Genomic DNA, 57,671 nt, shown 5'->3' with positions numbered 1-57,671 from the left:
TGAAGCAGATTTACGCGTAGCTAGCTTCAACGTACTTAATTACTTTAATGGTGATGGCCAAGGCGAAGGATTCCCTACCGCTCGAGGTGCAGATTCAGAAGCTGAACTTATTCGTCAAGAAGCTAAAATTGTAAGTGCAATTAGCGCTATCCAGGCCGACGTTGTTGGTTTAATGGAAATAGAAAATGATGGCTTTGGCGAATTTAGCGCTATTGCGAGCTTAGTAAATGCATTAAACGAAGCTGATTCAGCTAACCAGTACGCATTTGTTGACTTTAACGTAGATCAAATTGGTACAGATGCAATTACTACCGCATTAATTTATCGTGCTAACAAAGTAGAAGAAGTAGGTACTGCTGCCATTACAACTGAAGCACCATTTGATTTTAGTAATCGTGCTCCAATTGCACAAAGCTTTAAATCATTAGAAACTGATGAAATATTTACTGTTGCTGTGTCACACCTTAAATCTAAAAGCTGTGGTAGTGCTTCGGGTAATAATGCAGATTCGGGCGATGGTCAAGGCTGTTGGAATGAAATACGCACAGAGGGTGCTAATGCATTCGCTGATTGGCTTGATAGCAAACCAACCGGTATTGACGACGAAGATACTATTTTAGTCGGCGATATGAATGCTTACGCAATGGAAGACCCAATACGTGCATTTGCTGATAAAGGCTACAAAAATGTAGTTGCAGAAATTGATGGGGATACACTTGGTTACTCTTACAGCTTTTCTGGTCGCGCTGGTAGTTTAGATCACGCAGTAGCTACCCAATCACTACTTAGTAAAATTGTTGCAGCAACAGATTGGCACATCAACGCAGATGAACCTATTTCTCTTGATTACAATGTAGAGTTTAAAAGCGAAGGTCAACAATCTAGTTTGTACTCTGAAAGTGCATACCGCGCATCAGATCACGACCCTGTAATTATTGATATTAAATCTGAAATTACTTTAACACCTGAAGAGCAAACGCCTGTTATTACAGCTGATCAAGTTTTTGCAGTCGATGAAAACAGCGCAATTGGTACAGTTATCGGCACGCTCGATTTTAGTGATCCAAATGCCGATGAATCACCTGTTGTTAAATTTATTACATCTGATAATGATAGCGTTTCAATTAACAATCAGGGGCAGTTAATTGTTGCTGGAGAGATTGATTACGAATTCGAAAATCGTATTACTTTAACAGTGCAAGCTCAAGATAGCGTGGGTAACTTATCTAACGTTGAAAAAGTAGCTGTGAAAGTAAATAACTTACGCTCAGATGACGATAATGATGCAGGTTCATTATTATGGTTATCACTTCTTTTAGCACCACTATCAATAGTGCGTCGATTTAAAAAGAAATAACTAAGTTAAATCCAAACATTTAAAAAGCCGCTCTTGCGGCTTTTTTATTTTATACAAATGTAATTCAGACAAGCTTCATTAAACCCCCCGTAATATGTTCAGACGATCTGTGAATCTTCTAGTAATTAACCAGTAACAACTACATACATTTGAGTGAATTTTACACAATGAAACTCTTTTTATTATGTATATCGGTTTTACCTATTGAAAAGTATGAACTTTTATATGGGTTCACATTTTGCTTTAAATAATTAAGAAGATACTTACTAAACAAAATCAATATTTACCCTAAACGTAAAAATAAGTCGTGTTTTTATAAAGGAATGAGAATGAAACAATTAACCCAAAATCTGCCTAAATGGCAAAAAAAGTCAGCACCACTACTGGGTCTACTTATTATTTTTTCGACTTGGGGCAATAGCAACCAAGCGATTGCTGCAACCGTTGATGTAGCAATCCCACAAAGTAGCTTATTTGATGTAATTAGCGCTCGCGCTAAAAAGTTAGCAAGCGAAGAATACGTGGCGCCTAAAAACATTGAGCTTGAAGCACTAAATAATATTGATTATCAAGATTACCGTTCAATTCGATTTAAAAAAGACAAAGCGGTATGGAAAGATGAAGGCCTGTACGAGCTACAATTATTCCACCCTGGTTTTTTATATAAAACACCTGTGACAATAAATACCGTTGATAGCGACTCTAAACGCAGTCGCTTACCTTTCAGTACTGACTTTTACCAATATGATGGCACAGCTGCACCACTACAAGAAGAAATAGCTAAAAGTGTTGCGGGTACTCAACTAGGCCATGCTGGATTTCGCATACATTACCCATTGAATACTAACGAGTATAAAGATGAAGTAATGGTATTTCAGGGTGCATCGTATTTTAGAGTCGTTGGCCCTCAACAGGTTTATGGCTTATCAGCTAGAGGCCTTGCCATTGATACTGCAGAAAATTCGGGTGAAGAATTTCCAGTTTTTAAAGAATTCTGGTTAGTTAAACCAAAGGCCGACCAAACACAAATTACCATTTTTGCATTATTAGATAGCCCATCTATATCGGGTGCATACAAGTTCAGTGTTGACCCTACCACTAATATGCTAGTTGATGTTGATATGCAGATATTTGCGCGTAAAGATATTAAAAAACTGGGTGTAGCACCATTAACGAGTATGTTTTATCACGGCGAAAACAGCACCAAATTTTTTGATGACTACCGCCCTGAAGTTCATGACTCGGATGGTCTATTAACTCAATCTACTGATGACAAATGGGTATGGCGCCCTCTTAACAATCCTTCGCAGTTAAGTGTTACTTCATTTTCGTACAATAACCCAAAAGGTTTTGGGTTAGCTCAGCGAGATCGAGATTTTAATAACTATTTAGACACAGAAGCACATTACCACAACCGCCCCAGCCTATGGATCGAACCACAAGGTGAATGGGGAAATGGTCGTGTAGAACTTGTAGAAATACCTACTGATACAGAAACTAACGACAATATCGTGAGTTACTGGGTACCAGAAAAGCCAATGAAAGCCGGAGATTCATTAAAGCTGAGCTACAAAATGACAACCTTTAATGCAGCTTTAACTCAGCACGAAAAAGCGCGAGTATTACGTACAAGGATTGGTAGCGCCGCTTTACCTGGTGAAGACAACCCACCACCAAAAAGTCATCGCCAATTTACTGTTGATTTTACTGGGTCAGAAATAAATCAACTTTCAGAACAATTAAAATTAGATGCCGACATTCAACTTACAACAGGCGAAGTAACCGACATAAATATCCAAAAACTGCCTGATTCACGAGGATGGCGTGTAGCTTTCAAAATTGCACCACAGGACGATCAACCCGTTGATATGCGTTTATCGTTAAAACTACGAGACAAAGAAATTAGCGAGGTATGGAGCTATGTTTGGTACCCAAATGACATCAAGTAATAAAGGGAAGGGCACTCCTATGCCATTCAAAACACTAAGAGTATGGCTATTTGCTATTGCGGCACTTGGCACATCTGGCTACGGCATATCTATTATGTTTGAGATTTTAAGCTCAAACGGTATGACATTACTTGAATACGCTCTTTTAGTATTATTCTCAATCACTTTTGCCTGGATTGTAACGGCCTTTTGTAGTGGAACAATTGGCTTTGTATTACAGCTATTACGAATTGATCCACTTACATTGAAACGTATTAAACCAATTGAGTTTGACGAGGAGGCAATTAACGCCCAAAAAACCGCCGTTGTAATGCCTATTTATAACGAAGATACCCACCGTGTTATCGCGGGTTTTGAAGTCAGCCTGCAATCGTTAAAAGAAACAGGTCAACTTGCAAACTTTGATTTTTACTTATTAAGCGACACCCAAGACCCACAAATAGCTAAAAATGAGCTAAGTGCGTGGCATGCATTGTGTGAGCGTTTAGGTGATACGGCAAAGCACGTATTCTATCGCCGTCGCGAAGATAACAAACATCGTAAAGTAGGTAACCTAACCGACTTTTGTGAGCGCTGGGGCAGCCAGTACGACCATATGATTGTGCTTGATGCAGATAGCGTAATGACCGGAAAATGTATGTTAGAGCTTACTACAAGTATGCTCAACAACCCACAAGCAGGTCTGATCCAAACTATTCCGATCCCTGTTCGTCAAGATACCTTTTTTGGCCGTTTTTTACAGTTTGCGTCAGTACTTTATAGTCCAATGCTCGCGACTGGCTCAGCTTTTTGGCAAACTGATAAAGCAAACTATTGGGGTCATAATGCAATCATTAGAGTTGAGGCATTTATAACGTGCTGTGGTTTGCCAACACTAAAAGGTAATGCACCTTTTGGCGGCGAAATTTTAAGTCATGACTTTGTAGAAGCTTCACTACTTCATAGTGCTGGTTGGGATGTATTGTTGCTATCAGATATTGAAGGTAGCTATGAAGAAGTACCAAGTAACATTCTAGACTACGCTGTACGCGATAGACGTTGGGTGCAAGGTAATATTCAGCACTTAGGTTTACTATCGTCATCCAAATTAAAATTAATGAGTAAGTTGCATTTTCTACTCGGTGCCACAGCCTATATTTCATCGCTAATTTGGCTCTCAATGTTGGCGCTAAGTACTATTGATGCAGTAACTCGCGCATTAAATAGTGATGTGTACTTTAACCGTGTTTACCAATTATTCCCCACATGGCAAATAGCTAAAACCGATCTTATTGATTCACTCTTGTATCTAACTATTATTATTTTATTAATGCCTAAATTAATGGGCATAATAGTAACCCTAATACATAGAAACAAACGCTTTGGTGGTTCAATTAAGCTAATACTAGGTTCAATCATTGAAACTGTATTTGCTATTATTGTTGCCCCATTAATGATGGTATTTCATGCTTACTTTGTACTTTGTGTGTTTTTAGGCAAAAAAGTGAAGTGGGATGCACAACCTCGTGAAGGTCGCATGGTCCCTTGGAAGGAAGCGTTTGGTTATACGTTATTCTCAACTATTGTGGCTATTGCATGGGGTAGTACAGCTTATTACTTCACACCAGTGTTCTTTTGGTGGTTATCGCCTATATTATTAGGCTTAGTGTTAGGCGCTCCAATTATCCGTTATACCAGTAGCATTAAGCTCGGTGTACAGCTTAGAAAGTTAGGTATATTTATTTGCCCTAGCGAAGTTGATAACGATTCAACGCTAGAAGCGCTTAAAACGCACCTAAAAGAAATTTCGATACCTGAGGAAGGTGCTTATCCACAAACTATACCGACACTACCACAAGAGCAATTGGTAACAATGCCTATCCAGTCCTTTAAAAAGCCAAGCAGGCTAAAGATGAAAGCGCTAAAAGCTAAGGCTATAAAAAAGTTTAATTAGCGCGTTATAAAATACAAAAACTAAAAAGGAGCGATTAATCGCTCCTTTTTGCTATCTTAATTAAAAATCAAGCGTTGCATTTATCGCTAATATTTTCCACTTTGTCAGCTAACTTATTACAGTACATTTCAGAAATAGCTGACTGCGCTTCATCATCAAGTTGCCAGTTATAGAAATGGAAATTTTTGCCATTATCTAGCTTCACCTTAAAAATGGTGAAAAGAAAAAACGAACTAAATGATACGCAACTAATTTCCTCACTATTGATATAGCGCTCTGTGCACAAACGTGTATAACAAATACCTGCTTTATAACAATGTAAAAAACGAAGATGAAGAATATTAAAAGCAATGATAATTAGTAGAGCTGGCATTACAGTGAGAAAAACAATCTTTAGGTTCACAGTAAACATAATATGAATTAAAAATATTATGCTGAATGCTAAAATACATTTTGTGAATTGTAGCCACCAGTTTGGTGCTAATTTAATAGATTTCATGATCGTTACGTCTTATATAGAATTAATATGTAAACGTCTCTGCTGCGGAGACTTCCCTATCTGACTTTAGAGCTCTAGTCTGAAAGTGCTGGTATTCTACATTACGCACATAGAAGCATCAACAGAAGTTCTTAAAATTCAGTAGGTTACATAGCATTTACAATTAACTCCTTACAAACCAACTGATTAAGTAAATGAAGTAAATAAAATGCTCTCTAATACCTTTTTACTAACTGATAATATAGGACTACTTAATAATAAAATGTAGCTATAAACAACTACAAAAAAAACTAAATTATAGGCAATAAAAAACCCGCAACATGTGCGGGTTTTTTTTAAAGAGTTAAAGAGCTAATTATTTAGCAGCTTTTTTCTCTTTTTCTGCAGCGATTACTGTATCAGCAACGTTTTGCGGACATGCAGCGTAGTGTGAGAACTCCATAGAGAACTGACCACGACCTGATGTCATTGTACGTAGTGTACCGATGTAACCGAACATTTCTGATAACGGTACGTCAGCTTTAATACGGCTGCCTGTTAAACCAGCTTCTTGGTCTTTCATCATACCACGACGACGGTTAAGGTCACCGATTACGTCACCAACGTGATCTTCTGGAGTGAACACGTCAACATTCATGATTGGCTCAAGAAGTTGTGCGCCCGCTTTAGGGATCGATTGACGGAAAGCGCCTTTAGCAGCGATTTCGAACGCGATTGCAGATGAATCCACGGCATGGAAACCACCGTCGAAAAGTTCAATTTCAACGTCAAGTACAGGGAAGCCAGCTAGAACACCAGTACCCATCATTGACTTGAAGCCTTTCTCAACTGCAGGCCAGAATTCTTTAGGTACGTTACCACCAACAACAGATGATTTAAACGTAAAGCCTGAAGCAACTTCGCCTGGCTTGATACGGTAATCAATTTTACCGAACTGACCAGAACCACCAGATTGTTTCTTATGCGTGTAGCTATCTTCAATTTCTTTAGTGATAGTTTCACGGTAAGCAACTTGTGGTTGACCAACAATAAGGTCTACGCCATAAGTACGCTTAAGAATATCTACTTTGATATCTAAGTGAAGCTCACCCATACCTTTAAGGATAGTCTCGCCTGAATCTTCATCAGTCTCAACTTGGAAAGATGGATCTTCTGCAACCATTTTACCGATAGCAACACCCATTTTCTCATTACCGCCTTTATCTTTAGGCTGTACAGCAATCGAGATTACTGGAGTTGGGAATACCATTGGCTCAAGTGTTACTGGGTGCTTAGGATCACATAATGTGTGACCAGTTTGCACGTTTTTCATGCCTACGATAGCAATGATGTCACCAGCTTGTGCGCTAGTTAATTCGTTACGGTCATCTGCTTGCATCTCAACCATACGGCCAACACGCTCAGTTTTACCAGTAAACGAGTTAAGGATAGTATCACCCTTGTTTAGTTTACCTGAGTAAATACGTACGAATGTTAATGCACCAAAACGGTCATCCATTATCTTGAATGCCAATGCTTTGAAAGGTTCATCTGCAGATACGATTGCAAATTCACCATTTTCGTTACCTTCTTCATCCATAAGAGGTTGAGGGTCAACTTCTGTAGGAGCTGGTAAGTAATCAACAACAGCGTCAAGAATAAGCTGCATACCTTTGTTCTTAAACGCAGAACCACAGTATGTAGGGAAGAAAGCAAGGTCACGAGTACCTTTACGGATACAACGTTTGATGTCTTCTACAGAAGGTGCTTCACCTTCCATGTAAGCTTCAAGTAGTTCATCGTCTTGCTCAAGGGCAGTTTCAACAAGCATTTCATAATACTCGTCAGTTTTTTCTACCATGTCTGCAGGAACATCTGTGATTTCGTAGTTTTCAGGAAGACCAGTGTCATCCCAAACGTATGCTTTTTTAGTTAAAACATCAACAACACCAACAAACTCATCTTCAATACCAATTGGTAAAGTCATGATTAGTGGTACAGCACCAAGTACTTTACGTACTTGCTCAGTTACACGGTAAAAATCAGCACCCATACGGTCTAATTTGTTTACGAAGATAATACGTGCAACTTCTGAGTCATTAGCATAACGCCAGTTAGTTTCTGATTGTGGTTCAACACCACCAGAACCACAGAACACACCAACACCGCCATCTAATACTTTAAGTGAACGGTAAACTTCAACTGTGAAGTCAACGTGTCCAGGAGTATCGATAACGTTAAAACGGTGATCTTTCCAGAAACAGCTTACAGCCGCAGACTGAATAGTAATACCGCGCTCAGCTTCTTGTTCCATGAAGTCAGTAGTAGATTCACCATCATGAACCTCACCTGTTTTATGGATTTGACCAGTAAGCTTTAGGATACGCTCAGTAGTCGTGGTTTTACCCGCATCAACGTGCGCGAAAATACCAATGTTTCTGTACTTCGATAAATCTGCCATTAATTTTACTCTTAATAAAGTCGATAAATTATTCGGCAGGAGTATAACATCACTTAAAGCGAACATCACCATACAAGCCGCTTAAAATGCAATCAATTCAACATATTTTTTTATATGCCAGAATCTATTAAATATCAAACATAACAAAAAACATGCAAGACCTTGAAATAAATGGAATTTAATGCATTTACTTCAAATGCACGAAGTTACTTCGTTATTTTATAGCAGCGTTCAGGGCGGCCAATACTACCGTAGCTTTGATCCGCAGTTAACTTGCCTGACTCCAGTAAATACTCCAAGTAACGGCGCGCTGTAGAGCGGCTTACGCCAACTAAATCGCCCATTTGTTGAGCGGTAAATGCAGTGGTTCCGTGCTCTACAAAAGCATTATGTATTTTTTGTAGGGTAAGTTGATCGACCCCTTTTGGTAAACGAATAGACGTGTTGGTTTGTTGCTTTGAGCCAAATAATGTATCAACCATCGACTGTGTTACTTCACTCGCATCAGAAAAACATTGCTGACGTGATTCAAAACGTGCAAGAGCTTGATCAAGACGGCTTAGCATTAACGGCTTTACTAAAAAGTCGCACGCGCCTAACTGCATTGCTTTTTCAAGGGTTTCGACCTCTTTAGCTGCTGTTAACAACATAACTTCACTTTTAATCGCCCGTCGTCGTAAATCGCTTAACAAATCTAAGCCATTGCCATCTGGCAAATGTATATCGAGTAGAATTAAATCGGGTTCAATAGCATGCAACAAAGCTGTTGCCGTACTTAAATTACCGGCAATGCCTACTACCTGATACTGAGCTTGTCTTAAGCTCTGCTTTGGCGTTTGGCTACCGGCCACACCATTTGGTAATAACAAGTACTGCGCTAATAGCTGTGCTACCTCTACTTCGTCTTCAATTATTACTACTGAATACGTCATATTTAATGCTCTTATTATTTTGGAATATAAATACTTAGCCTTGCACCAAGCAAGTCTGACTCACCAATTTCTAACGTGCCACCACATGAGTCCAAATTTGTTTTTACTAAATATAACCCAATACCATGCCCCGCTCCCGATTTAGAGCTGTATTGAGGAGTAAAAATAACATCATGGTCAGAGCCTAACCCAAAGCCAGTATCTTCTACATCAAATAAAAGTGTTTGACTGGTTTCATCAACGGTTACACGTACTTTTGCAGAGCGAGAATCTGATGCTCTAATTGCAGCTTCAATGGCATTGTCTATTAAGTTTCCTAAAATAGACACTACTCGCTCTAGCATATCTTTGCGTGCAATAACGCCAAGTAGACTGTCAGGATTAAGCTCAAGCACAACATTTAATTCTCGCGCTTTATGATATTTACCCACTAACAAACCAGCAAGCACTGGGTCTTGTATGCACTCTAACAAGTTATGAATTTGTGCTTGGGAGCCTTGGCTTTCTTGCCCTATAATTTCTATAGCTTGCTCATTTTTCCCCATTTGCACTAACGCGCCAATTAAGTTGAGCTTATTGGAGTAGTCATGAGTTTGTACCCTTAAAAGCTCTGCAAAAGCCTGAACTTTAGTAAGTTGCTGGCTTAAATATTCAAGTTCATCAGAGGGGCGCATACTTAGTAAAATACCATCTGCCTGCCCTTGCACCTGTAAAGAAAACCTCGATAAAATGAGTCGTTTATCGGCGGCAAACAATTCAAAACCCACTATTTTACGCCGCTGATTTCGTAATAGAAACTCTGCGTGCTCTGGCAGTAAATCGTTTAAGCTGAGGTTCTGATTAATAATTGAAGTTGGTTTATCTAATATTTCGCAGGCGCGTTGGTTGAGTTTTCGTACTTTTCCGTCCGGGTCGAGTGCAATAATACCGCTGCGTACCGTATTTAAAATTGCATCTTGCTCTGAAAACAAACGTGCAATTTCATCTGGCTGCAGGCCAAAAATAGCATTTCTGACACGCTGTCCAATATAAATAGCCGCCAGTATACTTAAACCTACAAGTATTAAGCCCCATATTAAAATTTCACTACTGCGAGAGAGAATAAGCGGATCGATTGATTGTACTAAAAAACCAACCGACACAACGCCTACTATTTCATTATTACCTGCGTACACCGGCACTTTGCCACGAATTGATTCACCTAAACTACCATGAGCTACCGAAATATAGCGTTTACCTTTTAGCGCAGCTTGGCTATCACCACCAACCATTTTCTTGCCAATTTTATCTTCATCAGGATGTACAATACGAAATGCATTCTCATCGCCAATAACAATAAAGTCAGCACCTACAAGTTGTCGTAAATCTTCAATTTGCACGTTGATAGCGTTTAAGTCACTAGGGGTTTGCAATGCATTAATTACATCAGCACGTGTCGCTACACTACTAGCCACAGCTAATGCCTTATCGCCAATATGGCTATGTAAACTTTGCGCTGTAAGTTGATACACCAACGCGCCAAATAATAAAGCCTGCAATACACATAATCCTGTTACCCAAATAATTAATCGTGTTTCTAAACGTTTAGGTTTTGTGACCATGTTTTGCAATGGATTTAGCTTGTTGGTGTTTTTCATTTCATTCTCAATTATGCATTTGCTTTGTCTTCACGGCGTTGCATTAAATAATCTTTTAAAGGAAATAACAGCACTAAAATTGAAATTATAAATATGCTCAATGTTAGCGGGCGATCCCATAAAAAGCTTAATGAACCATCGGAAATCATCATTGAACGACGGAAGTTTCGCTCAATCATATCTCCTAATATAAAACCTAATAATAATGGTGCCATAGGAAACGACAGTAATCGCAATATTAGCGCAACCACTGCAAACCCCACCATCATAAATAAGTCGAAGGTATTGAAGGACACTAAGTAAACACCAATTAAGCTAAAGAACAAAATCATCACAGTAAGTACTGACTTAGGCATTGCTAACACTTTTGCAAAGTAAGGGATAAGCGGAAGATTTAAAATAAGCAGCACAATGTTACCAAAGTACATACTTACAATAACCGCCCAAAATACACTTGGGTTTTCTTGCATAAGCATTGGACCTGGCTGAATGCCGTAAGCAATTAAAGCGCCTAGCATAATTGCAGTTGTTCCTGAGCCCGGAATACCAAGCGTTAACAGCGGTACAAACGATCCTGTACACGCGGCATTATTTGCTGATTCTGGGGCAGCTAAGCCACGTAATGAGCCTTTACCAAACTTTTCTTTTAAACCTTTTGGCGCTAAATTTCGCTCTGTTGCATAAGCCATAAAGCTCGCAATAGTTGCACCTGCACCCGGTAGCACTCCCACTATAAAACCTAAAATAGACGAGCGACCAATTACTGGTGCTATTTCTTTAACCTCGGCTTTACTTAACTTGGTTGAACCTATTTGCGGAGTGTCGGAATCATTAATATTTTTAGCATCTTTTTTCTCTGGCTTTACAACATTTACAAGTGCCTCGGCTAATGCAAACGTTGCCATAGCAACTAATAAAAAGCTTATTCCGTCGAGTAAATCAGGTTGTCCAAAGGTAAATCGGTCAGTACCTGATGACGGATCGATTCCAACCGTTGCTAGCATTAAGCCAAACACGGTCATCATCATTGCTTTTAAAAATTGCCCTTTATTTGAAAATGCTGCAATAGCTGTTAAGCCTAAAAACATCAGTACTACATAATCAGGGGATTGAAAACTCAATGACACCTTTGCTAATAAAGGCGCAGCAACCATTAATAATATGGCGCCAATTGTTCCGCCTATAAAGGAGGAATAAGCAGCAATTGCCAATGCTTTACCTGCATGACCTTGTTTTGCCAGCGGATAGCCATCAAAGGAAGAAGCCACAGTGCCTGCAACCCCTGGTGCATTAATTAAAATAGACGACGTAGAGCCACCAAAAATTGCTCCATAATAAACACCCGCCATTAAAATCATGCCCGAGTCGGCGCCAATGCTATAAGTAATAGGGATCATTAAGGCAATTGCGGTAATTGGCCCCAATCCTGGTAACATGCCTATAAAGGTGCCAACAAGGCAACCCGCAATAACATACATTAAATTATTAAAGTCGAGCACGGTCGACAAACCAAGCATAATTCCATCAAACATAACTTAACTCCACAAATCGCCCGGAACCAAGTAAATACCTAATACTTGAGTCATCAAAAACCAAAACACCACTGCAACCGGAATCGATGTAAATAGCAAAATTCCCTTACGTCTTTCGCCCATCACAAAAAAACCCGCAAGCAAAAATGCACTAGTCGAAATTAAAAAACCAATTGGCTCAAGTGCAGCGCTATAAATCACCATTAATATTAATAAACCAAAAGTGCGCAGCATGTGTGATTTTTCAAGAACATCACCTGCATTCGTTTTTTCTCTTGGTTTAAGCAATGTTGAACCAATAGACAGTAAGCACACCACAATACCAAACCCAGCATATACTTTAGGAAGAGTCGCTGAGGTAACTGTTTCGTATTCTTCAAACGGTAATAGTGGAATTTGCCATGCAACCACGGCATATAAAGTAAATAGTGCCAAGAATAAACTTGGCCCTAGTAATTCGCGATTCATCATTTTAAACCTCGATTAACGTGCTGCACGGATAAAACCAAGCTCTTCCATAACCACTTTAAGTTGTGCTTCCTGCGCTTCTAGTGACTTAATAAATTCATCTTTTTCTTGAAACAGATTTAGCCAACCATTACGAGCTCTCACAGCCTCCCACTCAGGAGTACTTTGCAACTCACGAAGCTTTTTTGTGTACTGTGCTAACTTTTCAGCGGGTAAATTAGGCGCAGCAAAAAGACCACGCCAATTTACAAATTCCATATCGTAACCAAGTGACTTAAGCGTAGGGATTTCTGGGTAATCAGGTAAAGGTTTACCAGATGTAACCGCTAAAATGCGTGCTTGACCACCGTTAGCCACTTCAAGCGCTTCACTTAAACCTGTTGAAAGTAAATTCACTTCGCCTGAAAGCAACCCTGCTTTCGCTTTTCCACCTGCATCGTAAGGAATATAACGCAAGCGTCGACCATCTATACCCGCCGCTTTAACAGCTTGAGCCGCCACTAAGTGATCCATACTGCCGCGAGCAGAACCGCCCGCCACTTTTATCGAACTTGGATCTTCTTTTATTGATTTAATAACATCCTCCCAAGTTTTAAATGGAGAATCGTTACGTACAACAAATGCGCCGTAATCTGCAACCATGCTGGCTACAGGGGTTAAATCACGGTAGCTATAAGGAATTCGCCCGCTTAAAGCACGCAATACAATAGGCGTTGAGTTAACCATTAAAATATCGCCCTTTTTTGTACCCGACTCGATTAAGTATGCAATAGCGCGACCGCCACCACCGCCAGACATATTTTGAAAAGATGCGTTACCTTCAATACCCGACTTAACTAAACCTTCACCTATACCTCGGGCTGTTGTATCCCAACCACCACCAGGACCGCCTGGAATTAAAAAGTGAGTGTCGGCTATTGCCAATGGACTGCTAAGCACTAACGATGCTGCAATTATGGTCGTTTTTACTGATTTAAATGACTTAAATAATTTCATTGTGTATCCTTAAAATAAATACTGCATACGTGCACTAAAGCCCATGCCAGAGTCTTCATCGCCAACAAGTGCTGGAGTGCCGGCACCTTCTACATCGCTGTAAATTAGATTGCCCATAAATTTAATATCACTACTTACGTAATAAGATGTACCTAATGTATAAGTTGTTGCTTTTGTGCCTTGTAAGCTACTTGTAGCGTCTACTTCTGAAACACGTGCCACCAACTCCCATGCATCTTTAATATTTTTAGGTTGTACAAATAATGCAGAGCTCGCTTTGTATTGGCGCTGCTCGCCCCCTAAAAAGTAACTTGCCGATACATGAAAACTATCAAAGCGCTCGCCATCTAAAAAATCAGTACTATTAGCGGCATCAAGTGAGCGGCTTGCATATTCAGCCTCAAGTGTTAAAGAATCCGCCTGATAAGCAAACTCAAAACCGGTTTGCGATAAGCTATCAAGTGAGCTTGTTACACCACCGGCGGCATAATCAACAAGGCGGGTATTGGCTTCGCGCACTTCACCACGCGCAAAACGTGCTCCTAATTCATTGCCTCCCATGTCGCGATATGAATGCCACACGCCTAAATGAATTACATCGCCAGGTGCTGCTCTCGACCATGTAGCACGCCCAGTAATAGCAAGAGTAAGCTTGTCGTTTTCATCACTACCTGTTGCACCAAATGCATCATTTTTATAAACGCCTATCGCGTAACGAAAGCCAGAGTCTTTAAAATATTGATAAGCAGAAGCGCCCCAACGAAAAAATGGAGAGAAAGTATTGGCTAGCGAACTACGCTCAATCGTATTAATGTGCTTTGAACTGGTTAATGCATTTAGCGATATATCTTCGCGAATTTTACCTGCTTTAACTTTAAGTCCGTTATCAAAAGCATAACGAACACGCGCCATCACTATTTCAGCAGTGCCTTCAGCAAATTCGAGTAATAACTTGTGATCCCAATTTCCGTGCTCACTTTCAACGTAAGTACGAATACGACGAGGAAAAAAATCGCTGCCGCCAGAGCCCTCGTTATCGGCGTTGTAAGCACCGTCAAAATAGTTGTAGTCGAGCTGAAACCGTCCACCAAACTCTAAATTAAAACCGCTGGTAGTTTTTAATGCACTTACTTCTTTTTGTAGCGCATCTAATTGCTCTTGTAGTTTTTGCGTATCGTTATTGGCTAAAACGGATGTACTTGCTAATGCAGCAGCAACTGCCAAAGCGAGTTGTGTGTTACTTGCTTTCATTATTTTCTCCACGCTTGTGTGTATATTTATTGTCAGGTAGATAAGCGACGACAAACTGCTATCTAACGCGCAGCTTATTGTTAACGGGAAATTAACGAAATATTTAGAAGGTAAGGTGCATTGATGATCGTTATGTGCTTTTTGCTCATAAAGTTCATGAACAAAAAGAGCAAAAACAGTTACTGTTATATTTTGATTTATAAACACTTTTAAGGGTTTTAATGATTACCGTACGAATAAACAGATAGGATTTTTGCAGATCTAACGAAACCAGTAATAAAGTAGGTTTAACTAATTATGGTTTGGAAATACCACTAAAAAATTATTTCAAGAACATTTTAGGGGAAGCTAAGCGTTTCGCAATCACATAGCAGTTCATTTATATACTATTAATTAACTACTCACGTACGGGCCTGTTAACATCTCATTGTCAAAAAAGTCTAAATTTGGTACATTCTTTCCTCGATAGTATTTATAAAAACAACTATAAGACCCTACAATGAAATGGAACTTTCTTCGACTCAGCTCTTGGCTACTTGCACTTACCTTATTAATTTTCTCTCATAATATTTTTGCGCAGCAATATAAAATAGATAAGCCAGCTAATTGGGTTAATACACATATTATTGAGCAACCCAAGCATTCCGACATAACCAAAGTGCGTGACGGTACACTGTATTTGTTACTCGATAACCAAACTTATGTTCCAAATAAACAAAAGCAACAACGCTATACCCGCCTAGTTATGAAAGCTTTAAATCAAAGTGGTGTTGATTATATAAGCCAGCTTAATCTTGATTTTGATCCAAGTTACGAGTCGCTAACATTAAACAGCTTAACAATTATTAGAAATAGCGAGCGCATTGATAAGCTTGGTAGCGCGAGAATGACGGTTATACAAAGTGAATCTGAATTAGCAGATCGTATTTATAACGGTAGCCTGTCACTCAATATTATTATTGATGATATGCGCAGTGGCGACATACTTGACTACAGCTACACAGTGACAGGTAGCAACCCTATATATGCTAATAAATTTAGTACAAGACGCACGCTGAACTGGTCGGTACCCGTAGTGCAACAAAATATGCGTGTACTTTGGGGTAAACAAACACCTCTACATATAAATACAATAAACGGCGCAGCCGATATTCAAGAAACGCTTAATAAATATGGCAAAGATTATTCTATAACTCTTTTTGAAGAACCTTTACTGGAGCAGAATTCTCAAACCCCAACGTGGTATGACCCATATACACAAGTTTACTTTTCTGAGTTTGACGATTGGGGTCAGGTAGTTAACTGGGCATATCCACTTTATCAATCAGCCATAGAAACCCCAAATAGCATTTTGGATGTAGCTGAAAACATAAAAGCAACACACACAAAAACATCAGATAAAATTTCCGCAGCACTGCGCTTTAGCCAAGACGAAGTTCGATATTTAGGGCTTGAAATGGGCACTAACTCGCATCAACCAACGTCAGCTTCAGAAACGCTTTCGCTACGATACGGCGATTGTAAAGATAAAACGGTACTGCTTATTTCGTTATTAAAAGCGATGGGTATAGAGGCTTTCCCTGCGCTGGTTGATACTGAAGAAACCAAACGTTTAATAGAACTACCGGCTACTGCAAGTGTGTTTAATCACGTAATTGTTACGCTTAAGCAAGACGGAAAGCGCTACTGGCTCGATCCTACGGTGAACTACCAACGAGGTACACTTGAATATTTAGCACAACCTGATTATGGCTATGCCCTAATTATTGATAAAGGTGAAACTGCTTTAACCTCTATGGCACAAAAGCCTGTACATACAAATGTATCTGTAGAAGATAACTTTTTTATTGCAGAAAAAGTATCTGAGCCATCACGTTTTGAAACCCAATACACTTATGCCGGATTTGAAGCAATTAACCGAAGAAGTAATATCGCCAGCAGTGGTCTAAATAGCGTTGCTAAGTCTTACTTTGAGTATTACCAAGGATTTTTAAATGGTTTATCAATAAATGAAACAATGGCAATTAGTGAGCAAGAGCAAACGGGTAAACTAATAACCAAAGAATCGTATTTAATTGATGAATTTTGGGAAAAAACGGACGAAGGCTACGAAGCTAGTTTTTATGCAAGTGAAATACAAAACAGTGTTTACGAACCAAAACAAGTAAACAGAACTGACCCGCTTTACTTCAGCTATCCCAATATAATTAACACCACAATAAAACTACATTTTACAGAAAAAGATTGGGGATTTGATAGCGAAAAAGAAGAAATTGATAACGACTACTTTAATTTAAAAACAGCCACTGAATTTAATAATAACATTTTAACACTGACCTATAGCTATTACGCAAAACAAGATCATATAAAAGCCACTCAAATAGATGATTATTTAGCACAGCGTAAAAAGTTAATATCAGTAACTCATTACCCTATTCTAAAATATGCAAAGGCGAGCGAAACGCCTCAAACAACAGCTGATGTGTTAGATAGCTTCGGTTATAGCTGGCTTAAATATGTGTTGGCTGGTTATATTTTAGTACTCATATTCTTTTTCGCCGATTGGCGATTAGAGTCAGCAAAAAAAGCGAAATTTGAAGATAGTCCATTTTATGCCGTATCTGTAAGTAAGTTTATTATTTACAGTATTTTGAGTTTAGGCATATTTGTTAACTACTGGAGTTATCGTAACTTTAAAGCCATTAAAGAACGCGATAACTCAAGTATTATGCCTATTGCTCGAGGTATATTTGCATTTTTATGGTATTACCCTTTGTATCTCGCACTTGCAGAGCACAGCCAACAACAGCTAAACAAAAATAAAGTAATGCCTAACTGGACTGCCTTAACACTCTGGCTAATGGTACTTGCCAGCGCCTTTGCTTATCGAATGGACGAATACGCAACCATAGTGATTTGTATAATGCCATTTTTATGGTTGCCTCTAGTTAGTTACATTGAGCAAACCGATACAAGTAAAGAAGCCTTACATTACAACTCGTACTGGCGAATTAGACAGTATTTAATCTCGCTTGCGTTTGCACCTCTATTATTTTTGGGCGTACTTCAAGAAGTAAATATTTTACCCAATGCTGCAATTATCAAAGGGGATAGTTTATGGCCTTACCAAGTACACTTTTTAAAACGTAATCGCCTAACACCTGAAAACGAAGAAATACTTTATTTTTATAGCGATGCAGTATTTGATTACCGAGAAGACGGTAACGGAATAACCGAAAACTATATTTTTAGTTACTACAAAAACGATGACGGTAAGCTTGAATCGGATCTTAGTCACTTTAAAGATATAGAAAAAATAGAAGCCTCGTACGGTAAAACCAAGCTTGATAACACAAGTATAAAAGTAATAAAAACTGACGGTAGTGACTTCTTACTCATTGTAGGGCGTCTAAACAAGCAGGATAAAGTACTAGTGGAGCAGATTAATTTACGTATAACAGCAAATAAAGTGCGTTAGTGGCTTAAAATATCCAATTAGTACGAATATTTTTAGCCACTAATTAAAGGCTGTTAATCTTTGGGGGCTAAGACTTTACAAGAGACTATTTGATTATATATCAAAGCAGTCGCTGTCTTGGAAGGCGATAAAATCATTCCTAGCTTGAATTTATTTTAACTCTGAAAGATCAATGCTTTTATACTAAAAATCCATATCAAATTATTTAATAAGTATTAAAAACCTATTCTTAATTGTTTAACCAAGATAAGTATTTTTATGAAATGGCAGTGCTAACTAGCCGATTTATATATGAATAAAAAACAAGCGCCACAATAATAAGAATTATTTGCATTTAGGTATTGACAGACAGTTAGATCTAACTGATAATCAATATCAACAAGACGGATTGCATACCACTTGTTAAGGAATGAATTGATTTGTTTCTCGACCCTGAAACAACGTGTGGCGCACGTAAACAGCTATGGTTACTTGTTATGAACCGCAACGCCCCTTGATGTTGATGATGAGTAACCGCCCTACTATTTTACTTGCTACATTGCTCATATCGGTGACGGTAGATATGAAACTAAAAAAGCCCTTACGGGCTTTTTTTATGTCTGTAATTTAGTTGGTTAAATTAAACTAATTAACGACGATTTTTACGTGCTCGTGCCCGGCGTTGAAGCTTTTCTTCTTCTTTAGCTGCTTTTTTAGCTTCTGCAGCGGCGCGTAAACCAGCAACCATTACTTCTTCTTCCTCACGCATTTGCGGAGTTTCCATCGTAATACGGCCAATAATACCATCGCGCAATTCGTTGATTAGTATTTCAGACATTTTGTATGTGTCTATTTGATTACCACCACGGATACAGCCGCGTTTTTTACCCGCCATTTCAACAAATTCCCAATCACTTTCAGGCAGTTCGGCAATTTTATAACGCGCTTTTAAAAGCTCAGGGTAAGCACGCAATAAGTACTCAGCGGTGTAACTTGCTACTTCTTCATACTCAAGTGCAGTATCACGAATAGCACCGGTAGCGCCTAAGCGATAACCTGAGTTTTCGTTTTCTACTTTTGGCCACAACATACCTGGCGTATCGTAAAGCATAATACCGTCTTCAAGCTTAATGCGTTGTTGCGCTTTAGTAACAGCAGGCTCATTACCTGTTTTTGCAACTATACGTCCAGCCAATACATTAATTAACGTAGATTTACCCACGTTAGGAATCCCCATGATCATGGCTTTAATTTGCTTATCGGCACCCACTTTATGCGGCACTAGCTTTTTACAAAGCTCATTAATACGGTGTACTTCAGCTGCTTTATCATGTCCAAAAGAAATCGCTTTAACACCGTTTTCTTGCTCAAAATAATCTTTCCAAATTTGAGTCATTTTAGGATCAGCTAAATCAGCCTTATTTAAAATTTTGATGACTGGCTTGCCTTCACGCAAGGTTGCCACCATCGGGTTTTCACTACTGTAGGGAATGCGCGCATCAAGCACTTCAATGATCACATCCATTTGTGGCATTATTTCTTTAATTTCATTGCGGGCTTTATTCATATGCCCAGGGAACCACTGGATAGCCATTTTTAACTCCTAACGTATAATTAACCGCTATTTTAACTGGCAATTCATTTAATTGCGCTATACTGACGCAAATTTTTTCAGATTAGTTGTTATGGCTCTTAAATCCACCATTATGAAAGTGCAGTTATCGCTTAGCGATATGGACCGCCACGTTTATCAAGATTTTAATTTAACCTTGGCTCAACACCCATCAGAGACCGATCAACGGTTGATGATTCGCTTACTCGCTTTTGCTCTAAATAGCTGTGATGGTTTAGAATTTACTAAAGGATTAAGCGCTGATGATGAGCCTGAACTTTGGCATGTTAGCTATAGTGAAGAGATAGAGCTGTGGGTTGAGCTTGGCTTACCAGATGAAAAACGCCTTAAAAAAGCCTGCAATAAATCTAAAAAAGTGGTCCTATATACTTATGGTGAAAACAATCAAGCAATTTGGTGGCAAAAACATCAACCTAAATTGTATGAATTTAAAAATCTAAGTATTTTTAGCCTTGATTATGCAGCAACACAAGCACTTGCTGCTTTAGTTGATCGTGGAATTAAGCTCGCCATTACCATTCAAGATGGTGAAATATGGGTAAATACCGATACAACCAATATTGAAATAAAACCGCTACAGTTAATGTAATTACGGTAGTTATACCAATTGCATTAAATTAGTTATCTATTATAGCGACAAATAAATAAGTCGATAACAAGGCGAAAATTATGACATATAGTTGTTCTATATAAATAATTTTTAACGCAGGTAGCGGATTATTTAATACGCAAGAATGATCATGTTTTTAATAAAATTGGTATTAGGGAGCATATGAAAGTTAAACACGTTATTGTTTTACATGGCTTGTATATGTCTGGCTTTGTTATGCGCCCACTTTGTTCACGGCTTGAAGAATCGGGGATGACAGTATTAAACATTACCTATAATACGCTCGACCCTCACCGCGATACCATATTTGCACAAATTGATGAGTGTATTTCTAACGAGCCTGCAGCGCTTGTATGCCACTCTATGGGAGGGCTGATTGCACGTGCTTACCTAGAGGCAAACTCCCCTGCTAGCCAGAATGTTACGAAGGTAATTACGCTTGGTACTCCACACAAAGGCAGCCATATTGCGCAAAAGATGAAACAAAAAGGGTTTGAATCATTTTTAAAAAATAGTGTTGAATTTTTACTCACTAAAAATGGTAATTGGCCTTTTAAAGCTAAGCTTTACAGTATTGCAGGCGATTTACCTATTGGGCTTATGCCCTTAATAGTTAAAGGTAGCCAATCAGATGGCACTGTATTACTAGATGAAACCAAACTTAAAGGTATGGCCGAACATAAAGTGTTTCATTTAAGCCATACCAGTATGATTTACTCGCGCCAAGTACTCGATTACATTTTAAAGTGCTTAAACGAAAGCGATTAATCCTCAGCATTGGCTGCTATTTTATAACTAATTAAAAATACTACTGCCAATATAAGCGGAATCGGCGCCGCAATGTAGCCAAAAACATCCGAATTCGCAAAGCTTGCTCCTGCTAAGTGGGCTACTAACCCTAATACAAATGCGATGACTGCAAGACCTACCACTATTAACTCTGCTTTATTTTGTTTCGCTGTTTTTGCATGCATGTTATCTCTCCTAATTATTTCGACACACTTATTATGCGCCGTTAGGGTGGATGATTTTTGACCTGCATCAATAAAAAAACAGCTAAATTATCGCCTTGAATAAAGTTTGTTTTAGATCATAATTTAGAGTTTATTTACTTTTAAGGGGTGGTATTTTTATTAATCAGACCCATTTCTATTAATAGTTAAAGGTGCGTATTGGTATCAAAAGCAGTTAATAGGTTAAAGCTATTAACTAGATATATTTAAACGATTTTACTAAACAATAAAAATCCGCGATACTTATCACAAGTTCACAAACAAACGGTTATTCAGGAGCAAGTTATGTCACATGTAAACGCAATTGGTCTAAACAGTGCAAAAAGCGAAGACATTATAAAGTCACTCAATACATTATTGAGTAGCTACCAGATTCAATACATGAACGCGCGTGGCTTTCACTGGAACATTAAAGGCCGTAACTTTTTTGAACTACACGTTAAATTTGAAGAAATTTATAACTTACTACTTCTAAAAGTAGACGAAGTTGCAGAACGTATTTTAACGTTAGATGGTGCGCCTCTACATGCATTTTCTGATTACCTTGAAGTAAGTAAAATTAAAGAAGCTAAAGGTATTAGTGATGGCGTTACAGCCGTAGAAAACCTACTTGCTGGTTACAGCACATTAATTCACATGCAGCGTGATATCTTAAGCCAAGCTGGTGATGCAGATGATGAAGGTACTGCCTCACTAATGAGCGATTACATCTCAGAGCAAGAAAAACTGGTTTGGATGCTAAAGGCTTACTTAGACTAAACTAGCAAAAAAAAGCCCTCAATGAAGAGGGCCACAAATAGGGATAAATCGTTAAATAATCAAGCGATTCGGTTACTATATTAGCCTGCTCCCAATACTAAACAACGCCCCTGTTACCAGTGGCGTTGTTTTTGGTTTAAGTGGGTAGAATGCTCATATATTGGGATAAACAATATATGGGCATTACTGCTCTCATTATTTTTTCCAATAAAAAAGCCCCAACGATACTGGGGCTTTGTGAACGTAACTAATTAAGTAACTATATTAGTGTCGTTATTGCTGGTTAGAACTTACTTCTAAAACCGATGTAGAATGATTGACCAATTGGGTCGTACGTACCTGCATCAGTTTCAGTACCAGTACTTGAACCACTTACACCCGATAAAATGCGCGGTGGCTCTTTATCAAATAAGTTACTTGCACCAGCGTAAAGCTCTGTTGAATCGCTGATATGGTAACTTGCTTGAACATCATGATACGTTACTGAACCAATCCCTACTCCACCTGGAGCAATACCAAAACCACTTAAGAATTGATCATCAAAGTCTGCAGCGCCAATGTAAGTTAAGCTCCAGTTAAAATCAAAGTCGTTAAGTTTATAACCAAAGTTCCAGTTAGCTTTATGCTCTGATGCACCAATTTCTCCAGCAAACTCATCTTTATCAGCGCCTGGAAGTGGAATGCTATAACCATCGATTAGGTAAGTATAAGCAAGGCGAGTTCTAAACGCACCTGGACCAATATCAGTAGAGTACGTTAGTGTTAAATCAACACCTTCTGTACCTAAACCACCACTGTTAGATACACCACTGTCGATAAATTCTAGTGAACCAGCACTATTATTACCTGATGGCGCACTACGACGAGTTACAAAGTCACAAAAACTTGTATCGCCGCCGCCATAACATTGGTCAAGAATAAACTGACGAGGTGTTGATACTATTGCATCTGTAATTTCGATATCAAAGTAATCAAGCGTAATGTCTAGTCCTGAAATTAGGTTTTCTGGTGTAAATACCAAACCTACTGTTACAGAGTCACCAACTTCTTCTTTTAAATCTTGGTTGCCACGGTTAAAGCCACTAATACCTTGTAAGTCAGACTGGTTAAGCGTGAACTCACCATTTGAAGCGATATTAGTTGTAACACCACCATCTGTACGACAAGCATCACCAGCAGCACCACCGCCACTATTAGTAACACCTAAACATGGATCGTTTAAACCACTTGGGAACGTTTGTGAAGGCGGAGAAAATAGTTCATCGATATTTGGAGCACGCGTTGAACGAGCACGAGTAGCACGTAAACGTAAGCTATCCATTACTTCCCAATCAACACCCACATTCCAACTTTCGGTGTTACCGACTGTTGAATAATCAGATAAACGAACTGCTGCATTCATCGTTACAGTATCAAGTACTGGGATGTTTGCTTCTACATAGTACTCTGTTACGTCAAACGAGCCTTCTGTTGCTGGGATTGCATTACCTGCATTAAGACCGGCTTGCTGTAGTGCATCAAATTCACTGCGTGAAAATTCTTCGCGGTATTCAAAACCAGCAGCAATACCCACCGTACCTGCTGGTAAATCAAATAAATCACCTGAGATATTACCACCAATGATCTCTTGCTCAACTGACGTTGAAAGAGAGCTAGGTGCACTTACAAAATCAATAGCTCCTTGTGATAACGAATTAAAACCATAAATGTCTACAGGCGCACAGTTAAAGCCGCGAGCTGTCGCATCGATACAGATAGCCTCGTCAGTAATACCATCACCATCTAAATCTTGGCTATCAATAACAGCTTCTAAACCTTGACGGAAGCTTTGCACGTTGACTAAACCTCCAGAAACTTGCTGCTCTTTTGTTTTACCATATACGTAGTAAGTATCGTAAAACCAACCATCTGCTATTTCACCTTGAAAACCAAGCGCTAAACGGAATGTATCACGCTCTGCTCGTGCTCCACGGTTACCAATGTCACTCAAACGTTTTGCAAAAAAGATATCACGCATACCATCACCATCGGTGTCGGTTGCTGCGTTATATATATCGTCTGGTACAAATGCATTACGTAATATTTCACCGTTTACATTAAATTCAATCGGTACTTGGCCATTTGCATAAATATCATCAGAAGCAAAAGGGAACGGCTCTAATTCAGAAACAGTTGTTGTTGCAGCGTAAGTGCCTTCATAAAAAAAGCTATGCTTGTCACTTAACTCATAGCTACCATTTGATGCGAATAAGTAGCGCTCTGTAGGTATTGCTATTGTACGTACGCCGCTTCGGTTAAAACCATTTGCATCTACGCCATCGCCACCATTAGTACTAAATGAGTTTTGTAGGTTGTTTGCATCATTAAACGTAAATGTTTCATCCCCTGCGCTAAAACGACCTTGTGGTGGGAATGAAGATAAAAATGGGCTTACCGCATCAAATACAGAGCCTGGGTTTGCTACAGGATCATCTTCAAAGAAAATACCTGAAAATTGGTCTACTGCCGAGCGGTCACGATCACGTGAGAAAACAGCACCTTGATCAGAGTAACCCAGGTGAAACATGGCGTGCCCTTTACCATCTGAGCTTGATAAGCCTGAGGTAAAGTTAAATTGGCGTGACTCATCATCACCTTCACTCGATTCACCGTACTGACCTTCAAACTCAACGCCTTCAAAATCATCTTTTAGTACAAAGTTAACTACACCAGCAACAGCGTCAGAGCCATAAACTGATGAAGCACCACCGGTCATAATTTCAACACGTTCGATAAATTGACTAGGAATAGTATTTAAATCGACAGCAGAGCTGCCAGGTACACCAGAAACATAACGGCGACCATTAACTAAAACCAATGTACGGTTAGAGCCTAAATTACGTAAATCAACTGTAGCAACCCCCGCACTGGCTGTATTAAAGTTTGAATTAGTACGGCTAATAGCTGGCGAACCAAATGCTGGGTTCTCTAGCAGTAAATCTTGAATATTTAATGATCCCGATGCATCAATAGCGGCACTATCTACAACTTGGATAGGCGCTGATGACATCGCCTCAGCTGAACGAATACGAGAACCTGTAACTTGTACACGTTCTATTTTAGTAATTTCGTCATCTTCTGCAGCCACACCTTGAAATGAAATGCTTGCAAGTATTGCACTGCTTAGCGCAACTGTTAACGACGATTTTTTAAATAATCGCGCGCTACCTTTGTTAGTTAATGTCATATAATTCCCCTGAATTGTTATTTTTGTAACTAAATAGTTACTTCGCGGATTACAGTAAGGGGATTTATTTAAACACTCTACATGCATTATTTATGAGGCGTAATCTTTGGTATGAATAGCTAGTTTGATGGGATTAATTAGTACGTCACAATTATTTTATAAATATATTGTACTTTTCATAACAGTTTTTCCGCTAAGCACGGTCTTTGTTACTATATACAGCAAGAGATATAAAATAATGGTCGCTTCTTTTCATGCATTAACTTTTGTTAGTAACACTAAGTTTGCAACATTTTTAACAAAGCGCGTGCAAGAGCACCGACACTTTGAATCTCAATCTTTTATTCAGGCAAACAGATTAGATCAAATAGATACAGATCAATACAACGTACTTTTTTACGAACTAACCAATCTGGCTGATCCTATGCAAATAGTGCATTTAACAGAGCTCGCTAAAAAGCTTAAGTTAGTCATTATTGCCCAGTCGGGTCATTTTGCGAGTTTTGCTTTTGAAGTTGGCGCTGTTGATTTTTTAATAGTAGATTCTACAGCACCGCGTATTGATAAATGCTTTGATAAACTAATTCACCTTTGCCCGATTGCAAGCGCGGCTGAGAGCCAATATCAACAGAGCACACAAACCGAAAAACCATCATCACATATTGTAGTTAAAGATGTAGGTAAGGTAAGGCTAATTGATATAAAAGATATTATTTGGATTAATGGTGCGGGCAATTATGTAGAGCTGCATTTTACCAAAGGTAGTACACCGGTATTACACCGCGAAACCATGAAAAATATTGAACAGCAGCTAGAGCCAGAAGGGTTTATTCGTATTCATCGCTCGACGCTGGTAAGAAAACAAGCTATCTGCGAACTGATGCCTACCGACAGTGGCGATTATAAAGTAAGACTTAAAAACGACATGTGCTTAAACCTTTCAAGGCGCTATAAAGGGTGTTTAGAGAGTATTATAAGCCCTCTTCAGTAGCGGTTTATAATACTCATATTAATTACCAGTTCTGTTTTATATAACTATCACTTGGATGCACTAATAAATAGCTTTCGGTATCTTTATAAAAATTAACTTCTACATCGCTATTTTTCCATACCTTTTCAAACATATCTTTAGCTATGATATTAATGTTTATATAGTCAACACGTTGATAGCCACGCTCTTTTACACCCGCAAAATAGGCCTCTAACGAATCAAGACTATCTAAAGTTAACAGTTCAAACTCTTTTAAGTTAACAACCACAAACTTAATTGTATTTTTAGGATGAAAGCTCAATTCTTGAATAACACCATTAGTTAACGATGTTATACCTTCATTGTTAAAGCTCCCCTTCAACTTCAAATACATATGAGGGGGCTGTGAACAAATCTGAAATTCGCCATGTGCTCCAAACATAAATTACCTTATATATATCAACTTCTATATATAGAGTAATACAATTTTCCGATTTTGCAGTTAATTTAACAGCGCAATAAAAAAGGCCATTTCGAGGGCTTTTTCTTCTAAGCTTTTAAAACGACCTGATGCACCGCCATGACCTGCATCCATATCCGTTTTAAAGACTAAAATGTTACTGTCTGTTTTAAGTTCACGCATTTTTGCAACCCACTTCATAGGCTCCCAATACTGTACTTGTGAATCATGAAGACCGGTAGTAACGAGTATGTTCGGATAGTTTTGTGCGCTAATATTGTCATAAGGCGAGTAAGCTTCTATCACATCATAAAATTGAGGCTCATTTGGATTACCCCATTCATCGTATTCATTTGTTGTGAGTGGAATACTCTCATCAAGCATTGTGGTTAATACGTCTAAAAATGGTACATGACAGCCAACACCGCAATATAACTCTGGTGCCTGGTTTACAACCGCCCCCATTAATAAGCCACCGGCACTGCCGCCTGAGGCAAACACCTTATTGCTATCACAATAACCTTGATCAACAAGCGCTTTTGTCACATCAATAAAGTCACTAAAGCTATTTTGTTTATGCTCTTTTTTACCTTGCTCATACCATTCGCGGCCTAGCATTTCAGAGCCTCGGACATGCGCTATTACATAAACAAAACCACGATCGAGCAAGCTCAGTGATGAGCTTGAAAAACTAGGATCAATCGTATAACCATAGGCGCCATAGCCGTATTGAAATAACGGATTTGTACCCTCTTTTTTAAAGCTGTCTTTTCGATAAACAACAGATACAGGTACTTCAACTCCGTCGCGAGCAGTTATCATTAACCGCTCCGACTGATAGTCATCAGCATTAAAACTACCGAGTACTTTTTGCTGTTTAAGTAATGTTTTTTCGCCCGTTGCTAAATCAACATCATATAAAGAGCCCGGTGTTGTTAAGCTCGAGTAATAAATACGCGCAGTGCGAGTGTCTGGCTCTGGGTTCATTGCTATTGCTGCATAATAACAAGGATCGGCAAACTCAAGTGCCATACGATCCCCTTGCTTATTAACAACTACAAATCGAGCTTGCCCTTGCTCGCGTTCACTTAATACTAAAAAGTCATTAAATAACTCTACACCTTCAAGCAGTACATTTTCTCTGTGAACTGTATGCTCAAGCCATTGTGTTTTATCAGCAATTGTTTCGTTTGTTGCCGTCATTAATCTAAAGTTTTTAGCTTGCCAGTTAGTCACAATATAAAATGTGTCACCTAGCTTATCTACGTCAAACTCGTGGCCATCTTCACGCGGCATTAATGCTTTAAATTCGCCAGTGGGCTTATTAGCATCAAGCACCCATGTATCGTTGGTCTCTGTCGATGCTAAATCAATAATAATTAAGCTTTCATCGCGGCTTTTACCAAGTCCCATAAAAAAGCTGCTGTCTTGCTCTTCGTAGACCATTACGTCTTGGCTTTGCTCGCTGCCAAGCTCATGCCTAAATACTTGGTATCCTAATAGCGTTTTTAAATCTTTTTTTACATAAAAAACAGTTTTATTGTCGTTAGCCCAAACAACTTGTCCTTCTGTATTTTCAAGCACATCAGGAAGCATTTCACCGGTCGCTAAGCTTTTAAAGCGAACATTATAAATACGACGACCTTCAGTATCTTCAGAGTAAGCCATAAGCTGCTCGCATGGACTTAGTGCGACTTCGCCTAGCTCAAAAAACTCAAATCCTTCAGCTAAGACATTCACATCGAGTAAAAGCTCTTTATTATCGGCCTTTATGCTCGTACTTCTATAGTGACGCGAGTATTCATCATCACCACGAACTTCTGAGTGATACCAGTATTTCCCGTCTTTAACGGGTACCGAATTATCATCTTTTACAATGCGTGCTTTTAACTCTTCAAAAAGTGTATTTTGTAGTGGCTTCATAGCAGCTAACTGTTCATCGCAGTACGCATTTTCAGCATGTAAATGCGCAAGTACTTGCTCATCCTGGCGATCGTCATCACGCATCCAATAGTAATTATCGGTACGTATCTTATTATGAGTACTTAATGTATGGGCTTGCTGTTTAGCAATCGGGAAATTAGGTAATAAACTTAAAGAGTAGTCAGGACGAGACACAACAAAACCAATTAAAAAAATAATGTGATTTGCAGTTTATCATAAAAATAAAAAAGCCCATCCAATAGTTGGATGGGCTAAAACGGTAAACGCTTCATTATTAAAACCGCTATACCTTTGGGAAGATAATTCACTAACAACCTTATATTTGCTGCCAAGCCATAGCCCAACTTTGTCCAACACCGGGCTCGAACATAAACTTTTTATCGTCACTCGCGCGGCAAAACTCATTAAATGGCCAAGGCCTACATTGATAAACATGCCCTGTTTTTGGCTGCAATACCTTTGTACCCGCATTATAGTTTTCACAATTTTCAGGGTACACGTAATCATAAGAATCAAGGTTATTAACAACACGCTCGTCGCATTTTTCAATACAATGAAAATCGACATGCGCTTTACATATACCACTGCTTTGCAATGCAAAAATTTCATTATTTCTATAGGCTACAATTAAGCCTTGCTCGGTCATTTTACCTGCGCTAACCAGAGGAACATGCACGTTAATATACTCGGCAACTAAGCGTGGCCATGCGTGAGGTTCACCTTGCTCAAGCGAGGTGATTTTGTAATCAAATGATAAACTAACTAGCTCTCCTTGCATGTCGTAAAAGGTTACACTCACCACATCGCCAATAAACAATTGGGTATGATGATTTAAGCAACCTATTGTTGACCACTTTCCACAGGCCAACGACGTATGCATAAACACGGCAACACCTTAAGAGTTACAAAATCTTATCCATACACTATGGATACACAAAAAATACACTGAGGGCAAGTGATACATAACAACACGTTATGCAGTAGTCCCGCTACCATAGCTTTATAAAAAGCCTTAGACCGGAAACTTTGCGCCCTAATCTTTCGATTAGTTTGCCAGCAATGCGGCGATTATAATTCGGCCCCGCATAACAATCAAACAAAAGAATGTAACCAAAAACAAAAACCAACCCTTTAAGGTTGGTTTAATGTATTTTTAACTAAATAAATAAGTTAAAGGTTCTTTCGCCCACGTAAATATCAGCAACACCAATAAAGATATAAATATTAGCCACGCTGGCCAAGACGCTTTTGTTACTTTAGCCTCAGAGTCATCTACTTTTAACTCTTTTGAGCCTGTGATCATCGCCTTAACTAGCGGCTTACCTTTTATTCTATAAACAATAATAGCTAATACATGTAAACCAATAGCATAAAGTAAAATGTCAAAATTCAGCTCATGTAGCCAATTTGCAAAATCAATTGTATCGCTAGACACATATTGAGCAAGCGGGCCATCAGTTAAAATGCCATCGCTACTCATTAACCCGGTAATAAGCTGCGTAATTATAATTATAAAAAATACCATTACCATACAACTGCCAGGTGCTGAATGGCCTAGCGAGTCACTTGGTGTCTTTAGTGCCTTTAAAATAGCACGAGGAGAGTGCAGCAACCCACTTAATCTCGCGGTTTTACTTCCGATAATGCCCCATATTAAACGCGTTACGATAAGTGCTAAAGTAAAGAACCCAGCAACAAAATGAAGCTCAATCATGCCCTCTTCAATACTAAAATAAAGCACCGCAATACTTACAACCAAAAACCAATGAAAGCATCTAATAAACCCATCCCACACTTTTAACGTCGTCATTGCGCCTATCCTTAAAAAAACAGTATTATCTAATTCGTTAACTACTTTAACATCATAATATTAAGGTATCCTTATGAGCCATTCTACAAGCCGTGAGAGTAAATATCATGCAACCAGTTAAAAAAGCTATTTTAAAAGGCTTTTTAGATATGCTACCACTGTGTTTAGCGGTTATTCCTTGGGGTATTTTATGTGGCTCTTTAGCGATTCAAAATGGCTTTAGTGCACTAGAAACCCAAGCAATGTCGTTATTAGTATTTGCAGGCTCTGCACAGCTTGTTGCAATTGAACTTATAGCGGGCAACACACCATTGCTTACAATTTTATTCACAACATTTATTATTAGCTCTCGACACTTTTTATACGGTTTAGCCGTGCGTCATAAGGTCATTGATCAACCTATGCGTTGGCGCTTACCAGTAAGTTTTGTATTAACCGATGAGCTATTTGCATTTTCTCACCATAGAAAAGCATACAGAACAAAAACACGTTTAATATACGCATTGAGCGCTGGTTTTAGCTTTTATATTGCATGGAATATTTGGACGTTAATTGGCATTGTAGCAGGCACAATGCTGCCCGATTTAACTAATTTAGGGCTCGACTTTGCCATTGCTGCCACGTTTATAGCGTTGGTTATTCCGGGCATTAAAAATTTAGCCTCACTCGTTACGGTAATTGTAGCAGGCATTAGTGCAACGCTTTTAAAAAGCACAGGATTTGAGTTATGGCTTGTTTGCTCAGCGCTGCTGGCAATGGCAGCAGGTTACAGCACAGCAAGACTAACCACTAAAAAGGAAGTAACGCCATGATGACGACTATCTTACTCATGGCGTGCATTACATTTTTTACGCGTTATTTATTTTTGCACCGTGCTTTACCGTTTAAAGTAGGCCCTAAAATGCAGCAATTTTTAAGCTTTAGTGCACCGGCAGTGCTTACAGCAATTTGGGTGCCTATCGTGTTTTTGAATGAAGATGGCATTAACTTAAACTGGCAAAATCCTTATTTAAGCGCCGCGATAGTTGCCATTATTGTTGCCTACAAAACACATAATATCTATTACACAACGCTTGCCGGTATGGGGCTATTTCTAATTTTAAATTAGTGCGATCTTTATACTTTATGAAATACTGCACTCAGGTTAAAATGCGGCTAACAACAATAAAAAGACACCAATATGCACGCATTTCATCAATTAAGCGCAACGAGCTTACAGGGTCAGCCTATCAACTTTAATGATTTTGAAGGTAGGGTTGTGCTTATTGTTAATACCGCAAGTAAATGTGGATTTACCTACCAATACGAGTCACTGCAAGCTTTGCACAATAAGTATGCCAGCCAAGGTTTAGTTATTCTGGGATTTCCGTGCAATCAATTTGGTCAACAAGAACCCGGCGACGCTACACAAATAGAGCAAGGGTGCTTAATTAATTTTGGTGTGAGTTTTTTAATGGCGGCCAAAGTAGATGTAAACGGTAAGCATGCTCATCCAGTCTTTCGTTATTTAAAATCAGCCTTGCCTGGTTTTTTAACACGCAAAATAAAGTGGAATTTTACTAAGTTTTTAATTGCAGCAGATGGCACGCCAATTAAACGCTATGCACCTTTCACTAAACCCGAAAAGCTAGAGCTTACAATGCAAAAAGCATTAGCACAGGCTAAAAGCACGCTTTAAAAAGTAATAAAGAGGCGCAAGGCCTCTTTATTGCCAATACTATTGAGACTTAAACATACACATAACTGCACATTTAAATTCTCAATATTAATTGGTATTTTATTTATACTAGTGAAATTTAATCGGTGTAATCGCTTAAATCGTCTTCGCCTAGATTTTTACGCAAGCGTTTTTGCTCAAGGTAGTCTTCCAACTTCTTCTTAACCTTTTGCTTGTTCTTATCGTGTTGATTACGTCCGAGCATTTCGTACTCGTCTTCAACAAAATCGTCATCTAGCGCATCGTAACTAAATGTCTTACCCACAACCCACTCCATAAAGTGTTTGAGACCAACCAAGGATTTTATTATCGCAATAGCCGGTAAAATTAAAAATGTTTAATGCCAAAGTGCTCTGCAAATTAACATCAAAATAAAGCCACGTGACTACTGTAAATAGTCTTCATGTCAGTAATGTGAATAAATAGCGCTAAATTTGAATTGAGGAAAGTGAGAGTTTTTTATCGTATCGATAAATAAAATTTATTAATTTTTATTAGTTAGCCAATTTGACTAAAAAATAGTTATTTATTAATTATTTTGACTTGCTAAAAAACAAAGAAAAACACTTAATTAATTGTTTTTTATAGAAAAATAAAACTGGCATCAAACTTGTTATTAATTAATCGTCATCAACAAAAAGTAGAGAACAAACATGAAAAAATTACTATTAGTTAGCGCATTAATTTGTACGCCAGCCGCTATGGCTCATAACGACAACGATTCTACAATTTCATTTAGTAATGATGAATGTAACGTCGAATTTAAAAACGATGTACGTATTAAACCAAACGAATTAGAAATTTTTACTGCCAATAATAAAACTATGCAATTTAATTCCCATGGTGACTTAACCGTTAATGGCGAGCTTGTAGCGCTTAATAGCTCACAACGCGAAGCACTGAATAAGTACTCTGATAGCTTACGCACTCAATTACCTGAAGTAGCTAATATAGCGTTAGAGGGGGTTAAAATTGCCGGTGTGGCATTAGAAGAAGTAGGCAATGCATTTAATATTGACGGTCTTGATAATATGTCTGAGCTTATGGACGACATTAAAATTGAGGTAGAAAACACATTTTACCAGCAAGGTACATTTGTAATGGGCCAACAAAGTTTTAATCAATTTGGCGAAAACTTTGAACAACAATTTGAGCAGCAGATAGAAACAGCGGTTGAATCAGCAGTAATGCAATCAATGGGCAGTATTTTAGTGGCTTTAGGTTCTGAGTTACTTGGTTCAGGCGGCGATATGGATGCCTTTGAACAACGCATGGAAAATATGGGTGCACAAATAGAAGAAAAAGTAGAGCTACATGCAAGCGCACTTGAAGAGAGAGCTAACTCTTTATGTGAAACCTTTGCTGATATTGCAAAACAAGAAGAGCAATTAGTAATGCAAGTGCCAGAGCTTAAAGGTTACCAGTTATTTAGCTTTAAACAAAATTAGTACAGCAAACGTTATTTAACATCCCTTTGGCAGCACTTAAGTTTACTTAAATGCTGCTTTTTTGTGTTTCCCAAACTTACTTTTTAGCTAATAAAGTGAGCTTACCCAGAGTAATAATGGCTTGCTCTATCTGCTCGCTCCACGGCACACCATAACTTAACCTTACGCAGCTTTTATACTTATTAGAGGCTGAAAAAATAAGCCCAGGGGTAATACTAATACCAACCTCAAGAGCAAGTAAAAATAATTTTTGACTATCGTACTCGCTTCCTAAATCTAGCCACATTACACAGCCTCCTTTTGGATCGCTTATACGTGTGTTTTTTGGCATAGCTTGTTGTAAGCACCATCGCATACGCTCTTTATTATCGCGCAAGCGTTGCCTAAGTACTTTTAAATTTCGGTCGTACTCACCACTGGCAATAAACTCAGATAACGTCCATTGGTTTATTAACGAAGCAGAGCAACTTAGTGCTCTTTTATATCGCCTTGCTTGCGTTGCAAATTTACCCGCAACTAACCAACCTACACGATAGCTCGGCGCTGCCGTTTTAGAAAAAGATGAGCAACTAATCACTAATCCTTTTTTAGAGTACGCTAAAGCAGGTGTGCCTCGTTTCGCCGTAAAATATAAATCGCCGTATACGTCATCTTCAATAAGCACTACGTCGTGGCTTTCGAGTAACTCCACCAGCTGCTGCCTGTTTGTATCTGGCATAAAGCTGCCTACAGGGTTGCTAATTGCTGTCGAGAATAAACACGCTTTTATGTCATGCTCATTTAAAGCTCGCTCCAAATCGCTTAACCAAATGCCATTATCTGGACACAGTGGTATTTCGAGCGCTTTAAGCCCTAGGCTTTCTATTAACTCTATAATTCCGTGATAACAAGGAGTCTCAATAGCCACTACATCGCCTGGCTTTGTCACGCACTTAAGCGCAATAGCCATAGCCTCTTGCGCACCATTGGTGATCACAAGCTCGTCCATATCAATACCAATGCCAAAATCTAAATAGCGATGCACTAATTGTTTTTTCAGTGTTACAAACCCATCAGTTGGGCCATAATTTATGGCTTTACTGCCCGCAATTGTCATTACACGGCGCATGTTTCTGGCGAGTGCTTTATCGGTAGGTGCTGCTGCAATTGGGTTGGCGATACCAAAGGGGACTACGTTAGCTTGATGGATCGCGCTATACACCTGCTCTATTAAGGCTTGTTTATTTACCACAACAGGTTCACGACTTAATTTAACTCGCTTAGGTAAATTATGAGCCATGCTAACGACTTTTAAAAAATATCCTGATTTTTCACGCGCCTCTACCAACCCTTGATCTTCAAGTGACTGGTAAGCCTGTTTTACAGTGGGGATACTTATATTTAAGTTATCTGCCATTTTACGCAGTGATGGAAGTTTTTCGCCGGGGAGTAAAACTTGTTGAGCGCTCATATCTCTAATCAACTGAATAACTTGCTGATATAAAAACTCATGCCCTTGGCTATTTTTTTGTCTTATCATCACACACCAAATCTGTATAGGTTACATTTTTACTTTTCTGTATATGGTAAGTATACAGATAGGTCTTAAAATAGCCATTCAATCGGGCTTTGGAGACTAACCATGAAAAGTGCAGCGCTATACATTACAACCGTTTTAATTTGGGGCTCAACTTGGTTAGCCATAGAGTTTCAGTTAGGTGATATTGCGGTAGAGTTATCGTTATTTTATCGCTTTGCTATTGCAGCGCTTTTAATGTGGTTATATGTAGCGTACAAAAAACCCGACATGCGATTTAAGTTACTGGATCATGGCTTTTTTGTTTTATTAGCTATTTGTAATTTTGGATTAAATTATTTAATGCTTTACTGGGCACAAAATCACCTTACCTCAGCCATGACCTCTATTGCCTTTTCAATGCTGCTGGTTATGAACATAGTCAATACTCGGTTATTTTTTGGTAAGCCAATCTCAAAACGAATTTATACAGGTGCTGTTCTCGCTGTATTAGGTATTACGTGTCTGTTTTGGCCACAGTTACAGCAGTTCGACTTGAGTAATGGTGCGTTGGTCGGGTTACTACTTGCCCTTGGTGGCACCTTTGTGGCTTCATTAGGAAACATGGTAAGCGTTCGTAATTCTCGTAAACAAATTGGTGTATTGCAAGGCAATGCATGGGGCATGCTATACAGCGCTATAGGTTTAGCTTTATATGTATTAATGAACGATGTGCAATTTAGTTTGAATGCTCCACCAAGTTACTGGTTATCACTACTTTATCTATCAATATTTGGCACTGTAATCGCTTTTGGTTGCTACTTTGCTCTACTAAGAAATATAGGCCCTGAAAAAGCCAGCTACGTTATTGTTTTATTCCCATTAGTGGCAGTAACACTGAGTAGCTTTTTTGAAGGCTTTGAATGGCACGCAAATACCTTTGCAGGATTTAGCCTAGTGCTATTAGGTAACGCCATTGTGCTTACCCCAACAAAACGAATTAACGCCTTTTTAGCTAATAGAGCAGTAGCTAAAAGTGGCTCCGTCCCCAGTTAGACGCGTTATTAACGCAACTAACACAAAAGCGCCTACCCTACTGTAGGCGCTTTTTTATTGGCATATGAAAAAGTAAAGCCTGCCCATGCACACTAATAACGGCTGGAGTTTTACCTACCAGTTCACCATCTGCTTCAATCAATAACCCTTCAGTTTTTATAGAAGCTGTATTTAAGCGACTGTAGTTAAGATTTTTTATATGCTGATGGCTCTTAAAAAATAACTTCATAAAGCTTATTACATTATAAAAAAGCCCACCTGTTCGCATTTGATAACACTCAAGCAACCCATCAGTTAAATCTGCTTTTGGCGCTATTTCTAGACCACCACCAAAGTACTTATGATTAGCAAATACGGTAATCAAATTTTGATACTGCTGAGCATCGTTATTAAACGTACCTTGTAACTGCTGAGCTTGATAATAAAATAGCTCTTTAATGCTCGTCCAACTGTAATCAAAAGATGAAAAACTAGCTTTAGCATTAATCGCTTTAACTACATGAGCATCAAACCCTACCCCTGCAATATTAATAAAATAGCGGCTATTAATTTTTCCTACATCAATTGCTATCGGTGTATTAAATAATGCCTTTCGCCAATCATCTTCTTTGCAATTAAACCCTCTCGAGAAATCATTACCTGTACCGCAAGGCAATAATGCTAACGTACAGCTACTCCCTATTAACGCATTAACCGCCAAGCTCAATGTACCGTCTCCGCCAAGTACAACTACTTTGGTAAATTTACTCAGTAGCAACCTTATTTGAGCGCAGTCATCGTTAAAGCTTCCCGTTGTAGTAAACATACAATAAGAAAAACTGCGTTTTTTACAGATGCTTTTAAGCCACATTAGTGGTTTTTCACTCTGTTTTTTTGTACTTGGTTTAATAATTATTAGTAGCGACAAGCTTTTTGTTTCCAACAATGCATTTAAGAACGAATAAAAAGAGTTTAATTGAATTTTTTTAATCTGAATAACTAGTCAAAAAAGATTGTGTAAAATGCATAAAAATAAATACAAACACTCACAAGTATCAGTATTAAAGCGACTAAAGCCGACTTCATTGTAACTATTTATGCAAAAACGATCATAAAAAACACTGAACCGCACGTTAATAAAACAAACAAGGATTAGTTTAACTAATCCGTCAGGCTCAATTTTTATCGTTGTCTTTTTAATCAAACAACGTGCAAAATGCACGCGATTTCAACATATACAACCGGAGCAAAATAATGAAACCAATTAACACATTAAATCAAACAGCAGCAGCTCAAGTAGCAGTTAAACCAACTAACCGTAAAGCAAGAATGTTAGCTAAACTTAACACTATTGGTAAAAGACTAGCACTTAGCGGCGCAGCTCAATATAAATAATCACCCAACCATGATTATTTTTCGGTGCAGCGAACACTCAACCACTAAATGAAGTCACTTATTTAGCTCCCCCTTGTTTGCTGCAACCTATTTATTTTATTAAAAATTGCCTTAATTTCCCCTTATTTACAAAAAAAACCTCATTTACGTACGTTTTTTAGGCAAACAGTCATTTTGCTATTTACACAGCGGTATCACCTAAGTATTATTCTGCGTCACGGAGAGATGGCAGAGTGGTCGAATGCACCGGTCTTGAAAACCGGCATGGGTTTATAGCCCATCTAGGGTTCAAATCCCTATCTCTCCACCATATTTTAATTGGTGGCTTTTTTACTTCCATCAATACAAACGGTTATGCGTTGGAGAGGTGTCCGAGTGGCCGAAGGAGCTCCCCTGCTAAGGGAGTATAGAGTTTGTAGCTCTATCGAGGGTTCGAATCCCTCCCTCTCCACCATACTTAATTTAAACCACTTAATTGTGGTTTTTTTGTGCCTAAAATTTAACACCTATACTAAATTGGGAGGGTGAGAACCCTCGACAGGGTTCGACAAAATGTCTGGAACATTTTGGGCCGCTGCAAGCGTCGCGCAGCGATTGATTACATGGATGTAAGCAAGTCTATCCCTCCCTCTGGACCATACTTAATTTAAACCACTTAATTGTGTTTTTTTTTGTGCCTAAAAATTATAAAAACTAAACAAATTGTGCCTAGTAATAACTTAGGGCATTATTAACACAACTTTAGCCACTTTAGGTTTAGCTATGATCCGGTTCATATTGCTATCAGTTTGCGCGGCAGCACCATTTTTTACCTTGGCACAAAGTACAACAGTGTATAAGTGTGTAATTAAGGGCGTTCCTACCTTTAGCCAAACGCCTTGCGCTAAAGATGCACAAGTTATTACTCTTAAAGATATAAACGTAATTGAAGCATATAAAAGCTCTACGCCCGGTAAAGGTATTACCGACACCTCTGTGGATGACTTCTTAGAAGTTCAACAAATAGAGCGTGAAATAAAGCGCCTTGAGCTATCGATTGCACAAAGCCAAAAAGAATACGCAGCTAAAAAACAGCAGATAGATTACATGACTCAAGATAAAGCCAATCGTTTAGGCGCTTCGTCTATTGCTGATGCTATCGCAACTAAAACAAATTCGTTAAAACAAGCTTACGACGCATCAATTAATCAAACGCAGCAAAAAATAGAGTCATTAAAACAAAGAAAGCAGCAGCTTAGCCAAAACCCTTAAGCGCTCGTTTTACTATCGAAATAAACTGCCCAACGTCTTCTTGAGTATTATAAATATGTGGCGATACTCGTATCCCAAATTTACGGGCATCTACACTGACTTTCGCTTTATTAAGCGCTGTAAGTACATGGTCTTGCTGCTTGTTAAAAAACAAAATAACAGTCCCGCTGCATTTATCACTACTCATAGGTGATGCAACATATTTGCCTAGTTGCTCATGAATAAGCGTAAGCATAGCTAAATTATGATCTCTTACCTTGTGAGCTGTTAGCTCTGCAAAGTAGGCAATGCTATTTGCGGCGATAATATAAGGCGCTACAGAAGGGGTGCCACCCCAAAACTTGAGCGCACTGGCGCTATATTCAAAGTGGTTAATATCGAACTCAAATGGATTTTGATGCGAAAACCAACCCACATCTTTAGGCTTACAATACTCTATTTGGTTTTTGTTAACCCATAAATAAGCTGCACCTGGACCACCACATAGCCATTTAACGCTCGAGCCAATCATAAAGTCAGCATCAAGTACGCTTAAATCAAGCGGTATAACACCCGCTGACTGAGCAACATCAACTATTGATAAACTATTGGTTAATTTACTTATAGCTACAATATCGTATACAGGCGCCTGTACACCTGTATTTGAATACACATGGCTTATAAAAACCAAGTCGATATCGCAAGTTATATAGCGCTGCCAAACATTAATATCAGTTAGGTTTTCGTGCTCTGGTATAAACATAATTTGTGCGCACTCTGGTAATGCTTTTTGCATTGCAAAGCCCATGCTCGGAAAATCACTTTGCGCCATAAGCACTTTACAATTTTTTTGCTGTAATCGAGGGTGCGACATAAGCAACTTTGTTAAGCCACTTGATAAATTAACTTGAGGACAAAACTGCGAACTAGGCGCATTAAATAACTTACTAAGTGCGCTAGTAAATTGCTCAACTGCGGGAAGCCATTGCTGCCAAGGTTCTTTACTTGAGCTCTCCCATGGTAAAAAATAGTGCTGTGCTAAATATTGCTGTGTATTTTTAAGAGGACGCCCTACCGAGTGGTTTAATAAGTAACAGCCATCGGCCATACAAAAATCGTTTTTAAGCATGCTATTTAATCCATTTTTTAAGTGTATTTAGATCGTCAAAACGTGTTTTTATATCGTCGCGTTTTGCGCTGGCTCGCCTATCTCTTAGTTTTTCGAGCGAATCAAGCAATACATGAAGCGGCGGACCACTTGCTGTTACCTTACTCATATACTGCTGTTGCATATTTTTTGAAGGCTGAGCAATAAACTTTTCAACCAGTTGATTATGATGACCGACCGCGGTGTCACCATGTAATTTACACACTTGGATAAATAAATTTGCGTGGTTTTTAAACCAACCTGTATTTTTATATTGCTCTGCTTGTAAAAAGTCATCCATAAAGCTTTGCATACGCATGGCCTCTCGTAGTATTTGCTGATCCTCTGGCATCATATATAAAAACTTATCCACCAGCATTTGCGAGTAACTAGGCTCGTTTGCGCTACAAAGGCCTAGTAACATATCAATCACGTTAATACCTGCAAAGTCACCAGCATTTGCACCTCTGTAAACCTCTTTACCTACACGATACGGTTTATAATAAGGGCGAACGCAGTTAAAAAAGCGATCTGTATCGAGCTCAGAATAAAGTGCATTATTTGATTCAATAACATCTATAAGCGCTTGTTTAGCTACTTTTAATAACTCACCACACAAGGGGTGTGAAATGCCTAACGGCAGTATTTTTAATAAAGCATCACTTGCTCGTTTATAGGCCAAAATACCTTGGGTGTTGTAATCAATAAATAGCTTTTCATCGGGTAAATTAGTAAATCGTTTATAAATACCGTTAAGTGCTTTGTTATGAGTAGTTAAATGGGCGGTAGCAAAACGAGGGGTTACGCCAATGGATGCACCAATATGCATAGCAAGCGCTGAGGCTTCTATTAGTGGAGAGGTTGTTTCTCTGCTTGGCTCAGTAATTTCATGGCGCCTACACGCTGCCATAAACAATCCTACGTTACCGAGTAAGTCAAAAGCGCTATCAAAACCTTGATCTGTGTTGCCCTCGGCTAATAAATTGCTAATTAATGCGTTGCCTTTTTTTTCTAATTGTTGCTTTAAGGCCTCGCCTACCCCTTCTACATTTGCTTTATCGGTTTGCTGCCAATAAAGCTGCTCTAATTCACTATTTAAAGTGACAAACTCTGTTCGTATCCAGTGATCGAAAATAGCGGTATGTGTGTTCATTGTTGTGCTCTATTATTTTTATAGTTAAATGCTAACAGAGTTCAATGAGGGTAAAACGCCAAAAAAATTAGTAAAAACTGCAATACTTAGCAATAATCACTACAAATATAAAAATAATTAATAAAAGCCGACAACTATGTTAGATAAAAAAGATCAGCAATTACTCGTTGCACTGCAAAGCCAAGCTCGTATGTCGGTTTCAGACTTGGCCAGTAGTATTAACCTATCGGATACACCTTGCCTAAGACGTATAAAAAAGTTAGAGCAAGAAAACATTATTACCGGCTACCACGCCGCCATAAACCCTAAAGCACTTAACCTTAATGTGTTGGTATATGCGTTTGTGCGATTAAGCCAAAACTCGGTAAGTGCTGCAGAGCAATTTGAGCAACATGTAGAAAAATTACCACATGTATTAGAGTGTTGTGTAATATCAGGGAGCTATGATTATTTATTAAAAATAATTGCACATGATCTTGAGAGCTACGAAACATTTGTAAAACATCAACTAGGTGGCTTAAGTTGTATCGCAAATATAGAATCAACAGTTGTGCTTAAACAATCATTTAGCAAAAAACAGTTACCATTATAAAAATAACCCAAATAACTTACTGTTAGCTATACTGATATTTCAAAACGACAATAATAATTGCTTGGACCTTATGTGAAAAATTTTAACTCTAAAAATCATTCTATTATTTTTTACATCATGTTTGCTTTAGCATATTTTTTAGTGGGTATAGCACTCACTAAACTTGCTTTTAATTCGCAAATAATTCCAATTTGGTTACCTGCTGGTATAGCTTTGGTCGGTTGTTATATTTGGTGGTGGCGCTTTATCCCGCCTTTATTTGTAGCTGCAATTGCATTTAATTTAAATATTTTTGATAGTTCAGCTCATGAGCTAGTCCTTGTCGGTAACTCATTTAACGAGGCTATGTATATCGCCTTTGGTGTGGTTATACAGGCAATGGTGGGCGCTGCTTTACTAAAATTTTGGCTTGGCCACCCACTACGCTTTAAAAAGCGTAAAAACATAATTTACTTTATTCTCGTCATAGCCATATTAGTCAGTTTAATTTCGGCTAACTTTGGCGTGTTCGCTCTTAGTCAATTTAACTCAGTTTACAGTATTGATAATCATTGGAAGAATGTTATTTACTGGTGGCTTGGCGATACATTAGGAGTAATAATTGCAACTCCGTTTTTACTTTCTTTATTACCACAAAAGTCTAACCAACATAATATATCGGCGTTTCCAACAATTGCAGTATGTTCTATTTTATTTGTGTCGGTTGCGGTCACAACACAGCTATACGATCAAGAAAACCGTATAAGCACAATTAAAATCGCCGAACGTGAAGTACACGTTATAGAAAATAGCCTTTATAGATATACAAATCGCAATATTATTGCAGTGCAGAGCCTAGCAAGTCAGGTTCAATCATCTTCAACATTAAGCCAACAAGATTTTTATTCTTATGCTAGCCAATTACTAACCCAGCATGCGTTTATTCACGCTTTATCGTGGAATGCAAAAATACCTCAAGATCAACGAGACGTCTTTGCTCAAGAGATATCAAACATTTACCATTTAGATGTTGATGTAGTAGGTGAGCCTCTTGAAATTAGCGATCCCCTTGTTATAGTAAAATACATAGCTCCTTTTAATGGTAATCAAAAAGCTATTGGCTTTAATGTATTTTCAAACCCTGATCGAAAAAATTCCCTGCTTAACCCCGCTATAAAATATATGCCCGTAGGTACTAAGATAATTCAACTAGTACAGACCAAACAGCCTAAGCCAGCTTATTTATTATTTGCTCCTGTGTATTCTCAAAGTAACGATAAAGAAACAATTAAAGGCTATGCCACAGGTGTATTTTTAGTACGAAGTATTATTGAACAAGCTATTACTAAACAGCAGTCTGATATGTTTTCGATTGGTATATATGAAGATACAAACACACCGCCGTTTTATAGTAATTACTCTCAAGATGTTCAGCAAGCCAAAGGCAGCCGTTTAATGTCGTTTGACGTGGACTTTGCAGGGCAAAAATGGATTGTAAAACTATCCCTTAAAGAAAGCTTTTTAACACAACATAATAGTCAGCTAACTTTATTATTACTCATACTTCAAGTTGCCGTATGTTCTTTAATTTTAATGGTTTTACTACTGTTTAATCAGCAACAAATAGCGCTTACACGTCAAGTTGCAGAGCGTACACACTCACTCGCACAAGCAAAACAGCAGTCCGATTTAGCTAATCAAGCTAAAAGCCAATTTTTAGCTAATATGAGTCACGAAATACGAACACCGCTCAATGCCGTTATTGGTTTTTCTTCACTTGCTCGCGAAACAGACACTGCAACTACACTCATTGGCTATTTAGATAAAATAAACTCATCATCTAAAAGTTTATTAAACTTAATTAATGACATTCTTGATATATCAAAAATAGAATCCCAAAAGTTAGTTATTGAATCTATTGCATTCGACCTAGGTGCCTTAATAACACGCATAAACAATATGTTTGAACAAAGCGCTGTTAACAAAGGTATTAAATGGCAAGTTAACTCAAAGCTACCTTTAGATACCTGGTTTATTGGTGATCCGATGCGAATTGAGCAGATATTACTTAATTTATGTAGTAACGCGATTAAATTTACAAGCCAAGGCAGCGTTACTTTAAACATAGAAACAGAGTTTACTGCCGCCAATAAAGTACAGCTTGTTATAACCATTAGGGATACCGGAATAGGTATAAAGCCAAGCCAACATAAAAAATTATTTAATGCATTTACCCAAGCTGATAGCTCTACCTCTAGGCAATTTGGTGGTACAGGGCTGGGCTTAACAATAGCAAAAGAGCTAAGCCAATTAATGGGGGGAGAAATAGCACTTGAAAGTGAAATAGATAAAGGCTCTACGTTTACATTTTCAATGCAATTAGAAACAACAGAGCCTAAAAAAGAACATGTTATTACATTTGATAATACTAATATTACTTCGCTAGACATTTTGGTCGCAGAAGACAACCCAGTGAATCAAATGGTTATTAAAGCGATGCTTGGCTCGCTGGGGATTGTGCCGTATATAGTAGAAAATGGCGAACTGGCCGTTGATATAGTTAAAAAGCAGCATTTTGATTTAGTTCTTATGGATTGCCAAATGCCTATAATGGATGGCTATAGAGCAACTGCATTGATCAGGCAATTTAAAACTGAACAAGAACTCCCGATTATTGCTTTAACTGCCGACGTTATGCCAGAGGATAAAGCACATGCACAAGCAGTTGGATTTAACCAACATCTTGCAAAACCGCTTGAACTCATTAAGCTAACTGAGTGTCTTGCCCAATATGCAGTAGTTAATGAATAATAGTGATTTAATTTTAAGAATAGTTTTAAGAGTAGCTTTTGGTTTTGTTTTAAGTATTTTTTCGCATATTACCGTCGCTCAAAACTGTATATCGCAGGCGAGCGACTTTAAATTTATAACAAAAAGTAAGCAACAAGGCTTATTACGCTTTGAAAATGAGCACAACCACCAGCGCTTTAATTACCACGCCCTTTTACCATTTAACGATTACTTAGATTTTGCATATAAACATATAAATAAAGCCAATCCACGTTCAAATATGCCATGCCCTGTTATTACACAAACGTATCAGCAATTAGTAACACAAGGTACGCGAAAACCTGACCCTACTATTGCAGATATTATTGCTCCTTTTGAGCTAACGCATTCAAACAGTAATAAAGTTGCACTACTAATCCACGGACTAACTGACTCCCCCTTTACGTATCACGATTTAGCACAAGTGTATTATCAGCAAGGCTATACTGTGCGTACTATTTTATTACCAGGACATGGAAGCGCCGTAAGTGCTTTACTCAATGTAGACGTTAGCCAATGGCAACAAGCAATAAAATACGGTATTGAGCGCTCGGTGCAAGACTTTGATGAGGTGATACTCGCAGGTTACTCTACCGGTGCAGCGTTACTTATTGATTACGCAACCAAACACACTGTTTCGCCAAAAATTAAAGCGCTTATGCTTTATTCGCCCGGCTCCGAACCTCACAATAAATACGGCTGGATAGCAAAGTGGATTGACGCTATACCGTTTGTTAATTGGATTGATAAAGATGCCGATGTAGACTTTGCTAAGTATGAATCATTTCCTTTAAATGCAGCGGCAGCATCATACGATGCAATGTCACTTGCAAGCGTAAGTAGTTTAAGCAAACGCCCTCCACTTAAATTACCTATTTTTAGTGTGCTTAGCGATATTGATACCACGATAGATACACGGGCCACTCTAAAGTTATTAAGTGCATTACACAAAGATAATTCAGTAAAATATAAGCCGCTCGATACTTTAGTACTTTATGGAAGCACTGATATTTTACCGCCAGACTTTGCTAGTGACTACACAGTAAATAACCCGCAATGCACAACGCCTCAATGTAAAACGGTTCATGGTATATCGCATATTGCGGTTGTTAACTCACCGCAAAATCCACATTATGGAATTAACGCAACCTATCGTAATTGTGGCAGCTTTATTAATGACGAGTCCCTATATAAAACATATAAAACAACTAAAAACCCACAATTAGGAGAGCGTACAAGCGCTAACTTAAAACACTATCCGGCTTTACAGCGCTTAACTTATAATCCTCATTTTACCGAGCTTAAAATGCAAATTAGTACGTTTATTAAAAACGTAGAACAGCTTAAAACAACTACAAGGTAAGTAGTCATGGGAACGTTTTCGCACCAATGGTTTAGCGGTATTAATGAGATTGATCAGCCGCAGTGGCAACGTTTATTTGGTGATGAACCATTTACTCAACATGCTTTTTTATATGCCCTTGAACAAAGCCAATGCGTAACACAAAAAAGCGGTTGGCAACCCCATCACCTCGCTATTTTTGAAGGTGATACACTCGTTGCACTTGCACCCGGGTATTTAAAAAGTCATTCATACGGCGAGTACGTATTTGACTGGGCATGGGCTGAGGCATACGAAAAACATGGTTTAGCGTATTATCCAAAATGGCTATCTGGCATTCCCTTTAGCCCTATTGAGGGTAAGCGTATTGCTATCGAGCACATGAATCCAAATGCGGTGTATCAATACATTACAGAGCAACTGAGCATACACAGTGCTCAGCAAGGATGGTCGGGATGGCATGTTAATTTTTGCGACCAAGCTCAAGCCACATCATTAACTGAGCAACACGCTATGTTAAGAGTGGGTGTGCAGTTTCAGTGGTTTAATAAAGGTTATGAATCCTTTGACGACTTTTTGCAAATGCTTAGCTCGCGTAAACGCAGGTCACTTAAAAAAGAACGAGCTAAAATAGCACAACAAAATATTGATATTGAATGGCTGCAAGGCACACAAATTACGCCCGAGATAATGCAATTGTTTTGTGAGTTTTATCAGCGTACGTATTTAAAACGCTCTGGTCATTTAGGCTATTTAAATATGGAGTTTTTTACGCTTTTACATGCATTAATGGCCAATAACCTTGTTATTATGCTGGCCAAAAAAGACGACAGCGTGATTGCTGCAACCCTTAGTTTAATTGGTGAAAATACGCTTTATGGGCGCTACTGGGGAGCAAGTGAAGAAGTAGACTCGCTTCACTTTGAGTTGTGCTATTACCAAGGTATTGAGTTTGCAATAAAACATAAACTCAGCTGTTTTCATTCAGGCGCACAAGGTGAGCACAAAATAGCGCGCGGATTTGAACCCGTACTTACCTACTCTGCTCACCATATTGTTGATGGCGACTTTAGTCATGCAATAAGCGACTACTTAAAGCGTGAACGCGGCCATATTGATATATATAAAGAGCAATGTAGATCATTACTGCCGTTTAAAAACGAGTAACTGATTATTTGCAGGCATGGCTGTATCGCTAATAAGCGAAAGCCCTGCTTGCTTAGCTAGTTGTTCAACTGCTTCAAAATTTCTTATTCCACTTAACGGATCGCGCTCTGTTAAAAAGGCACTAAAGTCATCATTACTTGGGCTGGTAAATTCACCTTGGTATTTGAATGGCCCATAAATACATAACATACCTTCGTTATTTAAATGACGTTTAACACCGTCAAAAAAACGTTCAACTAATTGCCAACTAACAATATGAAATGTATTTGCCGTATAAATAGCGTCAACCTTATCTACTGGCCACTCATTATTTAAATCAAGCTCAAGCGGTGCATGTAAATTAGTTAAATTAGCTTCGCGGTGCCATAAGTTAATCCCTTCGTGGTTTATAGCGCGATCACTTGTATGCCACTGCAAATGAGGCAATTGCTCTGCAAAAAACACACTATGTTGGCCGGTTCCTGAGCCAACTTCGAGTACTGTTTTAGTGTTTTTTAATACAGTTTTTAATTGCTTTAAAATAGGGGTTTTATTGTTTTCACAGGCTTGTGAAAATGGCTTTGTCATTACTGTGCACCAAAATTGTCGGTTAATGCACAACAGTAAAGCAAATTTGACTTATTTTGTCGTGTTCAAAAAATGATAATTTTTTAAATTTATAAATATCATGAGGTTAAATTTATTTATTATGATTGGTACATAATATGCTTTTATATAACTAACCCACTAAAGGGTTTAACTTATATTAAATTTCAAAGGATAAAATTATGCATATACCCCCTTATACAGCTGTAGACGCAGCTATTGCTATAACCGAAAAAACCACCGACGATCATAGTTACGCCATTGATATGAGAGCTACAGTAATCGATTTACTTTCGCACCCTAAACACAATCAACAGGCGATGACCAAACATGAAACAGATCAGATATTTATTCTTGGCTACAATTAAAACTCAAATTAGTATCGCAAATAATTTTTATAATAACTGTTTACACTGAAACCGATTAAATGTAATGATAACTATTATCGTTAACTTAAGTCGGTTTTTTTATGTCTTCAAATTATGCCCAGCATCGTTACCATCAAGAACTCTCTTGCCATTGCTTAAGACCTGGCCTACATGCACCCATGCTCGTTGCCGATTACATAGAAACCGCCCTTAACGTTGCCAAAAAATTTGAGCAACAACGTAATCCCTTGCTTCAAGAGTTTTATCTTAGGCGCACACACCATGAAATTATGAACAAAATGTGCGACCCTCTTATACATAATGCTATTCGTAAACAATGTTTAGAGCAGTTATACAAACCTTTATTAGCACTAAAACGGTTTTATAAGGTGCATAACAATACTGCACAATTTTTAATACTTGAGCGTGAAGCTCGTATTCTTAGTCACGAATTCAACCCTTTTTAAGGAGCACACTTATGAGCAACTTTAGAACAGAATCAGACAGCATGGGCGAGCTAAAAGTACCTACTGATGCACTCTATCAAGCGCAAACACAGCGAGCGGTTAATAATTTTGCCATTAGTGGCTTACCTATGCCGAAGCAATTTATAACTGCACTGGCTTATATAAAACAAGCCGCAGCACAAAGTAACTGTGAGCTTGGGCATTTAAGCAAAGCTAAAGCCAATGCTATTGAGCAAGCTTGCCAAAGTATTATTGATGGCGAGCACATTGAGCATTTCCCCGTTGATATTTTTCAAACCGGTTCGGGCACAAGCTCAAATATGAATGCCAATGAAGTTATTGCAACGCTTGCTAGCCGGATAGGCAGTGAAAGCATTCACCCTAATGATGATGTAAACATGGGGCAAAGTTCTAACGATGTAGTTCCTACTGCTATCGCACTCAGTAGTGCAATAAACGTAGTGTATGAATTACTTCCTTCGCTTGAAAACTTATCGCAAAGCCTGGAAAAGAAAAAAGCTGAAGTAGGCCATATAGTTAAAACGGGCCGTACGCATTTAATGGATGCAATGCCTGTAACGTTTGATCAAACTCTAAGTGCATGGCAGTCACAAGTTAACCATGCCGCTGCAGGAATTAGACATAGCTTAGAGCGTGTATGCGAGCTTGCACAAGGCGGTACAGCCGTTGGAACAGGAATAAATGCAGACCCTAAATTTGCAGCAAAATTTACAGAAAACCTGAGTGCCAATGTAGGCATTAGATTTACGCCTAGTAGTAACTTTTTTTATAACATAGGCTCACAAGACGCCATCGTCGCGCTTTCAGGGCAATTAAAAGTACTCGCTGTCGCACAAATGAAAATAGCGAACGACTTACGCTGGATGAACTCAGGCCCACTTGCAGGTTTAGGTGAAATAGAGCTTGAAGCGCTTCAACCAGGTTCATCTATTATGCCTGGCAAAGTAAATCCTGTTATACCTGAAGCAGCCGCAATGGTAAGTGCACAAGTAATAGGTAACGACGCCACTATTACGGTAGCCGGCCAGGCGGGTAATTTTGAGCTAAACGTTATGCTGCCAGTCATTGCGTATAATATTTTACAAAGCATAGAATTACTTGCCAATAGCGCGCAGGCATTGGGCGATAAAGCCATTGCCAGCTTTAAGGTAAATCAGCCTAATATAGATAAAGCGCTCGCTAAAAATCCAATTTTGGTAACGGCGCTTAATCCGGTGATCGGTTATGAAAAAGCAGCAAAAATAGCAAAGCAGGCTTATAAAGAAGCCCGCCCTATTATTGATGTAGCCGAACAAGAAACCGATTTACCGCGTGAAGAACTCGAAAAATTACTCAACCCTACCAAACTAACGCAGGGCGGACTTTAACAGAACAATATTTTTCACGTCTTTAATTACTTGATAATATAGTTTTTATTGCCGTAAAAAATGCACAGTGTATGATAGTGATGAATATTTCATCACTATCAAGGTTTTTTATGCGTACCCCATTGTTAGCCATACTTTTACCACTGTGTTTAACTGCATGTTTGGATAAAGAACCCGCTAAAACACAGCAAGTAACAATCACCTCAGAAGCTGAAGCACCAAAGCAAGAGCTACAAAAGCTAGAAGAAAACACTCAATTACAAGAAAATAAAAAAAATAGTGTGATTGCTGAAAAAGTACCAAAAGCTGATTTGAAAAACGTTTCAATAGACGATATAAAAGCAGCTAAAACCGAATTAAATACACTAATTGCAGATAAACAGTGTGATACAAGCACTCAATGTAGAGTAAATGCAGTAGGTAGTCGCGCATGTGGTGGGCCAAGCAGCTTTGTTGTGTACTCAACAAACGCAGCATCTGAGGAGCAAGTAGCAGCCCTTAGCGACAAAATTACTAAGCTTGAAAGTAGTTATAATTCACAAAAAGGAATGATGAGCATTTGTCAGCATTTAACAACGCCAAGCACGCAGTGTGTTGAAAATAAATGTGTTAAACTTGAAGGCTCAGCGGTAAGTGCATTTTAAGGATAACGTTATGAGTTGTTTACCATCAACAGTTAAACTGTCAATTATAAGCATTGTTAGCAGCATTTTATTACTAAGTGGTTGTGCTAGCACTGTGACGTCAAATGAGCAAAGTAAAAACTTGTCTGACTTGAACTATGATCTGAATAACATGGTGAGTAATAATAGCTGCACCGCTAGCTTTCAGTGCAAAGTCCTTGAAGTCGGCGCACGTGCTTGTGGCGGACCGAGTAAATATGCTGTTTATTCAACGCTAAACACCTCTCAAGAAGAAGCGGAACAGCTTGCTCAACAAATAACAAAACAAGAAGAGATACAAAATAAAGCGCAAGGCTTAACCGATTGCTCTCCTGTACTTGAAGTGCAATCGCTGTGTATTAATCAGCAGTGCCAGTCGTTTGATATAAAATAAAAACGGCCACCTTAACTTCAGCGTTAACTTAAATATGGAATTAACGCTGAAATTACTACCACCAATACCACGCAAATACCCGCTTTAATAATGTATTTCATGGGCATTGTTTTAAGCACCCAATATGCATAAATAAAGCGAACAAAATAACTCGCCGCAGTACCAAACAACGCAAAAATAATTAAGTAAGCAATTAAAATAATATTCATAAAAACCTAATTAAATTATTTCACTTTTTATTTTTAGTGTGAGCTATTAATAAATCAGCTACTTGTTGCTTTACGGCTCGCTTGTCATCACTTTGTACATCAAAGCGACTGGCTAGTTGCGCTATTTCATCATCATTTAAATTAAACGATAAACGTTGACGCGTTTTTTTAGACTTCACGTCTAAGCCAAGTATTTTTCGGATCATATCTGATGGAGTTAACTCTTGATCGATCGCTTGTTTTTTTATCAGCTTTTGAACTTCGCTGCTCAGATCAAATGCCATTTGCGTGGCACGTACAGCTTGTTCCTGACGTAACCACTTATCTTTAGCATCACTCACTTAGCATCTCCGGGAAACAAGTCTACAATGTCTGACATTGGACGCATGAGCGTTAGCGATACTTCGGTTTCGCCACCATCCCAAATTTCGATATTTAAACCAAAACCTTCGTTATCTGACGCTAAGCAAATCATTTCACATGGCTCACCACCTTCTTGCTCATAACGAGGCAAAGTTTGGTTGCGGTAGTCTTTATTATGGAAATAACACACATAAGGCGACTCGCTTTGTTGATAGCTTTTAGCTAAAAACTGCATAAAGCGCTCTGGTGTATTTTGCACTGTAATGTGGGTTAACGACTCCTCATCAAAAATACGCGCAAACTCATCAAGGCTAAATATTTCTTCAACTTCGTTTCGCTGAATTTTAATAGAAAAGTTAGCCCACTCTTCGCCGTCATCTTGCTCAATTTGTAAAAATACAACTTGCCCACTATTTGTCTCAAGTACAAATTCAGTATCGCTACTGTGCTGATATTGGTAAGTCTGAATATCAGTAACACGTAACGTTTCACCTTTTAACCATGCAGGATAGGCAAATGAGTCAATAACGCTAAACATGTCGCCTTTTTTAAGTTCGCTCGGATGATTAAGCTGACGTTCTGGCTCTTTTTTAGATTTGAAAAAATTAAACATAGGAAGGCTGCCTTCTAAGCAAAAAAGGTAACTGAGAAAAACTCGGTTACCTTTTTAAAGTATAAACGTAATGGTTAGCTATTTTGCTTCGCTTTAATACGAGCTAAAATATCAGCGCTTTTTGGACTTGTGTCGCCAATGCCTGCTTCAGCCATTTTTGCTTTTAAGTCATCGCCATTTACGTCTGACTCAAGTTGCTTTGCAGCACCAAGCTGGTCACTTCGATCTTGTTGGCGCTGTTTAATGCGTTCAAGCGATTGACGAGCCGATGTCATAGACGAGCTGTTTGTATTAAGTGTGCTGTTAACAGCCATTGTTGCTTGCTGTACGCTTTCAGTGGTTTTAACCATTGTAAGCTGACGCTGATTCTCTTTGATCGATTTTTCAGCATCTTTAACTTGCTGCTTAAGCGCAACAATGTGATTGCTAAAACCAGATAATACTTGCTCGTTTTCAGCTTTTTCAGCTTCAAAGTCACCAATTTTTTCTGCAATTTCTAATGCTAATGCTTCGTTGCCCTTTTCAAGCGCTTGGCCTGCATACGCTTCATGTTCAGCGATTGATGCATCTACAGCGCTAATTTTACGCTTAGTTTGCATTTCTTTAGCCATTACTTCAGTAAGGCTTTTTTTAGCACGGTGAAGTGCATTTTGCGCATCTGCAATTTCTTGCTCAAAAATACGGATGCCATTTTTGTCTACAATTGCTTCGCCTGCTTCACGAGCGCCGCCACGTACTGCTGTAAATAATTTTTTTAAAATACTCATAATCTTAACTCCACTAACTAGCTATTAATCGTTTAAATACAAGGTCACGGCTTCTAGTGCATCGATAGCGTTATCGGCTAATGTCACTAGTTCGTGGGTAACGTCATCTAATGATGAGTTTACCGACAGTGCACCAAAAATCGCGTATTTGTTATCGATTTTAGCAAATGCACTCAGTGGAATTGGCACGTTTAAACGTAGTAATGTTTCGTTTAACTCGTTGCGTAATTCACTCTTAACTTCATCTTCGTCAAACAAGTAGCTAATACATAAAAGCTGCTCTTGTGTTTGTGTAACAAAAATTGGAAGTTCATCATTTCCATCAACAATGACTTGTAAAACATCTTGCTCGCCAGGGTTGGCAATCAAGAAAGACTCAAAGTTAGCGCCTTCAGTTTCAAAAGAAGCTAATTTTATTGAAAGTTCATTTAATTCCATGTCTCTGCCTTTTGTCGTTTGACATATTATGTCTGAGTTAAGATTCTCATGGTCGACATATTATGTCAACCATGTTTTATTAGTTTTTATATAATTCGCTTTCTATTTCCCATGCAGTTCGGTAGTAATCATACAACTGACCAGACCCTAACCTATTGACCTCAATACTTTTAATTTTCTCAAAGTAGTGGTTAGGAAATACAAAACTTGCCAATAAATATTCTTTACTAATCCACCTTGATGGCACAGGCATAGCCGTCGCATCATTAATTCGACCACTGGCCGACTGCCCCATTTTAGTGGCTATAGTCCAGCCCCACTGCCCAAACGAAGGTATGTTTTGCTGATATTGCTCAACATACCCAAACCCTGCAGCTTTAACCGTTTTGCCTATACTTAAAAACGCTTTTTTAGCGTGATAAGGTGAGGTTGATTGAACCGCCATTGCGCCATCGGGTGCTAATAACTGGCGTACATGATTATAAAAGTAGTCACTGTACATTTTATTTAGATCAGGATGGTTAGGGTCAGGTAAATCAATTAAGATAGTGTCGAACTGCTTAGATTGGTCAAGTAGCCTTTCTACTTCTAAAAATGCATCACCCACAATTATATTGGCTCGCGAGTCATGCATCGATTTATTGTTTAACTGTAGTAATCGCTTATTGATGTGCTCTGGCGGCGTAAAGTCACCGTCTTTATGACCAAATAAATTGAGTAGTTGCGCGTCTAAATCTATTAGCGTTACTTCACTCACAGGCCATTTTAAAACATCTCTAAGTGCAAGCCCGTCACCACCACCAATTATTAATACACGGTCGTGTCTGTTAGAGGCAAGCATTGCAGGGTAAACCAGCATTGAATGATATATTTGCTCATCAATACTTGAGAACTGTAAACGCCCATTTAAATATAAATCGGTAATTGGCTGAGGTTGGTTTTTGCTTAAGCGCTCAGTTAATACTACGTGTTGGTATTTAGTGGCTTGTGAGTAAATTACTTTATCTTTGTATAAAACATTACTTAGATTGTTCATCCAACTACTACCAAATACTAAAATAAAGCCAAATAATGCCAACAGCACTATATGGCAAACTAAAAGTGCCTTAGCAAAGCGCACATGGGTATGATAGCGCCATAAAAATGCGAGCCCTGCGATAATATTAAATAACGCCGTCCACGCTGCAGCTTGCATTATAGGCATTGAGAGCATGATACTTACCCAAATGGCTGCACCGATACCAGCACCAATATAATCGGCACCATAGATAGTCCCTGCGTTGTTTTCTAAAAAACGCCCATAAACGTGCTGACGAATACGCGCTATAAGCGGTATTTCCATACCAATAAATAAGCCCAGTATTAAACCAAAAACATAAGGTAGAAAACGTGACCACTCTTGTAGCTTTTGAAATACGTAACCATTAAGTACAACATCAGGGGGTAAATTAAAAATGCTCGAAAATAAATGAGGAAGAGAATAACTAACTGCTATTACACCCGCTATCGCTAAAATGCAGCCCATGCCAATTAAAGCAATAATGCTTTCTAGCCAAGCAAAAGCGGTAAATGCATCTTTAAACCAACGTGCTAAAAAAGCGCCTAAGCCCATTGCTACAATCATAGTACCGATCATGGCGTAAATAGCGCTCTCTACTGAGCCAAGTACACGGCCAGCATAATGAGACAGTAAGTATTCATAAATAAGGCCGCACCCAGCAAGCACGGCCATAACAGTAATAAGTAATATATCGTGCCCAAGTAAGCGAGACTTACTTGGGCCAGTTGTGGTTGATGACACTGATTATGCGCCTAGTAATGTTGCCATAGTGATACCTACAGCAAATGATACTGCTGCAGAAATAGTAGCTACACCTACATTTTTTTGACGATTAACTTCATCGGAAATATCGCAACCAGATAAAATTATTTTAATTGTCACTAAGTGCAAAATAATAAATGCAACAAGGCTCACAACAGCGCTAATAGCCCAGTATAGTAAACTCGCATTAATATTATCAGCAGCGTAAGGTGCAACACCCGTTGCGGCTGTAATAGCTAATGCACTACCGACTAAAAATCCAGCGTAACGAATACCCACAGCTAAGTTACCATCAACAATTGCTTGTTGTAGGCAGTCGCCACTTTTATTTGTACGCTTAAATAACTGCACTCGGTACTGGCTAACAAGTAGTAATACAACGCTACCTATAATAAAGGCGGCAATTACAATTGGAAGACCATGCCAGCCATCAGTAGCCACCCATAATAGAGCTGAGCGAATAACGATAGCAACACTGACAACATGGCCAAAATCAATTATTGAAGCTGTAACGTTACCTTTAACGATTTCGTCGTGCAGACTTACCTTACGAAGTGCTACTTTATCTTGAAAAAAGTGACCCAACTTAATAAGTACAATTGCTAATGCGCCATAAGCTAACATTTGCAGTGCTTCTTGTTGCAGTGTTGCAGCAAAAGCTCCGCTACTTACACCCGTTAATACAATCGCCAGCGCCACCAAGCCAGCGGCAAAGCTAATACCAAAGGCAAAGTTATCACGCTCTGTTATTTCATCATTTGCATGTAAGTTTGAAACCCAGCCTTTTATATATTTAAGGCTTACAAATAATAAAACAATAATTGCAAAATCAATCGCCAGCGCTTGCAGCGACCACATAGTTATTCCATTAAATTCATACATATTATTCTAACTCCAACTTTATTCTTTTACTTACCACGGCTCACGCCACGAGAGGTTCTGCTACCACTATCACGCACCGATCCAGAGCTATTGCTATAACTGCTCGAACGAGAATAACTACTGCGGCTTTTTGGTGGCGTATAACTGCTGCGGCTTAAACCTGATGCACCTGTTTTCTTACTCGCATACGGGCTTGTAAACTGTTTACCTTGGCGTTGGTATGTTTGGCGCGTACGTGTTTCTAAAGCGCTTTGGGTTTTAATTTGTTTAGGGCTTGAATAACGTGAACGGCCATAGTCATTGTAATAGCTATACTTTCGGCGTTTGCTCCAGCTACCGTATTCAACACGATCAAATACATCGCCTAAAATACGGTACATTCCGTACCATTGCCAAAAGCTAATACCATTACTATTTGATTGCCAATTACCATAGTTAGGATTACCAACCATTTGGTTACCAACACCCTCACCTTCAGCTTGCTTACTAATTGCACCTACACGTGCTAAAGCACCTTTAGACATATCAGCTAGCATATTGATAGGATCGGTTAACGCATCAGAGAATAGCGTTGGTTTGGCTGCTTCACGCAACAAATCAATACTATGTAGCGTATCTTCATAAGGGGGAATTAAATAAGTACCTTTCACATCTTTAAGTCGCTGTGTTAAACCACTATAAAGTGCGCCTTGGCGCGTTGCATCAAGGGTAATTACATCAACAACCTTTGTAAGTTCTGGTTGTTGTTTTTTAAGAAGCTCGCCATATTCTTTAAGTAATACAGCATTGCGTACGCTTCCATTATCGAGTGCAATACCAAGCTGAGACAGCTCCGTATCTACCTTTTTAATAGACTCTTGAATTGTTTGTTGCAGCTGCTCTTCTTTAGATTGACAACCCATAAGCACTGCGAACAAACAAAACAGGCTCATAAGTTTCCAAGCTTTAATATTCGACATTCATGTCACCTGATTTACTAAATTAACTTAGCTAGTTTTACACAGGTCACTTATTAAACCAAGAATGAAATTGCAACAAAATGAGAAGAAACGAGAAGCGCTGAGATCTGAGTATAATTTAGTGAAAATATGAAGCTATATCGAGAGGTTAGAATTGAAGTTTAAGCGTTATAAGTGCGCACTTATGGTGATTCTAGCGTCGGGAGTCGCTACGCTCACCTGACCTACGCGATGGATGTTGATGTGAGTGTGTATTAATTGTGCGTATTTTGCTTTTCTGCAGACGTAAAAAAGCCCGAATCGTTAGATTCGGGCTTTCTACAATTTGAAGCCTGGTAATGTCCTACTT

General features: G+C 38.6%; 53 protein-coding genes, 2 tRNA genes and 1 riboswitch (1 of these 56 running past the window's edge). Of the genes, 26 read left to right on the top strand and 29 right to left on the bottom strand.

Going from position 1 to position 57,671, the window contains the following annotated elements:
* The 3 genes from WNY98_RS16280 to mdoH all read left to right on the top strand — a co-directional run.
* Nucleotides 1–1,357 carry the final stretch of an ExeM/NucH family extracellular endonuclease gene (locus WNY98_RS16280; protein WP_342878407.1) on the top strand. 1,382 nt of this gene lie to the left of the window's left edge, so 1,357 of the gene's 2,739 nt are visible here — the last part of the coding sequence; the start codon falls outside the window, past its left edge; it ends in the stop codon at nt 1,355–1,357.
* 329 nt (nt 1,358–1,686) lie between these two features.
* Nucleotides 1,687–3,306: a glucan biosynthesis protein G gene (locus tag WNY98_RS16275; protein ID WP_342878406.1), complete on the top strand. Its 1,620-nt coding sequence runs from the start codon at nt 1,687–1,689 to the stop codon at nt 3,304–3,306.
* Nucleotides 3,278–5,239 carry a glucans biosynthesis glucosyltransferase MdoH gene (gene mdoH / locus WNY98_RS16270; RefSeq protein WP_024599705.1) on the top strand — a complete coding sequence of 654 codons (1,962 nt, stop codon included), beginning with the start codon at nt 3,278–3,280 and terminating at the stop codon, nt 5,237–5,239. The genes WNY98_RS16275 and mdoH overlap by 29 nt, the downstream gene beginning before the upstream one ends.
* Before the next feature lie 67 nt (nt 5,240–5,306).
* Here mdoH and WNY98_RS16265 read toward each other — a convergent pair whose 3' ends face one another.
* The 8 genes from WNY98_RS16265 to WNY98_RS16230 form a co-directional block, all read right to left on the bottom strand.
* Nucleotides 5,307–5,738: a hypothetical protein gene (locus WNY98_RS16265; protein WP_033036928.1), complete on the bottom strand. Its 432-nt coding sequence runs from the start codon at nt 5,736–5,738 to the stop codon at nt 5,307–5,309.
* A gap of 355 nt (nt 5,739–6,093) precedes the next feature.
* Complete coding sequence (gene fusA, locus WNY98_RS16260; protein WP_076925899.1) at nt 6,094–8,178, bottom strand: elongation factor G; 2,085 nt, start codon at nt 8,176–8,178, stop codon at nt 6,094–6,096.
* Between the two features lie 206 nt (nt 8,179–8,384).
* The gene (locus tag WNY98_RS16255) at nt 8,385–9,110 is read right to left on the bottom strand and encodes a response regulator (protein ID WP_170072783.1); all 726 of its coding nucleotides are present in this window, start codon (nt 9,108–9,110) and stop codon (nt 8,385–8,387) included.
* Between the two features lie 14 nt (nt 9,111–9,124).
* Nucleotides 9,125–10,747: a sensor histidine kinase gene (locus WNY98_RS16250; protein WP_197186244.1), complete on the bottom strand. Its 1,623-nt coding sequence runs from the start codon at nt 10,745–10,747 to the stop codon at nt 9,125–9,127.
* Between the two features lie 11 nt (nt 10,748–10,758).
* Entirely contained in the window at nt 10,759–12,279 is a 1,521-nt protein-coding gene (locus WNY98_RS16245; protein WP_024599701.1) for a tripartite tricarboxylate transporter permease, read from the bottom strand.
* A gap of 3 nt (nt 12,280–12,282) precedes the next feature.
* Entirely contained in the window at nt 12,283–12,750 is a 468-nt protein-coding gene (locus WNY98_RS16240) for a tripartite tricarboxylate transporter TctB family protein (RefSeq protein ID WP_342878405.1), read from the bottom strand.
* Nucleotides 12,751–12,762: 12 nt separating this feature from the next.
* Nucleotides 12,763–13,743: a tripartite tricarboxylate transporter substrate-binding protein gene (locus WNY98_RS16235; RefSeq protein WP_024599699.1), complete on the bottom strand. Its 981-nt coding sequence runs from the start codon at nt 13,741–13,743 to the stop codon at nt 12,763–12,765.
* 9 nt (nt 13,744–13,752) lie between these two features.
* Complete coding sequence (locus WNY98_RS16230) at nt 13,753–14,994, bottom strand: porin (RefSeq protein ID WP_342878404.1); 1,242 nt, start codon at nt 14,992–14,994, stop codon at nt 13,753–13,755.
* 499 nt (nt 14,995–15,493) lie between these two features.
* Here WNY98_RS16230 and WNY98_RS16225 point away from each other — a divergent pair, with 499 nt between their 5' ends.
* On the top strand, nt 15,494–18,472 hold the full coding sequence (locus WNY98_RS16225; protein WP_342878403.1) for a DUF3857 domain-containing transglutaminase family protein: 2,979 nt from the start codon (nt 15,494–15,496) through the stop codon (nt 18,470–18,472).
* A 628-nt stretch (nt 18,473–19,100) separates the two neighbouring features.
* Here WNY98_RS16225 and ylqF read toward each other — a convergent pair.
* Nucleotides 19,101–20,045, bottom strand: a complete 945-nt coding sequence (ylqF, locus tag WNY98_RS16220) for a ribosome biogenesis GTPase YlqF (RefSeq protein ID WP_024599696.1) — start codon at nt 20,043–20,045, stop codon at nt 19,101–19,103.
* A gap of 91 nt (nt 20,046–20,136) precedes the next feature.
* On the opposite strand from ylqF, the gene WNY98_RS16215 reads away from it, so the two are divergent.
* Both WNY98_RS16215 and WNY98_RS16210 read left to right on the top strand, forming a co-directional pair.
* Entirely contained in the window at nt 20,137–20,673 is a 537-nt protein-coding gene (locus WNY98_RS16215; RefSeq protein WP_342878402.1) for a YaeQ family protein, read from the top strand.
* Between the two features lie 183 nt (nt 20,674–20,856).
* The gene (locus WNY98_RS16210) at nt 20,857–21,462 is read left to right on the top strand and encodes an alpha/beta fold hydrolase (RefSeq protein ID WP_024599695.1); all 606 of its coding nucleotides are present in this window, start codon (nt 20,857–20,859) and stop codon (nt 21,460–21,462) included.
* Here the strand turns inward: WNY98_RS16210 and WNY98_RS16205 are convergent.
* Entirely contained in the window at nt 21,459–21,668 is a 210-nt protein-coding gene (locus WNY98_RS16205) for a hypothetical protein (protein WP_024599694.1), read from the bottom strand. The two genes, WNY98_RS16210 and WNY98_RS16205, sit on opposite strands and share 4 nt — an antisense overlap.
* 324 nt (nt 21,669–21,992) lie before the next feature.
* Between WNY98_RS16205 and WNY98_RS16200 the strand changes: the two genes are divergently transcribed.
* The gene (locus WNY98_RS16200; RefSeq protein ID WP_004334993.1) at nt 21,993–22,466 is read left to right on the top strand and encodes a Dps family protein; all 474 of its coding nucleotides are present in this window, start codon (nt 21,993–21,995) and stop codon (nt 22,464–22,466) included.
* Between the two features lie 283 nt (nt 22,467–22,749).
* On the opposite strand, the gene WNY98_RS16195 is transcribed toward WNY98_RS16200, so the two are convergent.
* Complete coding sequence (locus WNY98_RS16195) at nt 22,750–25,692, bottom strand: TonB-dependent receptor (RefSeq protein WP_076925878.1); 2,943 nt, start codon at nt 25,690–25,692, stop codon at nt 22,750–22,752.
* 238 nt (nt 25,693–25,930) lie between these two features.
* Here WNY98_RS16195 and WNY98_RS16190 point away from each other — a divergent pair, with 238 nt between their 5' ends.
* Complete coding sequence (locus WNY98_RS16190; RefSeq protein WP_342878401.1) at nt 25,931–26,683, top strand: LytTR family transcriptional regulator DNA-binding domain-containing protein; 753 nt, start codon at nt 25,931–25,933, stop codon at nt 26,681–26,683.
* A 22-nt stretch (nt 26,684–26,705) separates the two neighbouring features.
* On the opposite strand, the gene WNY98_RS16185 is transcribed toward WNY98_RS16190, so the two are convergent.
* From WNY98_RS16185 to WNY98_RS16170, 4 genes are all read right to left on the bottom strand, one after another.
* On the bottom strand, nt 26,706–27,104 hold the full coding sequence (locus WNY98_RS16185; RefSeq protein ID WP_024599692.1) for a hypothetical protein: 399 nt from the start codon (nt 27,102–27,104) through the stop codon (nt 26,706–26,708).
* Nucleotides 27,105–27,164: 60 nt separating this feature from the next.
* The gene (locus WNY98_RS16180; RefSeq protein ID WP_342878400.1) at nt 27,165–29,240 is read right to left on the bottom strand and encodes a S9 family peptidase; all 2,076 of its coding nucleotides are present in this window, start codon (nt 29,238–29,240) and stop codon (nt 27,165–27,167) included.
* Between the two features lie 142 nt (nt 29,241–29,382).
* On the bottom strand, nt 29,383–29,946 hold the full coding sequence (locus WNY98_RS16175; RefSeq protein ID WP_342878399.1) for a chitin-binding protein: 564 nt from the start codon (nt 29,944–29,946) through the stop codon (nt 29,383–29,385).
* Nucleotides 29,947–30,042: 96 nt separating this feature from the next.
* Nucleotides 30,043–30,131, bottom strand: a riboswitch (cyclic di-GMP riboswitch).
* Between the two features lie 88 nt (nt 30,132–30,219).
* On the bottom strand, nt 30,220–30,876 hold the full coding sequence (locus WNY98_RS16170) for a cytochrome b/b6 domain-containing protein (protein ID WP_342878398.1): 657 nt from the start codon (nt 30,874–30,876) through the stop codon (nt 30,220–30,222).
* A gap of 107 nt (nt 30,877–30,983) precedes the next feature.
* On the opposite strand from WNY98_RS16170, the gene WNY98_RS16165 reads away from it, so the two are divergent.
* From WNY98_RS16165 to WNY98_RS16155, 3 genes are all read left to right on the top strand, one after another.
* Nucleotides 30,984–31,688: an AzlC family ABC transporter permease gene (locus WNY98_RS16165; RefSeq protein WP_076925880.1), complete on the top strand. Its 705-nt coding sequence runs from the start codon at nt 30,984–30,986 to the stop codon at nt 31,686–31,688.
* On the top strand, nt 31,685–31,984 hold the full coding sequence (locus WNY98_RS16160; protein ID WP_004335020.1) for an AzlD domain-containing protein: 300 nt from the start codon (nt 31,685–31,687) through the stop codon (nt 31,982–31,984). The genes WNY98_RS16165 and WNY98_RS16160 overlap by 4 nt, the downstream gene beginning before the upstream one ends.
* A 72-nt stretch (nt 31,985–32,056) precedes the next feature.
* Entirely contained in the window at nt 32,057–32,554 is a 498-nt protein-coding gene (locus WNY98_RS16155; protein WP_342878397.1) for a glutathione peroxidase, read from the top strand.
* A 118-nt stretch (nt 32,555–32,672) separates the two neighbouring features.
* Here WNY98_RS16155 and WNY98_RS16150 read toward each other — a convergent pair whose 3' ends face one another.
* Nucleotides 32,673–32,858 (bottom strand): hypothetical protein, encoded by a 186-nt coding sequence (locus tag WNY98_RS16150; RefSeq protein WP_007579801.1) that lies wholly within the window; start codon nt 32,856–32,858, stop codon nt 32,673–32,675.
* Between the two features lie 388 nt (nt 32,859–33,246).
* On the opposite strand from WNY98_RS16150, the gene WNY98_RS16145 reads away from it, so the two are divergent.
* Nucleotides 33,247–34,041 carry a YggN family protein gene (locus WNY98_RS16145; protein WP_342878396.1) on the top strand — a complete coding sequence of 265 codons (795 nt, stop codon included), beginning with the start codon at nt 33,247–33,249 and terminating at the stop codon, nt 34,039–34,041.
* Between the two features lie 76 nt (nt 34,042–34,117).
* On the opposite strand, the gene WNY98_RS16140 is transcribed toward WNY98_RS16145, so the two are convergent.
* On the bottom strand, nt 34,118–35,560 hold the full coding sequence (locus tag WNY98_RS16140) for a PLP-dependent aminotransferase family protein (RefSeq protein ID WP_342878395.1): 1,443 nt from the start codon (nt 35,558–35,560) through the stop codon (nt 34,118–34,120).
* Between the two features lie 102 nt (nt 35,561–35,662).
* Here WNY98_RS16140 and WNY98_RS16135 point away from each other — a divergent pair, with 102 nt between their 5' ends.
* The gene (locus tag WNY98_RS16135; RefSeq protein ID WP_024599684.1) at nt 35,663–36,592 is read left to right on the top strand and encodes an EamA family transporter; all 930 of its coding nucleotides are present in this window, start codon (nt 35,663–35,665) and stop codon (nt 36,590–36,592) included.
* Nucleotides 36,593–36,629: 37 nt separating this feature from the next.
* Here WNY98_RS16135 and WNY98_RS16130 read toward each other — a convergent pair whose 3' ends face one another.
* Nucleotides 36,630–37,499: a YegS/Rv2252/BmrU family lipid kinase gene (locus WNY98_RS16130; RefSeq protein ID WP_342878394.1), complete on the bottom strand. Its 870-nt coding sequence runs from the start codon at nt 37,497–37,499 to the stop codon at nt 36,630–36,632.
* Nucleotides 37,500–37,825: 326 nt separating this feature from the next.
* Between WNY98_RS16130 and WNY98_RS16125 the strand changes: the two genes are divergently transcribed.
* From WNY98_RS16125 to WNY98_RS16110, 4 genes are all read left to right on the top strand, one after another.
* Entirely contained in the window at nt 37,826–37,966 is a 141-nt protein-coding gene (locus WNY98_RS16125) for a hypothetical protein (RefSeq protein ID WP_004335040.1), read from the top strand.
* 219 nt (nt 37,967–38,185) lie between these two features.
* A tRNA-Ser gene (locus WNY98_RS16120) sits at nt 38,186–38,276 on the top strand.
* Nucleotides 38,277–38,327: 51 nt separating this feature from the next.
* A tRNA-Ser gene (locus WNY98_RS16115) sits at nt 38,328–38,420 on the top strand.
* 308 nt (nt 38,421–38,728) lie between these two features.
* Nucleotides 38,729–39,217, top strand: coding sequence for an RNA-binding protein (locus WNY98_RS16110; RefSeq protein ID WP_024599682.1), 489 nt, complete (start codon nt 38,729–38,731; stop codon nt 39,215–39,217).
* Here WNY98_RS16110 and WNY98_RS16105 read toward each other — a convergent pair.
* A complete protein-coding gene (locus WNY98_RS16105; RefSeq protein ID WP_342878393.1) occupies nt 39,201–40,325 on the bottom strand; it encodes an aminotransferase class V-fold PLP-dependent enzyme in 1,125 nt (374 codons plus the stop codon). The genes WNY98_RS16110 and WNY98_RS16105 overlap by 17 nt on opposite strands.
* A gap of 1 nt (nt 40,326) precedes the next feature.
* Entirely contained in the window at nt 40,327–41,496 is a 1,170-nt protein-coding gene (locus tag WNY98_RS16100; RefSeq protein ID WP_342878392.1) for a monodechloroaminopyrrolnitrin synthase PrnB family protein, read from the bottom strand.
* Between the two features lie 136 nt (nt 41,497–41,632).
* On the opposite strand from WNY98_RS16100, the gene WNY98_RS16095 reads away from it, so the two are divergent.
* The 4 genes from WNY98_RS16095 to WNY98_RS16080 all read left to right on the top strand — a co-directional run bounded on the left by WNY98_RS16095 (nt 41,633) and on the right by WNY98_RS16080 (nt 47,405).
* Nucleotides 41,633–42,088, top strand: coding sequence for an Lrp/AsnC family transcriptional regulator (locus WNY98_RS16095; protein WP_076925888.1), 456 nt, complete (start codon nt 41,633–41,635; stop codon nt 42,086–42,088).
* A 72-nt stretch (nt 42,089–42,160) separates the two neighbouring features.
* On the top strand, nt 42,161–44,878 hold the full coding sequence (locus tag WNY98_RS16090) for an ATP-binding protein (RefSeq protein WP_342878391.1): 2,718 nt from the start codon (nt 42,161–42,163) through the stop codon (nt 44,876–44,878).
* Nucleotides 44,871–46,259: an alpha/beta fold hydrolase gene (locus WNY98_RS16085; RefSeq protein WP_342878390.1), complete on the top strand. Its 1,389-nt coding sequence runs from the start codon at nt 44,871–44,873 to the stop codon at nt 46,257–46,259. Before WNY98_RS16090 ends, WNY98_RS16085 begins: the two co-directional genes overlap by 8 nt.
* Nucleotides 46,260–46,265: 6 nt before the next feature.
* On the top strand, nt 46,266–47,405 hold the full coding sequence (locus WNY98_RS16080; protein WP_342878389.1) for a GNAT family N-acetyltransferase: 1,140 nt from the start codon (nt 46,266–46,268) through the stop codon (nt 47,403–47,405).
* Here the strand turns inward: WNY98_RS16080 and WNY98_RS16075 are convergent.
* Nucleotides 47,382–47,972 (bottom strand): DUF938 domain-containing protein, encoded by a 591-nt coding sequence (locus WNY98_RS16075; RefSeq protein ID WP_342878388.1) that lies wholly within the window; start codon nt 47,970–47,972, stop codon nt 47,382–47,384. The two genes, WNY98_RS16080 and WNY98_RS16075, sit on opposite strands and share 24 nt — an antisense overlap.
* A gap of 200 nt (nt 47,973–48,172) precedes the next feature.
* Between WNY98_RS16075 and WNY98_RS16070 the strand changes: the two genes are divergently transcribed.
* The 5 genes from WNY98_RS16070 to WNY98_RS16050 all read left to right on the top strand — a co-directional run bounded on the left by WNY98_RS16070 (nt 48,173) and on the right by WNY98_RS16050 (nt 51,269).
* Nucleotides 48,173–48,358, top strand: a complete 186-nt coding sequence (locus WNY98_RS16070; protein WP_342878387.1) for a hypothetical protein — start codon at nt 48,173–48,175, stop codon at nt 48,356–48,358.
* Nucleotides 48,359–48,459: 101 nt separating this feature from the next.
* Nucleotides 48,460–48,825, top strand: coding sequence for a hypothetical protein (locus tag WNY98_RS16065; RefSeq protein ID WP_231609258.1), 366 nt, complete (start codon nt 48,460–48,462; stop codon nt 48,823–48,825).
* Between the two features lie 11 nt (nt 48,826–48,836).
* Nucleotides 48,837–50,213 (top strand): class II fumarate hydratase, encoded by a 1,377-nt coding sequence (locus WNY98_RS16060; protein ID WP_076925893.1) that lies wholly within the window; start codon nt 48,837–48,839, stop codon nt 50,211–50,213.
* 110 nt (nt 50,214–50,323) lie between these two features.
* Nucleotides 50,324–50,857: a hypothetical protein gene (locus tag WNY98_RS16055; RefSeq protein ID WP_342878386.1), complete on the top strand. Its 534-nt coding sequence runs from the start codon at nt 50,324–50,326 to the stop codon at nt 50,855–50,857.
* A 10-nt stretch (nt 50,858–50,867) separates the two neighbouring features.
* Nucleotides 50,868–51,269 carry a hypothetical protein gene (locus WNY98_RS16050; RefSeq protein ID WP_342878385.1) on the top strand — a complete coding sequence of 134 codons (402 nt, stop codon included), beginning with the start codon at nt 50,868–50,870 and terminating at the stop codon, nt 51,267–51,269.
* Nucleotides 51,270–51,292: 23 nt separating this feature from the next.
* On the opposite strand, the gene WNY98_RS16045 is transcribed toward WNY98_RS16050, so the two are convergent.
* From WNY98_RS16045 to WNY98_RS16010, 8 genes are all read right to left on the bottom strand, one after another.
* A complete protein-coding gene (locus WNY98_RS16045; protein ID WP_007579770.1) occupies nt 51,293–51,478 on the bottom strand; it encodes a hypothetical protein in 186 nt (61 codons plus the stop codon).
* A 20-nt stretch (nt 51,479–51,498) separates the two neighbouring features.
* On the bottom strand, nt 51,499–51,819 hold the full coding sequence (locus WNY98_RS16040) for a hypothetical protein (protein WP_024599671.1): 321 nt from the start codon (nt 51,817–51,819) through the stop codon (nt 51,499–51,501).
* Entirely contained in the window at nt 51,816–52,454 is a 639-nt protein-coding gene (locus tag WNY98_RS16035) for a hypothetical protein (protein WP_197186293.1), read from the bottom strand. The genes WNY98_RS16040 and WNY98_RS16035 overlap by 4 nt, the downstream gene beginning before the upstream one ends.
* Nucleotides 52,455–52,528: 74 nt before the next feature.
* Nucleotides 52,529–53,221: a PspA/IM30 family protein gene (locus WNY98_RS16030; RefSeq protein ID WP_004335088.1), complete on the bottom strand. Its 693-nt coding sequence runs from the start codon at nt 53,219–53,221 to the stop codon at nt 52,529–52,531.
* Between the two features lie 24 nt (nt 53,222–53,245).
* Nucleotides 53,246–53,659 (bottom strand): DUF2170 family protein, encoded by a 414-nt coding sequence (locus WNY98_RS16025; RefSeq protein WP_004335098.1) that lies wholly within the window; start codon nt 53,657–53,659, stop codon nt 53,246–53,248.
* Between the two features lie 79 nt (nt 53,660–53,738).
* Nucleotides 53,739–55,460 (bottom strand): polyamine aminopropyltransferase, encoded by a 1,722-nt coding sequence (locus WNY98_RS16020; RefSeq protein ID WP_342878384.1) that lies wholly within the window; start codon nt 55,458–55,460, stop codon nt 53,739–53,741.
* Between the two features lie 3 nt (nt 55,461–55,463).
* The gene (locus WNY98_RS16015; RefSeq protein WP_024589503.1) at nt 55,464–56,363 is read right to left on the bottom strand and encodes a DUF350 domain-containing protein; all 900 of its coding nucleotides are present in this window, start codon (nt 56,361–56,363) and stop codon (nt 55,464–55,466) included.
* 26 nt (nt 56,364–56,389) lie between these two features.
* Nucleotides 56,390–57,322, bottom strand: coding sequence for a CHAD domain-containing protein (locus WNY98_RS16010; protein WP_342878383.1), 933 nt, complete (start codon nt 57,320–57,322; stop codon nt 56,390–56,392).
* Between the last annotated feature and the right edge of the window lie 349 nt (nt 57,323–57,671).

It is taken from the genome of Pseudoalteromonas sp. AS71, assembly GCF_038900275.1.
Classification (GTDB): Bacteria; Pseudomonadota; Gammaproteobacteria; order Enterobacterales; family Alteromonadaceae; genus Pseudoalteromonas.
Note: the sequence above shows the minus strand (reverse complement) of the source record. Positions and strands in the feature narration are given on the sequence as shown.

What these genes read in the sequence shown, in the direction of transcription:
- WNY98_RS16275 (WP_342878406.1), top strand. Translation starts at nt 1,687, where the DNA reads ATGAAACAATTAACCCAAAATCTGCCTAAATGGCAAAAAAAGTCAGCA.
- mdoH (WP_024599705.1), top strand. Translation starts at nt 3,278, where the DNA reads ATGTTTGGTACCCAAATGACATCAAGTAATAAAGGGAAGGGCACTCCT.
- WNY98_RS16265 (WP_033036928.1), bottom strand. Translation starts at nt 5,738, where the DNA reads ATGAAATCTATTAAATTAGCACCAAACTGGTGGCTACAATTCACAAAA.
- fusA (WP_076925899.1), bottom strand. Translation starts at nt 8,178, where the DNA reads ATGGCAGATTTATCGAAGTACAGAAACATTGGTATTTTCGCGCACGTT.
- WNY98_RS16255 (WP_170072783.1), bottom strand. Translation starts at nt 9,110, where the DNA reads ATGACGTATTCAGTAGTAATAATTGAAGACGAAGTAGAGGTAGCACAG.
- WNY98_RS16250 (WP_197186244.1), bottom strand. Translation starts at nt 10,747, where the DNA reads ATGAAAAACACCAACAAGCTAAATCCATTGCAAAACATGGTCACAAAA.
- WNY98_RS16245 (WP_024599701.1), bottom strand. Translation starts at nt 12,279, where the DNA reads ATGTTTGATGGAATTATGCTTGGTTTGTCGACCGTGCTCGACTTTAAT.
- WNY98_RS16240 (WP_342878405.1), bottom strand. Translation starts at nt 12,750, where the DNA reads ATGATGAATCGCGAATTACTAGGGCCAAGTTTATTCTTGGCACTATTT.
- WNY98_RS16235 (WP_024599699.1), bottom strand. Translation starts at nt 13,743, where the DNA reads ATGAAATTATTTAAGTCATTTAAATCAGTAAAAACGACCATAATTGCA.
- WNY98_RS16230 (WP_342878404.1), bottom strand. Translation starts at nt 14,994, where the DNA reads ATGAAAGCAAGTAACACACAACTCGCTTTGGCAGTTGCTGCTGCATTA.
- WNY98_RS16225 (WP_342878403.1), top strand. Translation starts at nt 15,494, where the DNA reads ATGAAATGGAACTTTCTTCGACTCAGCTCTTGGCTACTTGCACTTACC.
- ylqF (WP_024599696.1), bottom strand. Translation starts at nt 20,045, where the DNA reads ATGGCTATCCAGTGGTTCCCTGGGCATATGAATAAAGCCCGCAATGAA.
- WNY98_RS16215 (WP_342878402.1), top strand. Translation starts at nt 20,137, where the DNA reads ATGGCTCTTAAATCCACCATTATGAAAGTGCAGTTATCGCTTAGCGAT.
- WNY98_RS16210 (WP_024599695.1), top strand. Translation starts at nt 20,857, where the DNA reads ATGAAAGTTAAACACGTTATTGTTTTACATGGCTTGTATATGTCTGGC.
- WNY98_RS16205 (WP_024599694.1), bottom strand. Translation starts at nt 21,668, where the DNA reads ATGCATGCAAAAACAGCGAAACAAAATAAAGCAGAGTTAATAGTGGTA.
- WNY98_RS16200 (WP_004334993.1), top strand. Translation starts at nt 21,993, where the DNA reads ATGTCACATGTAAACGCAATTGGTCTAAACAGTGCAAAAAGCGAAGAC.
- WNY98_RS16195 (WP_076925878.1), bottom strand. Translation starts at nt 25,692, where the DNA reads ATGACATTAACTAACAAAGGTAGCGCGCGATTATTTAAAAAATCGTCG.
- WNY98_RS16190 (WP_342878401.1), top strand. Translation starts at nt 25,931, where the DNA reads ATGGTCGCTTCTTTTCATGCATTAACTTTTGTTAGTAACACTAAGTTT.
- WNY98_RS16185 (WP_024599692.1), bottom strand. Translation starts at nt 27,104, where the DNA reads ATGTTTGGAGCACATGGCGAATTTCAGATTTGTTCACAGCCCCCTCAT.
- WNY98_RS16175 (WP_342878399.1), bottom strand. Translation starts at nt 29,946, where the DNA reads ATGCATACGTCGTTGGCCTGTGGAAAGTGGTCAACAATAGGTTGCTTA.
- WNY98_RS16170 (WP_342878398.1), bottom strand. Translation starts at nt 30,876, where the DNA reads ATGACGACGTTAAAAGTGTGGGATGGGTTTATTAGATGCTTTCATTGG.
- WNY98_RS16165 (WP_076925880.1), top strand. Translation starts at nt 30,984, where the DNA reads ATGCAACCAGTTAAAAAAGCTATTTTAAAAGGCTTTTTAGATATGCTA.
- WNY98_RS16160 (WP_004335020.1), top strand. Translation starts at nt 31,685, where the DNA reads ATGATGACGACTATCTTACTCATGGCGTGCATTACATTTTTTACGCGT.
- WNY98_RS16155 (WP_342878397.1), top strand. Translation starts at nt 32,057, where the DNA reads ATGCACGCATTTCATCAATTAAGCGCAACGAGCTTACAGGGTCAGCCT.
- WNY98_RS16145 (WP_342878396.1), top strand. Translation starts at nt 33,247, where the DNA reads ATGAAAAAATTACTATTAGTTAGCGCATTAATTTGTACGCCAGCCGCT.
- WNY98_RS16140 (WP_342878395.1), bottom strand. Translation starts at nt 35,560, where the DNA reads ATGATAAGACAAAAAAATAGCCAAGGGCATGAGTTTTTATATCAGCAA.
- WNY98_RS16135 (WP_024599684.1), top strand. Translation starts at nt 35,663, where the DNA reads ATGAAAAGTGCAGCGCTATACATTACAACCGTTTTAATTTGGGGCTCA.
- WNY98_RS16125 (WP_004335040.1), top strand. Translation starts at nt 37,826, where the DNA reads ATGAAACCAATTAACACATTAAATCAAACAGCAGCAGCTCAAGTAGCA.
- WNY98_RS16110 (WP_024599682.1), top strand. Translation starts at nt 38,729, where the DNA reads ATGATCCGGTTCATATTGCTATCAGTTTGCGCGGCAGCACCATTTTTT.
- WNY98_RS16105 (WP_342878393.1), bottom strand. Translation starts at nt 40,325, where the DNA reads ATGCTTAAAAACGATTTTTGTATGGCCGATGGCTGTTACTTATTAAAC.
- WNY98_RS16100 (WP_342878392.1), bottom strand. Translation starts at nt 41,496, where the DNA reads ATGAACACACATACCGCTATTTTCGATCACTGGATACGAACAGAGTTT.
- WNY98_RS16095 (WP_076925888.1), top strand. Translation starts at nt 41,633, where the DNA reads ATGTTAGATAAAAAAGATCAGCAATTACTCGTTGCACTGCAAAGCCAA.
- WNY98_RS16085 (WP_342878390.1), top strand. Translation starts at nt 44,871, where the DNA reads ATGAATAATAGTGATTTAATTTTAAGAATAGTTTTAAGAGTAGCTTTT.
- WNY98_RS16080 (WP_342878389.1), top strand. Translation starts at nt 46,266, where the DNA reads ATGGGAACGTTTTCGCACCAATGGTTTAGCGGTATTAATGAGATTGAT.
- WNY98_RS16075 (WP_342878388.1), bottom strand. Translation starts at nt 47,972, where the DNA reads ATGACAAAGCCATTTTCACAAGCCTGTGAAAACAATAAAACCCCTATT.
- WNY98_RS16070 (WP_342878387.1), top strand. Translation starts at nt 48,173, where the DNA reads ATGCATATACCCCCTTATACAGCTGTAGACGCAGCTATTGCTATAACC.
- WNY98_RS16065 (WP_231609258.1), top strand. Translation starts at nt 48,460, where the DNA reads ATGTCTTCAAATTATGCCCAGCATCGTTACCATCAAGAACTCTCTTGC.
- WNY98_RS16060 (WP_076925893.1), top strand. Translation starts at nt 48,837, where the DNA reads ATGAGCAACTTTAGAACAGAATCAGACAGCATGGGCGAGCTAAAAGTA.
- WNY98_RS16055 (WP_342878386.1), top strand. Translation starts at nt 50,324, where the DNA reads ATGCGTACCCCATTGTTAGCCATACTTTTACCACTGTGTTTAACTGCA.
- WNY98_RS16050 (WP_342878385.1), top strand. Translation starts at nt 50,868, where the DNA reads ATGAGTTGTTTACCATCAACAGTTAAACTGTCAATTATAAGCATTGTT.
- WNY98_RS16045 (WP_007579770.1), bottom strand. Translation starts at nt 51,478, where the DNA reads ATGAATATTATTTTAATTGCTTACTTAATTATTTTTGCGTTGTTTGGT.
- WNY98_RS16035 (WP_197186293.1), bottom strand. Translation starts at nt 52,454, where the DNA reads ATGTTTAATTTTTTCAAATCTAAAAAAGAGCCAGAACGTCAGCTTAAT.
- WNY98_RS16030 (WP_004335088.1), bottom strand. Translation starts at nt 53,221, where the DNA reads ATGAGTATTTTAAAAAAATTATTTACAGCAGTACGTGGCGGCGCTCGT.
- WNY98_RS16025 (WP_004335098.1), bottom strand. Translation starts at nt 53,659, where the DNA reads ATGGAATTAAATGAACTTTCAATAAAATTAGCTTCTTTTGAAACTGAA.
- WNY98_RS16015 (WP_024589503.1), bottom strand. Translation starts at nt 56,363, where the DNA reads ATGTATGAATTTAATGGAATAACTATGTGGTCGCTGCAAGCGCTGGCG.
- WNY98_RS16010 (WP_342878383.1), bottom strand. Translation starts at nt 57,322, where the DNA reads ATGTCGAATATTAAAGCTTGGAAACTTATGAGCCTGTTTTGTTTGTTC.